The organism is Streptomyces sp. NPDC058092, assembly GCF_042884935.1.
In the GTDB taxonomy this organism is placed as follows: Bacteria; Actinomycetota; Actinomycetes; order Streptomycetales; family Streptomycetaceae; genus Streptomyces.
The window spans coordinates 1-44,885 of record NZ_JBHVSY010000042.1 but is presented as its reverse complement, the minus strand read 5'-3'; the positions used below and the strand labels follow the sequence as shown (position 1 = coordinate 44,885).

Below are 44,885 nucleotides of genomic sequence, written 5' to 3'. Positions count from 1 at the left end.
GGTGGAGCCATGAATCCCACCGCAAGACCGCACGAGCCAACACCGTCGAGGACTACATCGCAGCGTAATCAACCGGCCACCCGACAGGCTCTTAGCGTCGGCATGTGTGCAGGGCTCGCCGGCCCCGCACCTGCATCCACCCGCGAGGCCGTGCCGCCTCCGCTCACGCACTGGAGCAACCATGACCGCGTCACCACATCCCGAACTCCGGACGGACCTCGTGGTCACCGACGCCCCCATCCCGGCGGACATCGCGGTCATCTCCGACGCGCTGGACCGTTTCAACATGGAGAACACGGGAGTCGCCGACCGCAAACCGCTCGCCGTCCTGGTCCGTGATCCCTAGACGCGCCAGGTGGTCGGTGGACTTACCGGACGCACCTCGCTCGGGCTGTTCTTCGTCGACCTCTTCTACCTGCCGCCTCAGCTGCGTGGCAGCGGGCTGGGAAGAGAGATTCTGCGGCAGGCTGAGGGCGAGGCCCACACCCGCGGCTGCCGCACGGCGGTGCTCTACACGATCACCTTCCAGGCCCCCGGCTTCTATCGGAAACAAGGGTGGAAGCGTCTGGGCGACGTCCCCTGTGATCCGCCGGGCACCAGCCGCGTCTTCATGACCAAAGAACTCACCGCATCGACCGGCAAACCCGTTCGGCCCCGGTAGGGCCGCCGTGCCCGTTCTGCTCCCGCCAGCGCCTTTGCCGGCGACCGCATCCGGGACGTCACGGTCCGGGGCAGTGGTGCCGTCTGGACTGCTCGACGCACTGGCCCGGGTACCCGATCCGCGTAGTCCGCGCGGGGTGCGGTTCCGCCTGGCGACGTTGCTCGCCGTCGGCGTGTGCGCGATGACCAGCGCCGGTCACAACTCCCTGACAGCTATTGCCGAGTGGGTACGCCGCTGTGACCAGGATGTCCTGGCCCGGCTGGGCTGTCCCTTCGATCCCTTCACCGGCAGGTTCAGAGCGCCGGGCGAGCGCACCCTGCGTGATGTGTTCGCCCGGGTCGACCCCGCGGTACTCACCGCCGCCGGTTTCGCCCGGCTCACCGCACTCCAACCCCGCTTGGTGAGCCCGACCGGCCCGGACGGGACCGTCGAGCGCGAACAGCGCCGCGCCCACGGCATCGCCCGGAGCGAGACGGACCGGCCGCATCGGCAACAAGGACAGGCGCAACCAGGTCATCTCCCGCACACGGTCCTGGCTAGGCACGGACACCGACGGTAAACCGCACTTCCCGCGCGTCCACGACACCGGCGACAACCGCTACCGCCTTGGACCCCACACCGCCTGCGACTGGACCCGATTCCAGAAACACACCCGCAAGGGCCTGGCCGACCACACAGAAGACGGCGACCTCGCGCTGCGACGCGCGCTCGCACTGGTCCGCGGCCGCCCCTTCACCGGAATCGACCCCGGCCGCTACGCCTGGGCCGAGCCCGCCATCGAGGAGATGGTCTCGGCGATCACGCACGTCGCGTACGAACTGTCTACGCGCCGCCGCGAAGCAGGAGATGTCCCCGCCGCCCTGTGGGCAGCCCGCCGAGGCCTACTCGCCGCCGAGGAGAACGAGACGCTGCACCGCCAGGTCTTCCTCGCCCACCACGCCGCTGGCGACATCGACGCCCTCCGTCAAGCCGCCGCAACCCTGACGAATATCAACGAACAGCTCGGCGGCGGGGTCGACATGGACGCCGAGACGGCGGAACTCCTGCGCAACCTGCTGCCCCGGCCCCTCATCACCCGCTGACCTGTAGGATCCGCGATTTCATGAGCATTTCCGCGTGATCATGAGCACCGCTCGAGCATTTCCGCGTGATCATGAGCAGTCACTACGTTCAGTAGCTGCCGGCCCCTTGGACCGCTCGACGCTCCCGCGAACGCCTCACGGTCGCCCTCTACGCCCACTTCCCCGGACAGATCGTCCACCCCGAGCGAACCGACCTCGATCGCAGCAAAGGTCGACTACGCCTACTTCGGGCAGGACGCATGGACCACATCGTCTACCTCGACACCTTCACCCTGCGCCTGGCCACATCATGGGAACTTCAGCGCCACCACCGCTGGCCCGACAGCTCCAACCCCCACCTCTTCGTCAACCGCAACACCGCCGTCGACGATTCCATCCCGCCCATTAGCGCCGCCGCCGTCCAACTGATCTTCCAGCGAGTCGGCCTTCCCCGCCGACCGCCTGCGCGTGGACCGCATCGTGGGCGAAGCCCGCCACAGCGCCGACCCCATCCGGCTGATGTGTCCCCCACCCCCCTTGCTGCACCCGTTGAGAAGGAGACAGGTGGTGCTGGCGCGGACGAGGTTGTCGATCGCGGTCAGCGGAGAAGCTACCGATGCCGGAACGCGGGAATCGGACATATGAGCCAAGGGTGACAGTCACCCGATTGGCCGGTCATGACTCTTTCGCGCCGTCAGACTCTTGGGAGGGAACGCGCCGGTGGGGCGTGGGTATGGGCGAGACGGGGTGGGCGTGACCGAGCGCGGTAGGGCCGACCGTGCCGTTCCGGGTGAGACGGGGCTGGGCGTGACGGACCACGGCGTCCCGCCCGCCCGCCCGGCCACGAAGGACCGGCCGGGCGGGCAACAGTACGGCGACGAGCTGCGGCAGGACGACAGGCCGGTGCGTGCGGTGCCGCGGCACGTAGCCTGCGTGATGGACGGCAACGGCCGCTGGGCGCAGCGGCGTTCGCTTCCCCGGACGGCGGGCCACCGGGCTGCGGAGACTACCGTCATCGACATCATCGAGGCGGCCCGGGCCGCCGGTGTCGAGTGGCTCAGCCTGTACGCCTTCTCCACCGAGAACTGGAACCGCCCGGGCACCGAGGTCGACTATCTGATGCGCTTGGTCCGCCGGGTCGTTCGGAAGCATGCGCCGTTGCTGCTGGCCCGTGGCATCCGCTGTCGCTTCCTCGGGGTCGCCGACCCGCGTATCCCCCGTGAACTGGCCCGAGACTTCGACGATCTGGCGGCGCTGACCGCCGACAACCGCGGGATGACGCTGACCGTGGCCTTCGACCACGGCGGGCGCCGGGACATCGTGGAGGCCGCAAGGTCGCTGATCCGCAGCAAGACGCCCGCGGATGAGGTGACCGAGCGGCTCTTCGCGGACCACCTGCCGTTCCCCGACACCCCCGACGTGGACCTCGTCATCCGTACCTCCGGCGAGCAGCGCATCTCCAACTTCATGCTCTGGCAAGTTGCCTACGCCGAGTGGGTCTTCCCCGAGGTGCTCTGGCCGGACTTCCGGGCCCCCGAGTTCCTCGCGTGCCTGCGTACCTACCGCCGCCGCGACCGCCGCTTCGGCGGCGTGCCGCCCCGGACGAACGGAGACCCATCATGACCACCGAAACCACGGACACGGCCGTCGAGGCACCCCTGTTCGGCCCGGAATCGCAGTTCAGCGCCTTCTTCGACGACCCGCGCTGGGCGCTGGCCATGATCCGCGCCACTGTGTTGGAGGCCGCTCACCCGCAGATCGGCGCCGCCCTCGTCGACAACTCCACCTTCGTCGCCCACCCCTGGCGCCGGCTTCGCAACACCTTCCTCAGCATGCGGCGCATGTTCGGCACCGACGTGGCGGAGCGCGAACGGGAAGCCGCTCGGCTCAACCGGCTGCACGCCCGCATGAGCGGCTCCGATTCCCGCGGCCGCGCCTACGACGCGATGGACCGCGCGACCCGGGCCTGGGTGGTCGCCACCCTCTTCGAGAGCGCCGTCACCATGTGCCGGCTGAGCGGCCAGCCGCTCGACCAGGACACGATGGAGCGGATGTACGCCGAGTACCGCACGTTCCTCGCCGCGCTCGACGGCGACGCCGCAGAACTCCCCGAGGACCTGAACGACTTCTGGCGGTACTTCGACCGGGTCGTCGAAAACGAGCTGGAGAACACCGAAGCGGCCCGCGTCATTCTCTACCGGCTCTTCGACCATCTGCCTGCCCCGGCGCTGCTCGCGGGCGCGCCGACGCTGTGGGCGGCCGGCCGGGCCGTCGCCGGCCCGCTCCTTGGCGCGATCACCGTCGCCTCGCTCCCCGAGCCGTACCGGCGCAGGGCCGGGCTGCCGGAGATGCCCGGTGCCCCAACCCTCATGCAGGGCGCCTACCTCGCCGCCGGGCTCGCCCGCTTCCTGCCCGAGGGCTGGATCAGCGCCGAAAGCATCATCGAAGTCCTGTCCCTCTCACCTGGAAGCGACGACCCCCGCGCCCGGACCGTGGCCGCCCTGCGGGCCCGCATGAAGCGGGCGGCGGCCCTGCTCCGTCTCCTCACACCGCTGGGCGGCGACGCCAGCCCGGGCCCGGACCCGGCGCCTTCCGCGGGCACGGGAGAGGGCCGACGCTCAGCGGGGGAGTTCTTCCGCCAAGTGCTGGACCAGACCGGCGACGGCTACCTCGACTGGCCTGACCTCGCCGCCATGGCACGCGAACTGTCCACCCGCCTCGACCTGGACGAGCCCGAGGAGACCCGGCTCTACGACGCCTTCGCCGCCTGGTGGCGCGAGCTCCAGGCCGCTCTCGACACGGACGGCGACGGCCGCGTCAGCGCCGACGAGTACGCCGCCGCCATCCCCTCCCTCGCCGGACCCGCGCTCATCCGCGTCGCCGAGGTGCTCTTTGACGCCACCGACAAGGACGGCAGCGGGAGCATTGATGCCGACGAGCACCGGACCCTCTTCCGCACCGCCTTCCACCGCGACCTCAACCCCACCGACGGCGCCTACGGCCGGAGCACCTTCGTGGGTGACTTCCTCTCCTTCATGTCGGGCCGCCGCACGAGCACCCCGTACGACCCTCTTCTCGCCGACGCCTGACGAACTCGTGCACGTGGCGGCCAGGGCTGCACGCTCCTGCGCCCACGTCCGGACTTGCGGCTCAGGTGCCCGCGAAACTTCCATGAGCGGCAGGGCCTCCTCAACACGCGCTTCTCATCCACGCACTCGTCGCTCTGACAGCGCCGCCAGGCAGGCGGCAACATGGGAGAACCGTCCGCAGAAGTAATGATTCCCGTGCTGGCGACTGGGTCGGAGACCACGCCCAGATTACGGGGAGCTTTCCCCGCTGGCCGCGGCTCGGTTCGCGATGAGGTGGCTGATCCACTCTCGGTACTCGACGTGGCCGTTGGGCAGCGAAATCCGCCTCAAGCAGCTCGCAGTTCGCTGCCAGATCGCCCGCCGCAATTTCGCCATCCTTCGCATGGCCATCCACATCGCAGCCGCCGCCGTGGCGGGCTTGGCCCTCGTACTCCTGGTCGCCGTGTTCGAGTAGATGCCATTCGGTTGTCGGCGGACGCCGGGCTCAGAACTCGGGGGCGCCTGAGTCCGCGGGGCTGGGAATCGTGAGGTCCACGCGCACAGGGAGCCTGTCGGACTCCCCGGGCATGACGCCCGGGGCCTCGGTGGGTAAGTGCGAAGCCGCCGGTGCGCGGCAGGGTCAGGACTGCGTCCCGGTCGACGGCTGGTAGCACATGTCCTGGTCCTCGTTGACGAGGCCGGAAACGGCCGCCGCTACTCACAGCGACCAGCACGCCTACCGTCACGGAGCATTCTGCTCATGATCAGCATCCACAAGCAGCGCTCATCACACGCGGAATCAACTGTTTCTGCAGGAAGCGGTGCTCGCGGAACTGCGGTCCCTACATGACCGGCCCGAGCTCACCTGCCCAGAGGAGACGCGATGAAGCCGAACCGCATCGGAGGGCTCCGGTGGCGGGCCCGCCACGTCCTGGAAGCTGAGGCGAGTGCCCTGGCCCGTTGGGGCATCCACACCGGAGTTCAACTTTCCATCGGCCAGTGATCATCGAGAACGGGGGAGCGGATGAAGAAGGCATGGGAGAAGCGTCCGGGCGGCCGACTGGTATCGGCTGATGAGATCGGGCCCGTACCTGAACCATTCAGGCGCCCGCTGATCTGCGAGTTCTGCGACAGCGCCGTCGGACCGGTCCGCGGCTACAAGAACGTGCCGAACCTCTTCCGCCTGCTCAAGGGAACGCTCCACCAACCGGGTTGCGCCCTGAATCCGACCGAGTTCATCCAGGGCATCGCCCGCGGCTCGCACGGTCTGGCCCACGTCACCGACCAGGGTCTCCTGCGCCTCGAGTTGCCTGAGCACATCGACGCGATGCCGCCCTTCACAGCCCCGGACGACGAGACGGGCCCCGACGGCCCAGTCCGCAAGCGCGACACCACCACCGTGCGGCCCTACCTTCCGCCGGCTATCACCAGCGCGGCGAAGATCGCCCGATTCCTGCAGATGCACGGCTTCGACCCGAAAACCGTGGACCGCTTCCGCGTCAAACCGCACACGTGCGGGTGCCCGTGTCCGGGAGGGTGTCTCCGCGCTCGCTGGTTGCGGCGGGATCTTTCAGCGCGACGCGAGGGCGTCCGGGGTCATTCCGTAGATCAGCTGTCGGTGTTGTTGTCGGGTCGGTCCGCGATGCTCTGTCGTTGAGGAGGCGGTTTATGAATAGGCAGGGGCGGGCGGTCCGTACCCGGCATGCCCTGATCCGGGCTGCGGCCGAGGTGTTTGCCGAGGAGGGTTTTCCCCGGGCGTCGCTGAGGGCCATCAGTGACCGGGCCGGGGTCAGCAGCGGGGCGTTGCACTTTCATTTCGCCCATAAGCGGCAGTTGGCCGAGGCGGTCGAGGCGTCCATGGTGCTGCGGCGGATCACCGAGACGGCGTGGGCCCGGCAGGGCGACTGCCTGCAGGCGGTGGTGGATGCCACGCAGGAGCTGATGCGCTGTCTGGCCCGGGATCCCGTGGCGCGTGCCGGTTTCGAACTGGCCCGTGACGTCACGTGCTGTGCGTCCTCGCCTCTGCACGGTCAGTGGCAGCACTGGGTCGAGGAGTGTCTGCGCCGGGCCGAACGTGATGGCGTGCTCGGGGAGGGGGTGTCCTCGGCGGATGCGGCCCGGGCCATCGTGGCCGCGACGGTGGGTTTTCAGGTGCTCGGCCGCGGGGATGAGCTGTGGCTGTCCCCGCGCAGCGTCATGGGTTTCTGGGGGCTGCTGCTGCCCCGGCTCACCGGTGAGCCGGGCCCGGACGGCCTGATGTGCGCCGGTTCCGGTCCGCCGGCCTCCGGTTCCTGACCGGGCCGACCGGGGCCAGGGCCGGGACCGGGACCGGGGCCGGGGGCCGGGGCTGGGGCCGGGCGCGGAGTATCGGACTGTCCGGTCTGGTTTTTTCTGTCCTCCGGTGGATTCCGGTCTGCCCCGGCCGGGCCGGGGTGTCGTGTCCGGCGGCTCCGGGGGCCTCAACTCTCCTGATACACAAGGGATTTGCCGGTCGGGAGGTGTGTCTTAAAACCAGGGTGGCGGTGGGTACAGGCGTGCGGTTTAATGACCGGAAACCGGTTGTCCTGTTTTTTTGTGGCGACAGCTTTCGGGCGCGGGTACTCGTTCAAGTCGCACAGAAATCAGGACACTTGGGCACTAGACGGGGGAAATCGCGTGAATATTGGGCTGCTGGGTACCTTCGAAGTCGAAGTGAACGGGGTGTCCGTGCTTCCCACGGCGCCGAAGCCGAGGCAACTGCTCGCGTTCCTCGCGCTGCATGCTGACCGGGTGGTTCCCGTTGCGACGCTGACCGAGGAGTTGTGGGGCGACCGGCCGCCGCGCAGCGCCCGTACCACGCTGCAGACGTATGTGCTGCAGTTGCGGGAGCTCATCTCGGTGGCTCTGGAGCGGGGGCGGGCGCTGGAGGGGGAACGGCGTACGGCCAAGGATGTCCTGGTCACCCTGCCCGGCGGCTACCGTCTCGACAGCAGTGGCGGCACCGTTGATGTCCGGGAGTTCGAGCGTCTCTCCGGTATCGGCTACCGGGCGGTGGACGCCGGGGACTATCAGGGCGCCGCGCGGCAGTTAGGCAGAGCGCTCGCGCTGTGGAGCGGTCCGGTCTTCGCCGATGTGCAGACGGGGCCGCAGCTGGAGATGGAGGCCAAGCGCCTGGCCGAAATGTGGCTGTGTGCCCTGGGCCAGCGGATCGAGGTGGACCTGCGTCTGGGGCGGCACCGTGATCTGATCGCCGAGCTCACCGTCCTGGTCAACCGTTATCCCTCGCACGAGAACCTGCACGGCCAGTACATGCTGGCCCTGCACCGCTCCGGGCGGCGCGGCGAGGCCCTGGAGGCCTATCAGCGCATCCGGACGACTCTCGTGCGTGAGCTGGGACTTGAGCCGTCCTCCGGGCTGCGGCGGATGCAGCACAAGATTCTCATGGTCGGCCCCGAGCCCAGGCGCGGCCAGCCGGCGGACGGCGCCGGCGACCGTCTGGTCCGCAGCGGCTGAGCGCGCCGCACCCCACCAGGAGTCAGAGACCGCGGAGCCGGGGCACCCGCCCCGGCTCCGCGGTGTGCGGTGCGGGGGCGGGTGTTCCGGCTCCGCGGTGTGCGGTGTGCGGTGTGCCCGGTGCCCGGTGCCCGGTGCCCGGTGGCGGGACGGGGCGGGGCGGGTGATCGAGTGTGCGTGGAGCGGCCTTTTGGGTTTCCTTCCTGCCGCGTTCGCGTGCGAATCCGGTGAATCCCTGCTGGGCCCGCCCCGGTAATCGATCATGAAATTGGAGCGGAACTCCCGAGCGGTCTCGAAGCAGCCCCGCGGGGCTGCGCTTTCGCCGCTTTCGCCGCGCCGGCACAGGCCGTTCTTTGCGTGCTTTCGGCGCGTCGGCGGAGGCCGTGCTTTGAGGCCCGCTCAAATACCGCTGTAGGAACCTGCACTTCCGGATCGGCCTCGCTAGCGTGCCTGTCTGCTGACGGCTTTCCGCCATGGGGGAGTTCCTGGCGGCGATCGGAGGAAACCGTGGAGATACAGGTTCTGGGTCCGCTGTGTGCCGCCGTGAACGGGAGGACGATCGTTCCGACAGCGGGCAAGCCCCGCCAGGTGTTCGCGCTGCTCGCGCTGTATCCGGGCCGTGTTGTTCCTGTGCCGACGCTGATGGAGGAGGTGTGGCGGACCGATCTGCCGCAGAGCGCCATGACGACACTGCAGACGTACATCATGCAGCTGCGCCGCTGCCTGGGTGCCGCGCTGGGGCCGGAGGCGCCGGGCGGGGCGAAGAATGTTCTGGCCACCCGGCACGGTGGCTATCTGCTGCAGGTCCCCCCGGAGTCCGGGGACGTGTTCGCCTACGAGCGGCTGGTGAGCCAGGGGCAGGAGGCCTTCGACCGGGGCGAGGACGAACGGGCCGCCCGCTGCTTCCGGGAGGCTCTCGCCCTGTGGCGGGGGCCCGCGCTGGTCGATGTGCGGCTCGGTCCGATCCTGGAGATCGAGGCCATGCGCCTGGAGGAGTCCCGGCTGGTGACCATCGAGCGGCGGATCGACGCGGACCTGCGGCTGGGCCGGCACGCCGAACTGATCGCGGAGCTGGCCGAACTGATCGCCCGGCACCCGCAGCACGAAGGGCTGCGCGCGCAGGCGATGCTGGCGCTGTACCGCTCCGGGCGGCAGGCCTCCGCCCTGGACGCGTACCGCAGGCTGCGGACGCGGCTCATAGAGGATCTCGGGGTGGAGCCCTCCCCGCAGCTGCGGCGCCTGCACCAGGCGATGCTCGCGGTCGACCCGGCGCTCGACGTGGTGGCCGGACCGCGCCGCGGCTCCACCTTCGACCGGTACGCGGCCTAGATCGTGTCCGGAAAGTCCCGCCGACGGCAGCACCCGGGCACCACTCGGGTGCTGCCTGGGCACCACCCGGGTGCTGCCTGGGCACCGCCTGGGCACTGCCTGGGTGCGGTCTGGGTGCTGCCGCCGTGGGGCGGGGGTCAGCTGGTCCCGCCCCGCCCCGCGGCCGACGCGGCCGACGGGGGCGGGGCGGGCGGGGCGGCTACCACTCGATCAGGGCGAAACTCGCGGCCATGCCTCCGCCGAAACCGGCCAGGAGGATCAGTTCTCCGGGGCGGAAGGCGCCGGCGCGGGCGGCTGTGTCCAGGGTGATGGGGATGGAGGCCGCTCCGGTGTTCCCGTAGGTCTCCACCGTCCGGTGCATGGTGGCCCGGGGCAGGTGCAGTTCCTCGAAGACGGCGTCGAGCATGACGCCGTTGGCCTGGTGCGGCACGAAGTGGCTGATGTCGGCGGCCTCGACACCGGCTTCGTGCAGGAATCCCTTGGTCAGCTGCGGCAGCTGCTCCATGACGAAGCGACGTACCTCCCGCCCGTCCATGGTGAAGTACTGCAGGCCGTCACGGAGACCGGCCTGGTCGACAGGCCGTCTGCTGCCGCCCGCGGGCACCTTGATCAGATCGGTGAGGCCGCCGAAGGTGTGCAGGGCCACCCGCCGCACGAGGGGGCCCCGGGCGGTCGTGCCGACCACCATGGCCCCGGCGCCGTCCCCGAACAGGATGGCCGTCTTGCGGTCGGCCGGGTCGAGGATGCGTGAGTAGACGTCCGCGCCGATGACCAGTGCGTAGCCGCCCCGGTGCGCCAGGGTGCCCGCCACCGAGGAGAGTGCGAACACGGTGCCGGCACAGACCGCGTTGACGTCGAACGCCGCGGTGCCGGCCGCGCCGAGATGGTGCTGGACATAGGCGGCGGTGGGCGGCTGGGGCCGGTCCGGCGTGGAGGTGGCGACCGCTATCACGGTCAGCTGCTCGGGGGCGATGCCGGCCGCCTGCAGCGCGGCCCGCCCCGCGGCCGTGGCCAGATCGGAGGTGGCCTCGTGGCCGGCGGCCCAGCGCCGCTGCCGGATCAGGGTCTTACGGGTGATCCAGGCGTCGTCCACCCCGGCCGGCGCACCGACTTCATCGTTGGAGACAATCCGCTGCGGTACATAGGCACCCGTACCAAGCACGCGGATCTTGACGTCGGTCATGCGGTTGCCCTCCCCTCCCGTGGTTGTGGAAACTGCTGTGCCGGGAACCGGCCCGGGAACGGCCCGGGGATCGGTGCGTTCAGGTGGTGGCGCACCGCGGACCGGCGGGGCGGCCCGGGTGCGGCCGGGCCCGGGGGCCGTCCGCGCCCGGGCCCGGCCGGATGCGTCGCTAACGTGCCTCGTAGACGCGCTTGTGGCCGCTGATCCCGGCCAGCCGGAAGGGGCCGGTGGTCTGCGCGGGGGTGTAGTGGTCGCCGCCGTCGGAGGGGAACGCGCGTTCGTGCAGGGCGCGGTAGCCCGCGTAGTCGACGGGTGTGCGCCGGGTGATCGCCGCACGGTTCGCCTCGGTGCGCAGCTGTTCCCGGTACCCGGCGACGACGGTTCCCGAGAAGAACTCCGCGACGCTGCCGGAGCCGTAGCTCAGCAGGGCGAGGGCACGGCCGGCGAGGTCGTCCGCCTGGTCGAGCAGTGCGGCCAGAGCCAGGTACACCGATGCGGTGTAGCTGTTGCCGATGACGGCGTTGTAGGCCGTGGTCTGGCCCAGGGCCCGGCCGATGGCGTCGGCGTCGGTGTCGTGCCCGCAGAAGTTCAGCAGGTGCCGGTGGGCCTTGTAGGCCATCTTCGTGAACGGCTGGTGGTAGACGAAGGCGGCGAACTCCTCCAGCGGGCGGCCGTTTTGCTCCGTGTAGTCCTTCCAGGCGCCCTCGACGGCCTGCAGATACGCGGTGATGGACTCCTGCCCGTCGACCAGCGCGGCCTCGCGGTAGTTGGGCCGCCAGAAGTCCATGACGTCGGCGGTGAACAGGCCCGAGGGCTCCTCGATCCGCAGCAGGGCGGGATCCGCGCCGACCAGCATGGCCACCGCGGCCGCGCCCTGGGTCGCCTCGCCGGGGCTGTCCAGCTCGTACTTGGAGACGTCGCTCGCCACGACGAGGACCTGCTGGGTGGGGTCGCGCCGTACCAGGCCGAGGGCGAACTGCAGGGCCGCCGTCGCCCCGTAGCAGGCCTGTTTGAGCTCGACGACCCGGCAGGCCGACTGCAGGCCGAGCAGGGAGTGCACATACACCCCGGCCGCCTTGGCCTGGTCGATGGAGGACTCCGTCGCGAACACGACCGTGCGGATCTGGCTCTTGCCGTGCCGGGCGATGATGGGCGCGGCGGCGGCGGCGCCCATGGTCACGATGTCCTCGTCCGCGGCCGGTACGCTCATCGACTGCTGGCCGATGCCCACGTGGTACTTGCCGAGGTCGGTGCCGTTGTGCTCGGCGAGCGCCGCGTGGCTCAGGACGAACTCCCCTGTCGCGAACGACAGGTCGTGTATGCCGATGGAGACAGACATGCTCTATGCACCAACCTTTGCGGTGTTGTTGTCGCGTTCCAGCTGGAGGTGAGCGCGCATCAGCTCACCCGGGTTCGTCTGCGCGGCCAGCAGCGAGAGCTCGCCGCACAGCACCGTCGCCGCCGCGATGACCGCCAGGCGGCGGGCGTTCTCGCCGGGGGCGCGGTCCTCGCGGCAGCCGAGCCGGGTCAGGTTCGTCTCCACGAAGCCGAGGCCCTTGCCGTTGCCGACGGTGCCCACGATCAGGTTCGGCAGTGTGCAGGAGAAATACAGATCGCCGTCCCGGTCCTCGGCCATGGTGACGCCCTGCGACCCCTCGACGATGTTGGCCGCGTCCTGGCCCGTTGCCAGGTAGAACCCGAGGAGCATGTTGGCGAAGTGGGCGTTCGCCGAGCGGATGCCGCCGGCGAGCAGGGTCCCGAGCAGGTTCTTGCGGATGTTCAGCTCGACGATCCTGCCCGCCGTGGTGTGCAGCACGTCGGCCACCACGTCACGCGGCACGAGCAGTTCCGTGACCACGTTCTTGCCGCGCCCGAGGATCCCGTTGATCGCGGTCGCCTTCTTGTCCGTGCAGTAGTTCGCCGAGATCGACCCGTAGGAGATGCCGGGCACGCTCTGCAGCAGGTGCTGCAGCAGCGCGTCGGAGGCGAGCGTTGCCATGTTGTGCCCGGAGGCGTCGCCGGTGGCGAACTCGAACCTGAGGAACAGCAGGTTGGCGTTGATCTCGTGGCGGATGCCGATCAGCCGTGCGAACCGGCTGCAGCCGCGCACCACCTCCCGCAGCTCCTCGATCCGCGTCTCGATGTCCTGCGCGGCCGTGAGCGCGGTCTGCGCGTCGGTCGCCTCGACCAGCACCGAGCGTGTCATCCGCTCGTCGACCAGGGTGGCGGCGATGCCGTGCTCGGCCAGCATGGAGACCTTCGCGCCGCGGCCCACCGAGGGCCACAGCGGCGACTCGTAGGTGGCGAGCGGCACCTGCGTCTCGGTGGTGGCGACGTTCCCCGAAATACGCAGGGGTCCCACCCACCGCATGGGGACCCCGGCTATGGCGTGTGTGTCGCTCATCGTGTGCTTCCCGTCATCTCGTGGAGGGCCTCGAAGGAGTTCGACCGCTGGGCGAGGCGACGCGTGTCGACGCCCCGGTCGGCGCAGAAGGAATGAAGTTCGCCGTGGATCAGCAGATCGCAGTGGGTCAGGTCGGCGGGGGTGCGTGCGCCGAGCATGGTCTGCAGCGCCGCCAGCTGGTCGAGCCAGGCGGTGAGCTGGGCGATCAGCGCCGGGACACCGCCGTCGAGCAGGGTGCGCAGGAAGCCCGCGGACGCCCCGACCGCGCGGGCGCCGAGCGCCAGCGCGCGGGCGACGTCGAGCGGATGGCGCACCCCGCCGGAGGCCAGGAGGGGAAGGCCCGCGTCCTGCGCGTCCAGGAGACAGGCGGCGGTGGACTGTCCCCAGCCGTGCAGGAAGGAGTAGTCGGCCAGGTCCCGCCGGCCGTTCTCGATGCGCGCGAAGTCCGTGCCGCCGCGGCCGCTGACATCGGCCGCCGCCGCGCCCAGGTCCCGCAGCCGCAGGACGCTCTGCCGGCTCAGCCCGTTGCCGACCTCCTTGACGATCACGGGGATGCCGGCCGCCGCCGCGATCCGCTCGATCTGCGGGGCCCAGGACGAGAACGACCGGTCGCCCTCCGGCATCGGCGTCTCCTGCGCCGTGTTGATGTGGATCTGCAGGGCATCGGCCCGGATCAGGTCGATGGCACGCCGTGCGTTGTCCACCGACGTCGTCGCGTTGATGTTCGCCATGACGAACCCGTCCGGGTTCTCCGTGCGCAGCACCTCGAAGGTGCCGGCGCACGAGGGGTCCTTGAGGTAGGCGTTCATGGACCCCGACGCGAGGGGCACCCCGGTCTCGCGGGCCGCGACGGCCAGATCCCGGTTGATGACACCGGTCTTGACGCTGCCGCCGGTCATCGCGTTGATATAGACCGGCACCGGCCAGGCGATGCCGCCGAAGGCCGTGGCCAGCGACACCTCCGGCCGGTCGATGCCGGCCAGGGCGTGGTGGATGAACGACACCTCGTCGAACTGGTTGTGCCCGCTGCGCGCATGGTGCTGTTCGATGGCGAGCCGGACGTGGTCGTCCTTGCGCTGAGCGCTCATTGCTCGGTCCCTTCCAAGGCGGGACGGACGGGCAGGGGCAGCACTCCGGCCGCCTCCCACCGCTGCCGTACATGGGTGATGTCCGCTGCCGCCGAGGCGTCCAGCAGGGCGATACCGCAGTCGCCGCCCCCCGCGCCGGAGGGCTTGGCCGCGCCGCCCACGGCTTCGGCGGCGGCACACAGGGCCCTCAGCCGGGGCGTGAAGATGCCGAGGCCGACCTCGTCGTCCAGGCGCGCCAGCTCCTGGCGGGCGCGGCGGATCTGGTGCAGCAGGCCCGGGCGGTCGCCGCTTTCCAGGGCGCCGGCCGCCGAGCGCACACAGTCGGCGGTGGCTTGGACGAACCGCTGGTGGGAGGCGCTGCCCCGCCAGGACCGGCGGTGCAGGTCGGACACCAGGGCCGCGGTGGAGGCGGGTTCCCCGGTCCAGCCGACCTCCAGGGACAGCCCGTCGGGCGGTGGCAGCCGGCGCACCGTGTGCCCCGGCCAGGGCGCGCGCAGCGTCCGGCCGATGCCCAGGCGGCGGGCCAGGTCGAGGACGAAGGCCCGGTCGGGCGCCTGGTAGGCGATCCAGCCGCCCCAGGTGCTGGCGGCGAGGTCACCGCCGGAGCCCTTGGCGTCGAGCCCCGCCGTGGCGAGCATGGCCAGCCGGAACCGGGCATCGCGCGACAGGTCCAGCCGGCACCAGGCCGCGACGGCCGCGATGGCCGCGACGGTCACCGCGCCGCTGGAGCCCAGGCCGAACTTGCGGCCCTCCTGGTGCAGGGCGCTGCTGACCGAGACGTCCAGCGGGGGAGTGGGACGGCCGAGCTCGGTCAGCAGCCGGCCCACGATCTCGATCGCCGCGGCGACGTGTGTCAGCGCGCCGTGGGTCTGCGGCCCCTGGCCGGTGCTGTGGGCGGCGAGCCGGCCCTCCCGCCAGTGCCACCTGGCCGCACGGGGCACGAGGTCGGAGCGGACCACGACATCGCCCGCACCCGCACCCGCACCCGCACCCGCACCCGCACCCGCACCCGCGCCCGCGCCCGCTGCCGTGTCGGGGTCGGTGTCGGGGCCGGTGACGGTGACGGTGACCTGCCGGTCGACCGCCACCAGGAGCGCCGGATTGCCGGGCTCCACCACCGCGTACTCCCCGGCGACGAACAGCTTGCCCGGCGCATGCCGGACCACGGTGCGCTCGCCCGTCTTCATGCGGGCTCGCTGAGCAGGCGGGCGCCCGGCCCCGGCCCGGCGATGAGCACCGAGCCCTGGGGGGCGGCGTCCCGGACGGCCGCGGCGACCCGCTCGGAGTCCGCGCGGCGGCAGAGCACCTTCACATTGGGCCCGGCGTCCATGGTCGCGTAGGCCAGGACCCCCTCCGCCCTCAGGCGCAGCACGCGGTCGAGCACGGTGACCGTGGCCGGCGAGAGGTAGCGCACCGCGGGGCGCGCCGCCAGCATGGTCGCGTGCATGCCGAGCGCGTTGCGCTCCGCGATCTCGCCCACCGCCTCCAGGTCGCCGCGCCCGAGCGCCGCCCGCATGTCCGCCAGGTCGTCCTTGCTGGCGGCGGCCCACGGCCGAAACAGCGGCGAGGTGCCCACCGTGCGCCGCATGGCCTCCCGGCTGGAGACGGCCTTGGGCCCGGCGTTCACCACGGCGATGACCAGCGCGGGGTCCAGGCCGCCCGAGGACACCGGCTCGGCGTACGAGCACGCGTCCGCGTCCGCGCCGGTGCCCGGGCCGGCGTGCCAGAGGGCGAAGCCGCCGAAGATGGACCGCGAGGCCGACCCCGACCCGCGCCGGGCCAGCCGGGACAGCGCGGTGGCGTCGGGAGCGAGCCCGTAGGCGGCGGCGGCGGCCAGGGCGAGAGCGGCGAAGCCGCTGGCGGAGGACGCCAGGCCCGCCCCGGTGGGCACGGTGTTCCTGGTGTCCACGACGGCCCGCCGGGCGCTGCCGGCCATCTCCCGCACTAGGTCCAGGAACACGGTGATGCGGCGCAGCGCCTCCCCGGCCGCGGGCGCGCCGTTGAGCAGGACGGTGTCCTGCCCGCCCGCGGGATCGAGCCGGACGTGCGTGGTCGTGGGGAACACGTCGAGCGTCATCGACAGACTGTCCGTCCAGGGCAGGACGAGACGCTCGTCACGCTTGCCCCAGTACTTGATGAGCGCGATGTTCGGATGCGCGACGGCGACGGCGCCGGGCGCGGCGCCGTCCTTGGGCAGGAGCACGGTGGTCACCGGATTCTCACTGCGCATGGCTGCCCTCCCCCCTCACCGGTACGACCCAGATCTGTACGGCACCGGCCTCGTGCAGCCGCCGGGTGACCTCCCCGGCCCGCTCCGGCCGGGTCTGCGCGATCACGCACCCGCCCAGACCACCGCCGGTGATCTTGGCTCCGAGGCTTCCGGCCCGCAGCGCGGCCTCGACCAGCGCGTCGATCCGGCCGGTGCTGAGACCGGCCGCACGGAGCAGTTCATGACAGTCCGTCAGCTGCGTGCCGAGCGCCTCGGGCCTGCCCTCGGCCAGCGCCAGGCGGCCCGCCTCGGTCAGCTCCGACACCCGGCCCACAAAGCTCTCCTGCGCCCCGGGACGGCGCCGGAACCCCTCCCGCAGCAGCCCGACCGCCTCCTTGGTGCTGCCCGGGGTCCCGCTGTCCGCGACGAGGAACAGCACGTCGCAGCCGACGCTCAGCTCCGTGGCCCGGCCCTTGTGGAACAGCAGCGGGCCGGGGGCGCCGACGGTGCGGGCGTCCACGCCGCTGGCCCGGCCGTGGGCCCTGTTCTCGGCCGTCTGCACCAGGTCGAACACCGCGTCCTCGGTCAGTTCGACGCCGGTGAGATCGGCGAGGGCCAGGACGAGCGCGCGCGCCCCCGCGGCACTGGAGCCGAGCCCCCGGCCGTGCGGGATCGTACTGTCCAGGAGCACATCGAGGTGCGGCCCGTCGGCCACGCCCATGCGCCTGTTGAACTCCCGGGTCAGCTCGCGCAGGCCGTCGGAGGCCTGCGTCACCATCGCCCCGGAGGGCGAACTGGTCACCGTGTAGGACAGCTCGTCGGGCCGGCCGCCGGTGTGGGACGACCAGCTGGCGCTCGCCGTGACCGCGAGCTGCGGAATCGGCAGGGCGATGGCCGCGGCCCCGTAGACGACCGCGTGTTCCCCCAGCACGATGGCCTTGGCATGGGCGCGGCCGGTGCCGACGGAGCGGGCCCGGCGGGTTTCTGATACCCCCTCAGCCGAGGTCGGCAGAGTCAACGCACTCAGCTCCCTTCGGTCTCTTCTGCGCGGAGATCGCGTGATCATGGGATTGCTTCGTCCAGGGTTCGCGGAGCGGAATGGAGCAGGACGCCGGATGCGCGCACCGCCCTGCGCGGCGGCGCGCAACGCCGGCCGCCGCGCACGGCAGGGGATGCCCGGGCGCCAAGCGGCGGCGTGAGCCGTCCGGGGAAGCCGCCGCACGGATGCGGAAGGAGAGGGCCGCCGCACGCACGGCGTCGCGGCCTGTCGTGCGCGGAACACCGGCCGCGACGCACGACCCCCTGCCGCGCGGTGATTTCGGGCAGGGGAGATGTCCGTGGATAGTGACACGCACAGCGTCCGGCCGCCAACACCCCCTCCAAGTGACCCGGGTCACACCATGGGGGCGGCGGCCCGCGGGACGGCCCGGCCGCCGCCTCACGAGCGACGCCGCAGGGCGATCTCGGTGAGCTCCTCGATGTCGAACTCCGAATGCCGGTGCGGCGCGCCGTAGCGGGTTATCTTTCCGCGGCTCACCCACTTGCGGATGGTCGCCTCGGAGACCCCCACGGCCAGCGCGGCCACCTTGGTGGGGACGAGCCGGTGGCTCGGCGGCCTGCTCATGCGCCCACCCCGTCCCGCTGCCCCTCCATGAGCCTGCCGAGCAGGAGCCACTCGCGTATTTCCCAGGAGTGCCCGGCCGAGCAGGTGATGGGGGCACTGCGCGCGCCCGCGCCGCGCCGGGACACGGCACTGATCGTCCCGGCGCAGCCGTCCGCCACGCACCTCCTGATGAGCGTGCGCACGCCACCGGGCCCGGGATCGATGATCCGGCGCAGCGCGACGACGAGATTCTCGACCTCGTCCGCGAAGTCACCCGCCGGAGGCTGGGCGGCGAGCCAGCCCAGATGCCTCAGAAGAAACCGCGCCAGATGAGGCACGGTACACGCCGGGGGAGCAGCGCCCCGCTTCTCCACGACCACCCCCGACCACGACTCGAGAACGGCACGGAGATGATGGCGGGCATCGAGCACCGAGATGTCCAGATGATCGCGGGTGCGGCTCGCCGAGACCTTCGTCGGGTTCGTCCGCCGCACCGTCGGCGAGGCGTGGTGCAGACACTCCTGATGGAGCCGGGGCAGCGCACGCAGATGGCGCTCCACCCGGGTGATGCAGACACCGCACAGGACGGACCCGGCGTCGCCGCAGGCTCGGCCGTGGCTTCTCGGGCAGGGGGGAAACGTCACTCGAAGCTCCTTCATGAGGCGGATGGGTGGGGAACCTCGCATCCCGTTCCGTGTCCTATCCGGTGAGGCCGCGTGCCCCACGAGAAGTCCCATTAGCCGGCCGGCGACTCGAGTACCGATAAAGCCCCGTTCGGGACCTGCTTGCGCGCGCCGGCCCCGCAGCGGCCAACCGGTGGTCACCGGCCCTTGCCACCGCCGCCCCCTCCGGCTTCTCGAGCCGGCTTCCAGGCGGAACCGATTCCTGATCGAGTGCCTGCACCGACGGTGGCCCTACAAGGAGGAACTGTGGACGGTACGCACCTGGAGATGTGTCTCGTCGGGGCTGGACCCCGGGGCCTTTCCGTGCTGGAGCGGCTCTGCGCGCAGGAACGGAAGTCGCCCCGGTGGGACACCGTCACCGTGCATGTCATCGACCCGGACCCGCCGGGCGCGGGGCGGGTATGGCGCCCTGCGCAGTCCCGGCATCTGCTCATGAACACCGTCGCCTGCCAGGTGACGGTCTACACCGACGCCAGCGTGCGCATCGACGGCCCGATGGAGGAGGGACCCAGCCTGTACCAGTGGGCCAAGGCCCTGGGCTCGGGCTCGCTGGAGGCCGCCCGGGACGCCGCCCAGGACAAGGAGGCACTGGCCGAGGCGCGCCGCCTGGGACCCGACTCCTACCCCACGCGCGCCCTCTACGGCCGCTACCTGGCCTGGGCGTTCCGGCGGGTCGTGGCGAACGCCGCCGCCCACGTGACGGTGCGCACCCACCCCGTACGGGCCGTCGCACTGGAGGACGCCGATGCCACCGCCCGCCACACGGGCCCGCAGACCGTCACCCTCGAGGACGGCACCCGGCTGACCGGCCTGTCCGCGGTCGTCCTGGCCCAGGGCCACGTACCGGCCCAGCCCACCGACACGGAACGGGACCTGGCCGGCTTCGCCGCCCGGCACGGGCTGACCTACGTGCCCCCCGCCAACCCGGCCGACGTGGACCTGACACACATCCGGCCCGGCCGGAGCGTGCTGCTGCGCGGGCTCGGACTCAACTTCTTCGACTACATGGCGCTGTTCACCCAGGGCCGGGGCGGCACCTTCACCCGCGCCGACGGCCGCCTGCTCTACCACCCCTCGGGCCGCGAACCCCGCCTGTACGCGGGATCCCGACGCGGCATCCCCTACCAGGCGCGCGGCGAGAACGAGAAGGGCGCCCACGGCCGCCACACCGCCCGGCTCCTGACCGCCGAGCACATCGCGGCACTGCGCGCCCGGGCGGCCCACGGCGAGGCCATCGACTTCGCCGCCGACCTGTGGCCGCTGATCTCCAAGGAGGTCAGCGGTGTCTACTACGCGGCGCTGCTCACGGCGCGCGGCGAACCGGCCCCGGTCACCGAGGAGTTCACCGACCGGTATCTGCGCGCCGCGCCGGGGCGGGCCGAGGACCAGGTCATCGAGGCGGCCGGGATCGGCCCGGCCCAGCGCTGGGACTGGCAGCACATCGCCCGCCCCTACGGCACCCGCGTCTTCGACGACCTGGCCGCCTTCCGCGGCTGGCTGCGCGAGCACCTCGAACAGGACGTCCGCCTGGCCCGCCAGGGCAACGTCAGCGGACCGGTCAAGGCCGCCCTCGACGTCCTGCGGGACCTGCGCAACGAGATACGGCTCGCCGTCGACCACGCCGGTCTGGCCGCCGCCTCCCACCGCGACGACCTCGACCGCTGGTACACCCCGCTCAACGCCTATCTGTCCATCGGCCCGCCCGCCTCCCGTATCGAGGAGGCCACCGCGCTCATGGACGCGGGCGTCCTGGAGGTGACCGGCCCCGGGCTGCGCGTCACCGCCAACGCGCACGACCCGGCGGGCCCCGCGTTCACCGGCACGTCCAGCGAGATACCCGGCGTGCGGGTGCGCAGCACGGTCCTCATCGAGGCCCGCCTGCCCGAGATCGATCTGCGGCGCACCGCGGACCCGCTGATGAGCCGGCTGCTGCGCACCGGGCAGTGCCGTGCCTACCGCATCCCCAACGGCCGCGCGGGCACCGGCGGCGCGGACCACGAGACCGGCGGTCTCGCCGTGACCGGGCGGCCCTACCACCTGATCGACGCCCGGGGCGTACCGCACCCCAGGCGCTTCGCCCACGGGGTGCCGACCGAGTCGGTGCACTGGGTGACCGCCGCGGGGATCAGACCCGGCGTCGGCTCGGTCACCCTCGAGGACTCCGACGCCATCGCGGCGGCGGTCCTCGCCCTGCCACCGGCCCTGCCGCGGCCCGCGCCCCCGCGGCCCCCGCGCACACCCCCCGGCCCGAAGGCGGACGCATGACCTCCCCACGGGAACACCCGCTGCCCCAGGGCCCGGCACTGCCCGCCCACCTGGACGCCGGGCTGCTCTCACCGGTCCGGGCGGGCACCCCCGTCGAGGCGGCCGTCGGCGACAGCGCGTGGCTGCAGGCGATGCTCGACGCGGAGGCGGCCCTGGCCCGCGCCCAGGCCCGCTGCGCCACGGTGCCCGTGCACGTGGCCGAGGCCATCACGGCCGCCGCCCGCGCGGACCTGATGGACGTCCGCGCGCTGGCACTCGCCGCACGGCAGACCGCCAACCCGGTCGTGGGCCTGGTCACGGCGCTGACCGCTCTGGTCGCCGAACGCTGCCCCGAGGCCGCCGAGTATGTGCACCGCGGCTCGACCAGCCAGGACATCCTCGACACCGGCGCGATGCTGGTCGCGCAGCGCGCACTGACCCTGATCGTCACGGACCTGCGGACCGTGGCCGCCGCACTGGCCGGCCTCGCCGCCGCGCACCGGGACACCGCGATGGCGGGCCGGACCCTCGCCCTGCACGCCGTCCCCACGACCTTCGGACTCAAGGCGGCCGGCTGGCGCCACCTGGTCCTCGACGCGGCCGAACGCCTCGAACGCGTCACGCACGGCGGTCTTCCCGTGGCGCTCGGCGGCGCGGCCGGAACGCTGGCGGGCTATCTGCAGTACGCGGGCGAGGGCACCGGCCCCGCGGCCCTGCTGGACGAACTCGGCGCCGCCTTCGCCGCCGAGACGGGCCTGGCCGCCGCCGTACTGCCCTGGCACGCCCTGCGCACCCCCGTCGCGGACCTGGGCGCCGCCCTCGCCCACACGGCCGGCGCCCTCGGCAAGATCGCCGCGGACGTGCTGGTGCTGACCCGCACCGAGGTCGGTGAAGTGACCGAGCCGGCGGGCGCCGGACGCGGCGCCTCGTCGGCGATGCCGCACAAGCGCAACCCGGTGCTCGCGACCCTGATCCGCTCGGCCGCCCTGCAGGTACCCGCCCTGGCCACCGTGCTGACCCAGTGTCTGGCCACCGAGGACGAACGCTCCGCCGGAGGGTGGCACGCGGAGTGGCAGCCGCTGCGCGAGGCCCTGCGGCTCACCGGCGGCGCCGCGCACACGGCCGTCGAACTCACCCAGAAACTCACCGTCCACCCGCAGCGGATGCGCGCCAACCTGGAGGCGACCGGCGGCCAGCTCGTCTCCGAGCGCATCTCGGCCGTCCTGGCGCCGCACCTGGGCAAGACGGCCGCGAAGCAGCTGCTCACCGAGGCCTCGGTGCGCGCCACCGCGACCGGCCGCCCCCTGGCCGACATCCTGGCCGAGCTCCCGCAGCTCACCGGCGTGCTGAGCCGCGCCGCCGCCGCCGCCCTGCTCGACCCGGACGGCTACACCGGCGCCGCGGGCCCCCTGGTGGACCGCGCGCTCACCACCGCACGGCCCCCGCACGCCCCGACCCCATAGCCCGCGGGCCGCGGCCCGCGGCTGGCGGCCGGCGCGGTCCGCGCCGCAAGGAAGGCCCCCTGGACGACCTCCGTCGCCCAAGGGGCCCTTATACAGCGGCAGTTAGCGCGGGGCGCGCGCGTTACGAGGTCCGCTGTGTCGCGCTGATGGCCATGGCGGTCAGCTGGTCCTTCGCGTAGTCGGTGGCGCCGCTCGCCCGCAGCGCGGCGATGGCCCGGTCGGTGCGGGCGGTGATGTCGCGTTCGACGTGGTCCACGGCGCCGACCTCGGTGATGACGGTGCGCATCGTGCCGAGCTCCTCCTCGCAGACCGGCCTGCCGATCCTGGCTCTGAGGAACTTCGCCGCGTCCGGGTCCTGCCGGTCGGCGTACTGGAGCGCGGCGCCGACCAGCACGGTGCGCTTGCCCTGGATCAGGTCGTCGCCGGAAGGCTTGCCGGTCTCCTCCGGGGCGCCGAACACCCCCAGCAGGTCGTCGCGCAGCTGGAACGCGATGCCGATGTCGACGCCGAACGCACGGTAGGCGGCGGTGAGCCGGGCATCGGCCCCGGCTATCGCGGCGCCGATGTGCAGCGGGCGCTCCACCGTGTAGGAGGCGGTCTTGTACTGGTTGATGAGCAGCGGAGTGTCGATGTCCTCGGTGCCCGCCGCCTCGGCGCTCAGATCGAGCAGCTGACCGCACAGGACCTCGGTGCGCAGGGTCGCCCACACCGGCGCCACCCGCTGCTGCGCCCGGGCCGGCAGCCCGGACGTGCGGATCATGTCATCGGCCCAGCACTGGGCCAGGTCTCCGATCAGGATCGCGGCGCCCATGCCGAACTGCTCCGCGTTCCCGCTCCAGCAGCGCTCCCGGTGCTGCTCGGCGAACAGCACGTGCGCGGCGGGAGCGCCCCGGCGGGTCAGGGACGCGTCGATGACATCGTCGTGGATCAGCCCGTAGACGTGGAACATCTCCAGCGCGGCACAGGTGCGCAGGACCGCCTCGGCCTCGGGGCCGTCCGCGTCGCCCCCGGCGCCGAGCCAGCCGAGCCAGGCGAACGTCGGCCGTACGCGCTTGCCCCCGCGCAGCACATAGCTCTCCAGCTCGGCGACCGCGGACGCGTAGGCCGCACTGATCGTTTCGGCCTCGGCCCGGCGGGCGGCCAGGAACTGCCGGAGCGCGGCATCGACGTCGTCCGTGTGCAGCGCGGCCCCAAGACGGGGCTGGGTGATACTCATGCTGTCCCTTCGGTGCGGGTGGACGGGAGACCAGCTGCCCCGGCCCTTGGCGGACCGCGGCATCGGGTTCGCTCAGGTGCGCGACCTTGATGCCCGCACACACCGGCTCGAGCCGCCGGTCCGTGCGGTCAGGGCAGTCGCGGGCCCGAGAACACCGGCAGGCGCTCGTCGTCCAGGCCGGGCAGCGCGGGAAGGGGCCGCCGGGCAGCGCTCCGCCGACGCGGCGGGATCAGACGTTCTTCCCCCACGGGCCCGTTGTGTCGCCCCGAGCATGGATCAGGCCGCTAAAAGTCCGGTCGAGCCCCGCCCCCGCCTGCCGCCGCGGGGCCGCCCGTCACAAGTGCCGCCTCTGTCTCGTCGTAAGGGTGGACGGCGCACGGCGCACGCACCGGCCCGTGACCCCGCCAAGCCGGCACACCCGCAAGGAGAGAGAAGGAATCGGTATGAACGTCCGGTCCCCGCACCTCACCCGAGAAACCCCCGAGTCCGCATGAGCGCCACCGGACCGGCCCCGCGAGACGAGCGCGCCAAGGCGCCGCGAGGCGAGCGCGTCGCCGACTGGGCGGACGGGCGCCTGGGGATCTACAGCTTCAGATTCCTGATCCGCAAGGTGTTCCCCGACCACTGGTCGTTCATGTTCGGCGAGATAGCGCTGTACAGCTTCATCGTGCTGCTGCTCACCGGCGTCTGGCTCACCCTGTTCTTCGACCCGAGCATGGCCGAGACCGCCTACAACGGCCCTCCAGGGCGTCACGATGTCACGGGCCTACGCCTCCACCCTCCACATCACCTTCGAGGTGCGCGGCGGCCTCTTCCTGCGCCAGCTGCACCACTGGTCGGCCCTGATCATGATCGGCGCGCTCTGCGCCCACATGCTGCGGCACTTCCTCACCGGCTCGTTCCGCAAACCGCGCGAGGCCAACTGGCTGATCGGCTTCGCGCTCCTGGTCACCCTGGAGGGCTTCGTCGGATACTCGCTCCCCGACGACCTGCTCTCGGGCACCGGCCTGCGCATCGCCGAGGGCGTCACGCTCGCCATCCCGGTGGTCGGCACCTACCTGACCATGTTCCTCTTCGGCGGCGAGTACCCCGGTCGGCCACGATGTGATCCCCCGGCTCTACGGCCTCCACATCCTGCTGCTCCCGGGCATCGTCCTGGCCCTGACCACGCTCCACCTGATCCTGGTCTTCTACCACAAGCACACCCAGTTCCGGGGCCCGGGCCGTACCGAGAACAACGTCGTCGGCCAGCCCCTGATGCCGCACTACGTGGCCAAGGCCGGCGGCTTCTTCTTCCTCGTCACCGGCGTGCTCGCGCTCATGGCCGGCCTCGCCCAGATCAACCCCGTATGGAGATACGGCCCCTACCGCGCCGACCAGATCTCCCAGGGGTCCCAGCCGGACTGGTACATGGGCTTCCTCGAAGGCGCCCTGCGCGCGATGCCGGCCTGGGAGTTCACCCTCGGGGGCGGCCACACCGTCAGCCTCGGCGTCCTGATCCCCGCCGTCATCGTGCCCACGCTGATGATCGCCGTGATCGCCCTGTGGCCGTTCCTGGAGGCGTGGGTCACCAAGGACACCAGGGAGCACCATCTCCTCGACCGGCCGCGCGAGCACCCCACACGGACCGCGTTCGCCTGGGCGTTCGTCGGTTTCTACCTGGTGCTGTTCTTCGGCGGTTCCAACGACATCCTGGCCGAGCGCTTCCATCTGTCCCTGAATTCGATCACCTGGGCGGTACGGATCGGCGTCTTCGCCGTTCCGGCACTGACGTACGTCATCGCCCGGCGGATCTGCCTGGGCCTGCTGCGGCGGGACCGTGACATGCTCCTGCACGGCCGGGAGACCGGACGGATCCGCAGGCTGGCGCACGGCGAGTTCGCCGAGGTGCACGAGCGGCTGCCCCGCGCGCGGGAGTACACGCTGCTGTCCCGGCAGGACTACCGGCCGCTTTGGGCGCCCGAGCGGAACACCACGGCGTGCCCAACCCGAGGCTGCGCAGGGACAGACTGCGCCACCGGGCCAGCCGCTGGCTGTACGGCGGGCAGATCGCCGGACCGACCGAGCAGGAGATGCGACAGGCCCTGTCCCGCCTCGAACCCCCCGCCAACGGGCACGCCCCGGCCGACGGGCACGCCCCCTTCGGCGGGCCCCGGCGCCCCGTCGAGGAGAGGCGCCCGGACCAGGAACCGCACTGACCCGGCGGACGTCTGGCGCCCGCACCGGCCAGGCAGCGGGCAAAAGGAGGCCGAGGGGCCCGGGTCGGGCCGCCTGGACGGGGGAGAACAGGCTTTCCTCGGCCTCCAACCAGTACGACGGCACAGGCCCACCCGATGTGACGTGAAACGAGCCCACCCGGCGAGATTTCTTTGTGCGCGGCGCTTTCGGCCGCCCAGGGAACCGCACCCGCACCGCCGCGCGATCGCTGAAAGACCCCGATGCGCCCGAAAGACGCGGCGCGAAAGCCCGCGCGGCCGCACCCGGCCACGCGCATCGCCGCGCGGGATTCGAAGGCGGCTACACCCTCACTAGGGGAGCGGTGGACCGGTCCGGAGGGCCCTTGGCGCTCGAGCACCGCCTGTGTCACACTTTCCGCAAGCCCCGCCTGCCCAAAAACATTCACGAGGCAGCGAGTTGGCGTCTCTCCGCCTGGAGATCCCCCCTCTCTCTTTCGACCGCAGCAGCCCCGTCGGCGGGGCCGCTTTGTGCTGTTCCCGCAGAGACGCGACGGCCACGAACGATCCGGTTCGGCGACCGCCCCCAGGGCTGCTACGCGAACCGCTTCCCGCACTTGTCCGGGTTCGAGAACGGGACGACCAGGCGCAAGGGGATTCCCACCTGACCGGCACGGCATCTCATCGGTGTGTCATCACCGCTGGATCGGAGTTCGACATGAAGGACGTCGTGAAGGACGTCGTACGGGAGATTCGTGTCCGGGAGGCGGCACAGCAGCCCAAGTGGAGCGATCTTTCCCAGCTGGGCCGGGTGGGGCGGGCGTTGGCGGCGCGGCCCGCTCTGGTGCAGCCCGATGATGTGGCCACGATGCGGACGCTGCTGGGGAAGGTCGCGTTCGGCGAGGCGGTCGTGGTGCAGGCGGGGGACTGCGCCGAGGATCCGCGCGAGTGCACGGCGCGTCATGTCGCGCGCAAGACCGCGGTGCTTGACCTGCTCGCGGGGGCGCTGGGGCTGGTGACGGGCAAGCCGGTGCTGCGGGCGGGGCGTATCGCCGGGCAGTTCGCCAAGCCCCGGTCCCGGTCGACGGAGGTGGTCGGCAAGGTCACGCTCCCTTCGTTCCGCGGTCATATGGTCAACGGGCCGGAGCCGGACGGGGAGAGCCGCCGTGCGGATCCCTTGCGGATCCTCACGGGATATATGGCGGCCAATGACGTGATGGAACATCTGGGCTGGCGTGAGCGTGCGGTGGGGCGTGACGTGTTGGAGCCTGTGGTGTGGACCAGCCATGAGGCGCTGCTTCTCGATTACGAGATCCCCATGCTGCGCACCGACGAGTCGGGGCGGCTGTTCCTGGGCTCGGCTCACTGGCCGTGGATCGGGGAGCGCACCCGTCAGGTCGACGGTGCTCATGTCGCGTTGCTCGCGCAGGTGAGCAATCCGGTGGCGTGCAAGGTCGGTCCGGGCATGGAGCCTGCCGAACTGCTGGCGCTGTGCGAGCGGCTCGATCCCTGGCGCGATCCGGGCAGGCTGACGCTGATCGCCCGGATGGGCGCGGACACGGTGGCGGAGCGGCTGCCGCGCCTGGTGGAGGCGGTGCGGGGAGCGGGGCATGCCGTGGTCTGGCTCTGCGATCCGATGCACGGCAACACCGTCACGACGCCGGACGGCCATAAGACGCGGCTCGTGGAGACGGTGTCGCTGGAGGTGGCGCGGTTCGTGGCGGCGGTGCGGGCGGCGGGCGGTGTCCCGGGCGGGCTGCACCTGGAGACGACGCCGGACGATGTGACCGAGTGCGCGGCCGCCGACGCCGATCTCGCTGCGGTGGGCGAGCGCTACACCTCGTTCTGCGACCCCCGCCTCACCCCGTGGCAGGCGGTGTCCGTGATCTCGTCCTGGACCGCCTGAACCACCCGCCGAGCCAGGCAGGGCGGCGCACCGGGCCGTCCCCGTGCGAACCGCTCCGTGGCCCCGCCGGCCCCGAGTCTTCGGGCGCGGTACCGCTCGCCCCGTACCGCTCGCCCCGTGCCCTGTGCCCTGTTGTTCCGCGACGCACACCGGCCAGTCCCCGCCGCTCGGCAGAATTTGAAAGATACGAGGTTCCCATGCGCATGCTGTTGGTGGACAACTACGACTCATTCACCTACAACCTGTTCCACTATCTGGCCGAGGTGAACGGCCGCGAGCCGGTAGTGATTCGCAACGACGACGCGGGCTGGCATCCGCGGATGCTGAAGGACTTCGACAGCGTCCTTATCTCCCCGGGCCCCGGCAGCCCGGACCGTCCCGAGGACTTCGGGATCTGCCGGGAGATCATCGAGGACAGTGAACTGCCCATCCTGGGCGTGTGCCTGGGGCACCAGGGCATCGCCCACTCCTTCGGCGCCCGCGTGGGCCGGGCCCGCGAGCCGCGGCACGGCCGGGTCTCCCAGGTCTCCCACGACGGCACCGGACTCTTCACCGGCTTCCCCGCCCGCTTCGAGGCCGTGCGCTATCACTCCCTGGCGGTGACCGAGCTGCCCGAGGACGTGGAGGCCACCGCCTGGTCCGACGACGGCGTGCTGATGGGCCTCAAGCACCGCAGCCGCCCGCTGTGGGGCGTGCAGTTCCACCCCGAGTCGATCTCGACCGAACACGGCCACCGGCTCCTGCGCAACTTTCGCGACCTGGCCCTGCCGCCGCGCGGCGCGAGCGCGGCCGCCGCACCGTACGCCCCCACCGGCACACGGACCGCCCCTGACGCCGCCCTTGAGACAGCTCCTGAGGCCGCGCCCGAGACAGCTCCTGAGGCCGCGCCCGAGACAGCTCCTGAGGCCGCGCCCGAGACAGCTCCTGAGGCCGCGCCCGAGACCGTCCCGCAGCCCGCCCCGCGCCCCGCCGCCCGGCGGCTGCGGGTCCTGACCACGTCGCTGCCCACCCGCTGGTCGGACGAGGCGGCCTACGACCTGCTCCACCGCTCGCACGAGCACGCGTTCTGGCTGGACAGCAGCGCGGCGGCCAGCGCCAACGGCCGCTTCTCGATCATGGGAGACGCCGCGGGGCCGCTCGCCCGGGTGGCCAGGGCCGACATCTGGGACGGCACCGTCACCATCGACTCGGCCACCGAAACCGCCACGGTCCACGGCGAGTTCCTCACCTGGCTGGAAGAGGACCTGCGCGGCCTGGACGTCACCTGCCCGGACCTGCCCTTCGGCTTCGCACTGGGCTGGGTCGGCTACCTCGGCTACGAGCTGAAGGCGGAGACCGGCGGAGAACGCCGCCACCGCTCCGACGAACCCGACGCGGCCATGATCTTCGCCGACCGCGCCGCCGTCTTCGACCACGCCACCTCCACCACCCACCTCCTGGCGCTCGCCGAGGACGACGACGAAGAACCCGGCCATACCTGGCTGGAGTCCACCGCACACCGCCTCGAGCAGATCGCCGGCCAGGAGCCGCGCTACACCGCCCCGTCCCCCGCGGGCGCCCCCCTGCGCCCGCGCCACGACCGCGAGCGGTACCTGAAACTGATCGCCCACTGCCAGGACCAGATCACCGCGGGCGAGACCTACGAGGTCTGCCTGACCAACCTGCTGGAGGCCGACGCCACGCTCGACCCGTGGCAGAGCTACCAGTTCCTGCGCCGGCTGACGCCCGCGCCGTTCGGCTCACTGCTGCGCTTCGGCGGGCTGTCGGTGCTCAGCACGTCCCCCGAACGCTTCCTGCAGATCTCCTGCGACGGCACGGCCGAATCGAAACCCATCAAGGGCACCCGGCCGCGCGGCGTCACGGACCGCGAGGACGAACTGCTCCGCAACGACCTGGCGGCCAGCGAGAAGGACCGCTCCGAGAACCTGATGATCGTCGACCTGGTGCGCAACGACCTCGGCCGCACCGCCCGGATCGGCTCGGTCCGTGTGCCCTCGCTCTATGAGGTGGAGACCCACCCCACCACGCACCAGCTGGTCAGCACGGTCCGCTCCCGCCTGAAGGAATCGAGCTCGGCGGTGGAGTGCGTCCGGGCGGCCTTCCCCGGCGGATCGATGACCGGCGCCCCCAAGATCCGCACGATGCAGATCATCGACGACCTGGAGACCGGCCCCCGCGGCGTGTACTCCGGGGCCATCGGCTACTTCTCCCTGTCGGGCGCGTGCGACCTGAGCATCGTCATCCGCACGCTCGTCGTCACCCCCTCCCGGGTGAAGTACGGGGTGGGCGGCGCGATCGTGGCGCTGTCCGACCCCGACGAGGAGTTCGAGGAGACCGCCGTCAAGGCGACACCGCTGCTGCGGCTCCTGGACACCGCCTTCCCCGGGCGCATCGCGCCGGGGGAGCCCCGCGGCGCGGCCCCCGCCCCCACGGCCGCACCGCCGAGCACCCCATCAGGGGCGCGCCGCCCTAGGACAAGGAGCAGAGCGTGAACCGGCTCAGAACACCGATCGCCATCATCGGAGCCGGCCCCGCGGGCCTGCTCCTGTCCCACCTGCTGCACCAGCAGGGCGTGGACTCCCTCGTGCTGGAGCGCCGCAGCCGCCCCTACGTCGAACGGCGGGTGCGCGCCGGGCTGCTGGAACACACCACGGTCGAACTGCTCAGGCGGGCCGGCCTGGCCGGCCGGCTCGACCGGGAGGCACTGCGCCACGAAGGCCTCGAACTGCGGATCAACGGTGCCCGGCACCACCTGCCGGTCACCGAACTGACCGGCCTGAGCACGTACGTGTACGGCCAGCAGGAACTGGTCAAGGACCTGATCCAAGCCCGCCAGGAAGCCGGCGGCCGCCTGTGGTTCGACACCGACGACGTCACCCTGGAGATACCCGACGGCGGCGGCCCCTGCACCGTGCGGTGCACGGCGCAGGGCCAACCCACCGAGATCACCTGCGACTTCATCGCCGGCTGCGACGGATTCCACGGCATCTCACGCCGGTCCATGCCGGCCACGGCACAGCCCGCCTTCGAGCGCAGCTACCCCAGCGCCTGGCTGGGCATCCTGGCCGCCGCCCCGCCCGTCGCCCATGAGCTGGTCTACGCCGCCCACGAGCGGGGCTTCGCCCTGGCCAGCATGCGCTCCCCACACGTCTCCCGGCTCTATCTCCAGATCGACCCGGACGATGAGCTGGAGCAGTGGCCCGACGACCGGATCTGGAAAGAGCTGCGCGCCCGCCTGGACGTCGACGGCGAGGCGGGGCTGACCGAGGGACCCGTCCTGGAGAAGTCGCTGGTGCCGCTGCGCTCCTACGTATCGGAGCCGATGCAGCACAAACGGCTCTTCCTCGCCGGTGACGCCGCGCACATCGTGCCCCCCACCGCCGCCAAGGGGCTCAACCTGGCGGTGGAGGACGTCCAGGTGCTCAGCGAGGCGTTCGCCGCCTTCTACGGCAGCGGCCAGGACACCCTCCTTGAGGGCTACTCGCAACGGCGCCTGCCCAGCATCTGGGAGGCCGAGGACTTCTCCGACTGGATGGCCCATCTGCTGCACCGGCTGCCCGACGCACAGGCCTACGGCGCCCGGCTCCAGCGGGCCCGGCTGGACGCCCTCGTCAACTCGCCCACCGCCGCCCGGCAGTTCGCCGAACGGTACGTGGGCCTGTCCCGCAGCTTCGCGGGCGCAGGAAAGGAGCGAGCGTGGCAGTCGTGAGCGACCGGCACGAAGCCGTACCACCGCAGGCCACCGCGGACCTGCTGCGCGGACTGTTCCGCCTGTCGAAGATCTTCGTGTACCAGCACTACTACGGCTGGGGCATGGCCTGGCTGCTGCTCCCGCCGCAGCTGCGCGAACGCCCCGGCACCATCGCCGCGATGCTGCTGTTCCTGGTCGGCTCGATGGGCATCGTGACCTGCACCTGCGCCGCCGACGACCTGGTCGGCTTCCGCAACGGCAGCGACGCGCGCAACTACACCAGCGGCGAGACGCGGCGCAGCATCCGCGGCAAACCGCTGCTGAGCGGGGCGGTCACCGAACGCCAGGCGGCAGTCTTCGTGGCCGCGGCCGCCGTCCTCGCCCTCCTCGCGGGCGCCGGCGCGTTCTGGGCCCTGGACTGGCAGGCGCCCGTGTGGTCCTACCTCCTGTACGGCGGCGGCATGCTGGCCAGCGTGCAGTACTCCGCGGGGCTGCGGCTGAGCTACTACCCCGGCGGCGGGGAGATGCTGCTGTGCATGGGGACGGCGGCCGGACTGCTCGCCCCCTACACCGCCGTCCGCCAGGACTGGTCGCCCGAGGCGGTCCTGGTGGCGCTGCTGCTGGGGCTCTGGCTGGTGATGGTGAGCAGCTACTCCAACGTCAACGACGCGGCCGGGGACCGCACGGTCGGACGCCGCACGCTGGCGGCCACCACCGCGCCCGTCGTCTTCAAGTCGGCGATGGCCGCCTTCTTCCTGCTGTCCACGACGCTCCTGTGCGCGCTGGCCTTCACCACACGCCTGCCCTGGTGGACCGTCCTAACGATGCTGCCCGCCCTGGGCCTGCACCTGGCCCAGCTGCGTGAGGGACCACTGCGCGAACGATGGCTCACCGCACGCAAGCTGGGGCTCTTCGCCTATGACGCGGGTTTCTTGGGTCTGCTGATCCCCGTTCTGACCATTCTCTAGAAGGGTGTGCCCCACCATGGCGTCCCAACGCCGCAAGCCCATCAACCTCGGCCTGCTCTTCGACTGGCACGCCCACAAGAGCAAGCAGACCGAGTTCCACCTCGACCGGCCCTTCGACGTCGCCCCCGACCAGGGCACCGTCTACAGCGGGCGGGCGATCGCGGCCGAGGTCCACGCCATCTCGGGCTGGCTCCAGGCGGCGGGGCTGCGCTACGGCGAGAGCGTGGCCGTCGTCAAGGACAACCACTTCGACATGGTCCTGATGGCCTCCGCCGCGGCCCGCATCGGTGTCCTGCCCGTCATGATCTCGCCGTTCGTGCCCCCCGGCCAGCTGCGGGTCATGCTGGAGCGGGCCGCCCCCAAGGTGCTGGTGACCTCCTGCGCCGTGCTGGCCCGGGCGGCCAAGGAGAACATCGAGATCGTCCCGGCCGGTGTCCGCACCGTCGTCACCGGCGAACTCGACACCGAACTGCCGCCGGGCGCCGTCCCCCTGGCCGACCTCAGGGGAGCGGACGCCCCGCCCGTGCGGCTGCGCCCGGACGACGAGCCGATGATCGTCACCCATACGTCGGGAACCACGGGCACGCCCAAGCTGGTGGTGCACGCGGCAGCCACCAGCCTGGGCCGGTTCTCCTTCCAGCTGGAGTCCAAGCGGATCCCCGGCATCACCTCAGGCCCCAACGACGTCGTCGCGGGCTGCCTGTCCTACGTCCACAACCGGCTGCTGTCGTGGACCAACGGCCAGCTCAGCCTCGCCCCCCGCAAGACCGTGATCATGTCCGACCCGGGGCTGGACAACGTCGCCGAGGTCCTTGCCGCCCACCGGCCCACCTCGCTGGAGGCGTTGCCGAACATGTTCCAGCGCTGGGAGGAACTCGCCGAGACCCGGCCGGAGCTGTTCGCCCAGGTCCTGAGGTTCAACAGCACGTTCGACGCGGTCCACCGGCGCACCATCCGCACGTTCCTGGAGGTCTCCCGCGCCCGCTTCCCGCTCTGGGCGACCGGCCACGGCCAGTCCGAGATCGCCGGAGTCTCGATGAACGTCTTCACCCGCCGCCAGGCCCGCAGCTGGCAGGGCTTCACGGACGGCTCGAACGTCGGCTGGCCGCCCGCGGCCCCGGTCAAGGTGGTCGACCCGGTCACCGGGGAGCGCAAGAAGCGCGGCGAGAGCGGCCTGCTGATGGTCGCGGGCAAGGCACGCTGCCTGACCTACCTGGGCGAGCCCGAGCGCTACGACGAGAAGGTCGACGGCAAGTGGTGGAACACCGGCGACCTCGGCAAACGGGACCGGCTGGGCCGGATCCGCACGCTGGACCGCGAAGTGGACCTGGTCCCCGGCCTGAGCAGCATCGAACTGGAGAGCCTGCTCCTGGACCGGCTGCGCCGGGCCCACGAGGTGATCGTGCTCGGCGCGCAGGAGGGCCCCCCGGTCCCGGTGCTGTCCATGCGCGACAACCAGATCACCCCCCAGGAGTGGCAGCGGGCGACGGCCGGCCTGCCGGAACTGGCCGAGCCGTACCTGGTGCCGTGGGAGGACCTGCCCCGCACCGCCACCTGGAAGGTCCGCCGCCACGAGCTGCGCGAGACGGTGTTCGGCTCCGACCGGACGCTGGGCACCGGCCGATGGACCTGACCGTGACGGTGCCCCGGGCACCGCGCGGCCCATTTCCCCTGGACGAAGGAAGACAACGATGATCGACGAATACCTGCGGTGGCTGCCGGACGCCATAGTGCCGTGGCCGGACGTCGTCCCGGTCACCATCCCCGAGCACTTCCGGGCCCGCTGGATCTTCTGGACGCTGATGAGCCCGGCGGCAGTGGGCTGGCTCGTCGCCTACAGCCTCGCCTTCCTGCGGGGCCGCAAGGACAAATGCGTCGGCGTCCCCGCCCTGCTGGTGGCGGTGAACTTCGCCTGGGAGTTCAACCTGTCGGTCATCCTCGACCAGGACACCACCCAGCGTCATATCAACTTCTCCTGGGCCCTGTTCAACATCTTCATCATCTCCCAGGTCGTGCGCTGGGGACACAAGGACCACCCGAACCTGACCCGGCGGAACTTCCTGTGGGCCTTCGTGGCGATGTTCGTATGGGCGTCCTTCATGGTCGTCTACGGCACGATCGAAATCGGGGACTTCCCGGGCACCTACACCGGCACCATCATCAACATTCCACTGAGCTGGGCATTCATCACCATGCTCAAATCCCGCGGCTCGTCCGCAGGACAGTCGATGTATATCGCCATCGCCAAGATGATCGGATCCATGGGCGCGGCGGCCACCGTGTACGCGGAATTCCCCGGACACAACCTGTTCTTCGTCCTGTTCATCAGCGTGCACATCCTGGACGCCGTCTACATCCGGATGCTCTACGTACAGATCCGCAAGGAGGGCCACAGCCCCTGGGCCTGGAACCGCCCCACCGTCCCGCACTACGCCGACGCCCCCCGCACCAAGGACGCCGCACAGGACGCCCCGTCCGCACCCCCGGCCCGCACCGAGACCATGGAGCACGCCAAGTGAGCGCCCCGTCCACCTCGGCGGTGGTCCTGGGCGGCGGACTGACCGCAATGGTCGCCGCCGCCGTGCTCGCCCAGCACGTCGACGCGGTCACCGTCATCGAACGCGACCGGCTGCCCGACACCCCCCAGCAGCGCCCCGGCGTCCCGCAGGCCCGGCACACCCACACCCTGATGGACGGCGGGGCCCGCGCCCTGGACTCCCTCCTGCCCGGCTTCCTGGACCGCCTCATGGCCGCCGGCGCCCACCGCAACAACCTGCCGGGCAACGTGGTGATGCTCAGCGCCCAGGGCTGGATGGAACGCTTCACCTCCCACCGCAACTCCTACACCTGCAGCCGCAACCTCCTGGACTTCGTCGTACGCGACCTGGCGCTGAGCAACGAGCGCATCACCGTGATCGACCACCACCAGGCCGACGACCTGATCGGCGACTCGCACGCGGTGACCGGGGTACGCATCCGCAGCCGCGAGACGAAGGAGACCCGGGAACTGGGCGCCGACCTCGTCATCGACGCCACCGGGCGCGGCTCCCGGATCGACCACTGGCTGCGCGCCCTGGGCCTGCCCGAGATCCAGGAGTCGACCATCGACTGCGGCGAGGCCTACGCCTCCCGCGTCTACCGCGCGCCGCAGGGGGCCGAGAAGGGCTTCCCGATGATCAACATCCTCGCGGACCCGGGCTCCGGCAGGCCCGGCCGCGGGGTCGCGCTGCTGCCCATCGAGGACGGCTGCTGGATGGTCACACTCGGCGGCACCCGCGGCGGGGAACCGCCCACCGACGAGGAGGGCTTCCAGCACTACGTGCGCCACGAGGTACGCCACCCGCTCGTCGCCGACCTGATCGCAGGCGCCCAGCCGGTCGGCCCCATCCACGGCAACCGCAGCTCACGCAACCGGCGCCGGCACTTCGAGCGGCTGCCGGCCTGGCCGAGCGGACTGATCGTGCTCGGCGACGCGGTCACCACCTTCAACCCGGTCTACGGGCACGGCATGAGCGTCTCCGCACGCGGCGGGCTCGCGCTCCGCGCCGGGCTGCAGCGCCACGGGCCCGACCCCACGGCCGCCTTCTCCATCCAGCAGGCGGTCGCCAAGGCCGCCGAGGACGCCTGGACGATCGCCACCACGCAGGACATGCGGTACCCGGACGTGATCGGCCCCCGCCCCACCGCCCTGGAAAAGCTCCAGCGGCGCCTGGTGGACCGCATGCTGCTCACCGCGACGCGCCAGCCCGCCGTCGCCAAGGCGCTGGTCGGGTCCTTCAGCCTGGCCACGTCCTTCACCGAGCTGGCCAGGCCCGGCATCGCGCTGAGGACCCTGCGAGGACCCGGCCGGCCCCCGCTGACCGGCCCGCCGCTCCTGCCCTGGGAACGCTCCTACCTGCCCGGCGAGCGCACCCGGCGCTAACGCCCGCCCGGCGCCGGGGCGTGCCCGGCGGATCCTCTCCGGGACGCGGGGGTCTGCTGCTTCCCCGGGCCCTCAGCTCCGCCCGAGCCCTGATCCGCCGGACACGCCCCGACCAGCCCACCCGGTCACCGAGGAGGTGTGTCGCGGATCACACCGGCCGGCGCACCCCGCGATGTCACATTCGGCGCGGCCCGATCCGTCTAGGAACTGCGGTGCCTCTGATGCCGCGTACGTGAGGAAGGACTGGAAAATGCTCGACGGATTGGCCAGGCTCATCATCAGGCGCCGCGTCGCGGTTGTCGTGATCAGTTTGTTACTCGCTGTGGCCGGGGGGTCGGCCAGCACATCGCTCTTCGGGAAACTGGTCGCGGGCGGTTTCGAAGACCCGAACTCCGAGTCCGGGCACGCGGTCAAGTCGCTCTCCAGCACGTTCGACCAGGTCCAGCCCAACTTGAACGTCCTCGTCACCGTCAAGGGCAACGTGGACGACCCGAAGACCGCCGCCGAGGCCGGCAAACTCACCGATGAGCTGAGCAAGGAATCCGGTCTCGTCAACGTCACGTCGTACTGGTCGGCGGGCAAACCCGCCCAGATGAAGAGCAAGACCGGCGACAAGGCCCTGATCACCGGCACCCTGACCGGCGACGAGGCGACATCACAAAAACGCGCTACGAAGCTGGCCGACGCCTACGAAGGCGAACGCGCCGGTCTCGACGTGAAATTCGGCGGATACGCCAAGTTCCAGGCCGAACTGCTCGAACAGGGCCAGAAGGACGCCAGCACGGGGGAGGCCATCGCGATCCCGCTCACCCTGGTCGTCCTGGTCTTCGTCTTCGGCAGCCTGGTCGCGGCCTCCCTCCCGCTGATCGTCGCCGTCGTCGCGATGATGCTCACCATGGGCCTGATGTGGATCCTGGCCGAGGTGACCGACATCGGCTCGCTGGCCGCCAGCGTGGTCACGCTGCTGGGCCTGGGACTCGCGATCGACTACAGCCTGCTCTTCGTCAACCGCTACCGCGAGGAACTGGCCACCGGGAAACCGACCGAACAAGCCCTGCGCACCACGATGACCTCGGCGGGCCGGACGGTCATCTTCTCCTCCCTCACGGTCGCGGTGGCCTCCTGCGCCATGCTCTGGTTCCCGCTGCTGGCCGTGCGCTCCATGGGATACGCCGGCGCGCTGACGGCCCTGCTGGCCGGCGCCGCCTCCCTGATCGTGCTCCCCGCGGTCCTGGCCATGCTGGGCGGCCGGATCGACAAGGGCCGCGTCTTCGGCCGCAAGAAGCACGCGGCCGGCGCCGGCGCCCCCGGCGGCGACACCGAGAACGGGTTCTGGCACCGCCTGGCCACACTCGTGATGCGCCGCCCCCTGCCGCTCGCCACGATCACCACACTGTTCCTGCTGCTGCTCGGCGCACCGTTCCTCGGCATCAACATCGGCATGCCCGACGACCGCGTCATGCCGGAATCCTCCTCCGCCCGCCAGGTCTCCACCGCCATCAAGGAAGACTTCCACGGCAGCGGACAGAACACCCTGGTGGTCGTCGCCCCCCACGGCGCATCCGACCAGCAGGACGTCACCGACTACGCCAAGCAACTGTCCGCACTGCCCGGCATCGAGACGGTGCGCACCTCCACCGGCAGCTACGCCAAGGGCAGCCAGGTCGCCCCGCCGGACGCACAGTCCAAGAGCTTCGCCGCCCGGGACGCCGTCTACTTCCAGGTGGCGCCCACCGGCGACGACCCGGACCTCGCGGACAAGGCCGTCACCGAGATCAGGGACAGCAAGGCCCCCTTCGACATCCAGGTCGGCGGCACCGCAGCGACCAACAAAGACGCGGCATCGGCCCTGGTCAAGTGGCTGCCGTACGCGCTGGGCTCACTGCTCATCGTGATGCTCGTGCTGCTCTTCCTGGTCACCGGAAGCGTCCTGCTGCCGGTCATGGCCATCGTGCTCAGCCTGCTCAGCCTGACCGCGACCTTCGGCGCACTGGTGTGGGTGTTCCAGGACGGCCACCTGGCCGGCCTGTTCGGCGGCTTCACCCCCACGGGCAACATCGCGGCGACAGTCCCGGTGATGCTCTTCGGCCTCGCCTTCGGCCTGGCCATGGACTACCAGGTGTTCCTGCTCTCCCGCATGCGCGAGGAGTACGAAATCACCGGTTCCCCCACCAAGGCCGTCACCCACGCCCTGGAACGAACGGGCCGGATCGTCACCGCCGCGGCCGTCGCCATCGCCATCGTCTTCCTCGCCTTCACCGTGTCGGACATCTCCCTCGTCAAGGCGTACGGCGTCGGGCTGCCCCTGGCGGTCCTGATGGACGCGACACTGATCCGCGGCGTGCTGCTGCCCGCCGTGATGCGGCTCGGCGGCAACGCCACCTGGTGGGCCCCCGAACCGCTCCAGCGGCTGCACGCCCGCTTCGGCCTGCGCGAGGAGGCCAGGCAACAGGCGCCGCACCGCGACCTGGAGCGGACACCGGCGGGCTGACCCCGCCCGGCCGGGCCCCGGGCCGACAGCCCCGAACCCTCCCGCGCAGCACACCGATGACGCCGAAGGCCGTCACCGTCCCCGGACGGTGACGGCCTTCGTCCATGCCCGGCGCCAGAAAGCCTCACCCCCCGCACCACGTCCCGCACACGTTCCCACCACCCGAGGAGTCACCCGTGTCCACCGAAATGACCACTCTCCCCAGGGGCGCCTCGGGCAGCTTCGTGCACCCCGCCACCCGCGACCTGCTCGAGCGCGTGGAGCGCCGCCTGCGGTCCTTCCTCAAGGCCGAGCGGGACTCCTGGGCCCACGTGGACGGCCGGGCCGTCGTCCCCATCGACGCCCTGAGCGACATGGTCGAATCGGGCGGCAAACGCATCCGGCCCATGCTCTGCCTCACCGGCCACCTCGCCGCCGGCGGCGACCCTGAGGCGCCCGGCGTCGTGGAAGCCGCCGCGGCCCTGGAGATGCTGCACGTCTGCGCCCTCATCCACGACGACGTGATGGACGCCTCCCCCCAGCGCCGCGGCATACCCACCGTCCACGAGAAGCACTCCATACACCACCGCAGCCGCGCCTGGCAGGGAGAGTCGCGCCGCTTCGGCGAGAGCGTGGCCATCCTCGCGGGCGACCTGGCACTGGTCTACTCCGAGCAGCTGATGGCAGCCGCCCCGCCCGCGGTCATCGGCGTCTGGAACACCCTGCGCTCGGAACTGATCGTCGGCCAGTACATGGACGTCGCCGCCGCCGCGGAATTCTCCGTCAACCCCCAGCTCTCCCGCTGGATCGCCCTGGCCAAGTCCGGCCACTACACCATCTACCGGCCACTGCTGCTCGGCGCGAGCCTGGCCGGCCGAAACGACCTGGCCCCCGCCTTCCAGGAATACGGCGAGACGATCGGTGAGGCCTTCCAGCTCCGCGACGACCTGCTCGACGCCTTCGGGAAGTCCGCCGACACCGGCAAGCCCACCGGCCTCGACTTCACCCAGCACAAGATGACCCTACTGCTCGGCTGGGCGATGCAGCGCGACGACCGCATCCGCGGCCTGATCACGGAACCCGGCCACACCACCGACGAGGTCCGCCGTCACCTGCTGGACACCGGCGTACCCGGCGACGTCGAACAGCACATCGCCGACCTCGTGGAGCGGGGCTGCAAGGCCATCTCCGAGGCGCCCATCGACGCCGTGTGGCGAGACGAACTGACGGCCATGGCCAAGTACGTCGCCTACCGCAACACGTGAGCAACGCGCACCGGGGAGCGTGAGAGAAACGTCGCCCGCGTCGGCCGATCCCTCCGCACCGTGGAGTTCCTCCCCGCAGCCAACTCCACGGCGGAGTCGGCCCGACGCCCCCCACACACACACCGCCCCCGCCCCCGCCCCGCTCGACGAAGGAGACCCCCGCGCATGGCCGAACTCAACGGCGCCCCCGTTTCCTTCGAAGCCCTGCAGAACCTCGCCCTGACCAACTACGGGCACTTCACCAGCATGCGCGTCGAGGACCAGAAGGTACGGGGACTCTCCCTGCACCTGGACCGCCTGGTGCGCGACGCCCGCACCGTCTTCGACGCCGACCTGGACCCCGACCGCATCCAGGCATACATACGCCACGCGGTGGGCGAACGCACCGGCTCGTTCGTCACCCGCGTGACCGTGTTCGACCCGGACCTCGACCTGGGCCACCCCGCAGCCGCCGGCCGGCCCCAGATCCTGGTCACCGCCCGCGCCGCCGCCGCCCTGCCCGCCCCCGCGCTCACGGTCAAGACATTCCCGTTCAGCCGCGACACCCCACAGGTCAAACACCTGGCACTCTTCTCCCAGCTGAAGCTCCGCCGCGCGGCACAGCTCGCCGGATTCGACGACGCCGCCTTCACCGAGCACGACGGCCGCATCTCGGAAGGCGGCACATGGAACATGGCCTTCATCACCGAGGAGGACACCGTCGTCTGGCCCGAGGCGGACGTGCTGCCGGGCGTCACCATGCACCTGCTGCGCCAGGCCTACGACCGCACCGCCCACGCCCCCGTCACCCTCGACGACCTTCCGGCCATGCGGGCCGCCTTCTCCACCAACACCTCCGTCGGGGTGCGCGCCATCACCACCGTCGACGACACCCCGTTCGATACGCGCCACCCCGTGCTGGACACCCTGCGCAAGCTGTACGCCGCGGTTCCCGGCGAACAGCTGTAACCATGGACAACACGCGACGGGCCGAACCACCGAGAGCGCAGCAGCGTTTGTCCGGCACTTTGGGCAGCATCTGGTGGTCGATGGGCACGCGAATGTTCACGAGAAATGACGTCAGTGCATGGGATGGCATGCCACCTGGTGCCTGTTCTTGAATCATGCATGACACCTTCGGAGCAATTCGTTCGGCGATGAACGATGACTCGCGTAGGGTGCCCCAGATATCAAGGCGGAAGGCGGGGTGTGGGCGTGGCACCGAAGAAAGTAACGCGGGATCAGTTGGCGGGTGCGGCGCGGGCCGCGCTGGGCGGCGGGCGACGACTGGAGGCGGTCGAGCGACTGGCGGGCGGCACCACGAAGGGCGTCTATCGGCTGACGATGGACGACGCCATGACGGCGATCGCCTATCTGTGGGAGGACTCCGAGAACTACTGGCCGGCCACCGAGCACGATGGCGACCTCGCCGACCCGTTCTCGCCCGGCATCGGGCTCGACCTGTTCGAGGCCGCGCACGCGCGGCTGGGGGCGCTGGGCCTTCGGGTCCTTGAGATCCACCTGGCCGATCGTGACCGCACCTACTACCCGGCCGACCTCGCGATCGTCGAGGACGTGCCCGGCGAGAAGCTGATGGACCTGCGCAACCGCGACCCGCGCGCCGCGGAGCCGACGATGATGCGCCTCACTGAGAGCCTGGCGATGATGCGCGGCCACCGGGCGCCGTCCTTCGGCAAGGTTGCCCTGATCGACGCGGGAGGCACGTCACGTTCGGCCTCGTGCGAGCAGGCAGCGCTCGCCTTCGCGCTGCGCTGCCTCGCCGAGGCGACCGCGCGCGACCCCAGGATCGCCGACGCCCGCGATCAGCTGGAGGAGCGGCTGCGTCAGCTGACCGCGGCGGTGCGGCCGCGCGCCGAGTACTCCGTCGTCCACGGCGAGCTGGGCCTGGACCACGTCATGGTCGACCGAGACGGCCATCCCGTCGTGATCGACATCGAGAACCTGCTGTACTTCGACGTCGAGTGGGAGCACGTGTTCCTACGCCTCCGCCATACCAACAGCCAGTATCAGCAGCTGGCGGTGGACGGCCTCGACGAGGACCGCCTCGCGCTCTACAAACTCACCCAGCATCTGTCGCTGACAGCCGGCCCGCTGCGCCTGCTCGACGGGGACTTCCCCGACCGGGAGTTCATGCGAGGGGTCGCCGAGCATCACCTGAACGAGGCGCTGGCGCTGGTTTTGGCGAGTTGAAGACGCGACCTGCGTGTTTGTGCCAGGGCTGGGTGATCTCCGAGATCGTCGGCCACAAGAAGCCAGACGGGACCCTCCGGAATGACGTCAGCACATGGGACGGCCCGCCGCCCGTGAGGGCGGCGGGCCGTCGAGACTGAAGCTGCAGGAGTCAGCTGGCCGCGGCGGGCTCTTCTGCCCGGGCTCGGGTGCTGGCGAGGCGGTAGGAGTCGGTGCCGGTCTCGATGATCGTGCCGTTGAAGGTGAGGCGGTCGACGATGGCCGCGCAGAGGCGAGGATCGGTGAAGGTCTTGGTCCAACGTGCGCCGTGAGGCGCTTCGTTGTATCCCCGACGCAGTCGGGACGAACTTGGAGGGAGGTTCTTGGGTCGCCGAGCTTACTTGAGCGCGAAAGCGTGAGGGGACAACAGCATGCTCGGAAAGCGGTGCCCATTTGGAGGCGTCCATGGTGGGGTGCCGCAAGACCCGTGCGATATGGCTAAGGCTTGATTGCTTGAAGCCCAATTCCCAGCGGTGCGAGAGACACCCGTCGAAACGACGCCTGAATTCGACGTCCCGCTATGCCTCAGTCGCGGTTGGAGGCTGGGGCAACCTCCATGGTGTGGAGCGCCTTCCAACGAGGGGGGCCAAGGGAATGAGTGGGCGGCCTACGTCGCGCTCGATATGTACAACGAAGACGTACCACGGGATCGCCTAAGGGGCGCGAGCCCTACGGCGACGGAGTGCTCGTAGTAGTCGCAGGAGTGACGACCTGCCAGGGGGGCCGGGAAAGCCGGTCACAGGGCGAAGGGGCACAGGTGATTGAGGCGTCCGGCGATGGGAGGTATGCGTAATGCAGAGCGCCGCAACGGTGCTGGACGTCCTCCGGGAACGCGGCAGGCAAGGGCTGCCGCTGGAAAGACTGTATCGGCAGTTGTTCAACCCGCAGTTGTTCCTGATGGCCTACGGGCGAATCTACGCCAACAAGGGTGCGATGACACCCGGGGTCACCGGGGAAACCGTGGACGGCATGTCTCTGGAGAAGATCGACGCGATCATCGGCAAGTTACGCGCCGAGACGTATCGCTGGACCCCAGCGCGGCGGACCTATATCCCGAAGAAGAATGGGAGAAAACGTCCGCTCGGACTGCCCACGTGGTCGGACAAGCTGGTCGCCGAGGTTGTTCGCCTTCTACTGGAGGCGTACTACGACGTCCAGTTCTCACGCCACTCCCACGGATTCCGCCCCGGCCGAGGCTGCCACACCGCACTCAACGAGGTGGTGGAAGTCTGGAAGGGAACACACTGTTCATCGAAGGAGACATCTCCGACTGCTTTGGCAGCCTGGATCACGAGATAATGCTCGCGACCCTGGAAGAGAGAATCCATGATGGACGATTTCTGCGGCTGATCCGCCAAATGCTTAAGGCCGGGTACTTGGAGGACTGGCGATGGAACGCCACGCTCAGCGGTGCGCCGCAGGGCGGCGTTGCTTCGCCGATCCTGTCCAATATCTACCTGGATCGGTTGGATCAGTTCGTTGAACAGCACCTGTTACCGGATTACAACCGGGGCAGACTACGTCAGCGGAGCCGGGAGTACTGGCGCGTTGAAGCGAGGATCAAACGGGCAGGTCAACGCGGGGACAAGGCGGCCGTACATGCGCTTCGGCAGCAGCTGCGACGCCTCCCCAGTTCCGATCCCGATGATCCAGACTACCGACGGCTGCGGTACATCCGGTATGCCGACGACTGGCTACTCGGTTTCGCAGGACCAAAGCGAGAAGCTCAGGAGATCAAGGAACGGATGAGGGAGTTCCTGCGTGATGAACTCAGGCTGGAACTCTCAGAATCCAAGACTCTGATCACGCACGCCGCCAGCCAGGCGGCGCGCTTCCTCGGCTACGAGCTGCGGACCCAGCTTGCCGACACGAAGATCACTCGCGGGCGTCGGGCGGTCAACGGCTGCATCGGCCTATACGTGCCACGGGACGTGATCCGAAAACGATGCGCGTTGTACATGAAAAGGGAAAACCGGCGTTCCGCGGGGCTCTGATACACGATCAGGACTACTCGATCGTGGCGAAGTATCAAGCGGAATACCGGGGAGTTGTCCAATGCTACCTTCTGGCCCAAGATGTTGGACGTCTGGGCCTTCTGCACTGGGTCATGGAAAGCTCCATGCTCAAGACTCTGGCCAGGAAACACCAGTCCACCGTCACTCGGATGGCTCGCCGACACAAGGCGACCATCCAAACGCCCGACGGGCCACGGACGTGCATGCAGGTCATAGTCAAGCGTAGTGACGGAAGGAAGCCGCTGGTCGCTCGCTTCGGCGGGATCCCGCTGAAGCGGCAACGCTTTGCTGACCTGGACGACAAGGCTCCGTCAACGAGATACACCGGCAGCAATGAGCTGATCCACCGGCTGTTGGCGGGACAGTGCGAGATGTGCGAATCGCGGAATGGTCTGCAAGTTCACCACATCCGCAAAATGGCAGATCTCAATCGACCCGGTCGGCCCGTGCGCTTGGCGATGCGCCAGCGCCCGTCGCGCCCGTCGGAGTCCTCGGCGGGTTCCACGTCCTGCCCGGCGACCAGGGCCAGCAGGCCGACCGC

Annotated in this window: 34 protein-coding genes and 3 pseudogenes; 26 read left to right on the top strand and 11 right to left on the bottom strand. The window is 70.8% G+C overall.

Annotation, left to right across the window (positions count from 1 at the left end):
- Positions 1-181: 181 nt before the first annotated feature.
- The 11 genes from ACFVV1_RS38870 (at position 182) to ACFVV1_RS38820 (ending at position 9,611) form a co-directional block, all read left to right on the top strand.
- Complete coding sequence (locus tag ACFVV1_RS38870; RefSeq protein ID WP_389999807.1) at positions 182-346, top strand: hypothetical protein; 165 nt, start codon at positions 182-184, stop codon at positions 344-346.
- A 9-nt stretch (positions 347-355) separates the two neighbouring features.
- On the top strand, positions 356-661 hold the full coding sequence (locus ACFVV1_RS38865; protein WP_389999804.1) for a GNAT family N-acetyltransferase: 306 nt from the start codon (positions 356-358) through the stop codon (positions 659-661).
- A 73-nt stretch (positions 662-734) separates the two neighbouring features.
- Positions 735-1,220 carry a transposase family protein gene (locus tag ACFVV1_RS38860; RefSeq protein WP_389999801.1) on the top strand — a complete coding sequence of 162 codons (486 nt, stop codon included), beginning with the start codon at positions 735-737 and terminating at the stop codon, positions 1,218-1,220.
- Complete coding sequence (locus ACFVV1_RS38855; protein WP_389999816.1) at positions 1,147-1,743, top strand: BTAD domain-containing putative transcriptional regulator; 597 nt, start codon at positions 1,147-1,149, stop codon at positions 1,741-1,743. Before ACFVV1_RS38860 ends, ACFVV1_RS38855 begins: the two co-directional genes overlap by 74 nt.
- Positions 1,744-2,625: 882 nt before the next feature.
- Complete coding sequence (uppS, locus tag ACFVV1_RS38850) at positions 2,626-3,345, top strand: polyprenyl diphosphate synthase (protein ID WP_389999813.1); 720 nt, start codon at positions 2,626-2,628, stop codon at positions 3,343-3,345.
- Entirely contained in the window at positions 3,342-4,811 is a 1,470-nt protein-coding gene (locus tag ACFVV1_RS38845) for an oxygenase MpaB family protein (protein WP_389999798.1), read from the top strand. Before uppS ends, ACFVV1_RS38845 begins: the two co-directional genes overlap by 4 nt.
- Before the next feature lie 307 nt (positions 4,812-5,118).
- Positions 5,119-5,265: a hypothetical protein gene (locus ACFVV1_RS38840; protein ID WP_389999795.1), complete on the top strand. Its 147-nt coding sequence runs from the start codon at positions 5,119-5,121 to the stop codon at positions 5,263-5,265.
- 549 nt (positions 5,266-5,814) lie between these two features.
- Positions 5,815-6,447 carry a hypothetical protein gene (locus ACFVV1_RS38835; protein WP_389999792.1) on the top strand — a complete coding sequence of 211 codons (633 nt, stop codon included), beginning with the start codon at positions 5,815-5,817 and terminating at the stop codon, positions 6,445-6,447.
- 11 nt (positions 6,448-6,458) lie between these two features.
- Positions 6,459-7,085, top strand: coding sequence for a ScbR family autoregulator-binding transcription factor (locus ACFVV1_RS38830; RefSeq protein ID WP_389999789.1), 627 nt, complete (start codon positions 6,459-6,461; stop codon positions 7,083-7,085).
- A 360-nt stretch (positions 7,086-7,445) separates the two neighbouring features.
- A complete protein-coding gene (locus ACFVV1_RS38825) occupies positions 7,446-8,282 on the top strand; it encodes a BTAD domain-containing putative transcriptional regulator (protein ID WP_389999786.1) in 837 nt (278 codons plus the stop codon).
- A 507-nt stretch (positions 8,283-8,789) separates the two neighbouring features.
- Complete coding sequence (locus ACFVV1_RS38820; RefSeq protein ID WP_389999783.1) at positions 8,790-9,611, top strand: BTAD domain-containing putative transcriptional regulator; 822 nt, start codon at positions 8,790-8,792, stop codon at positions 9,609-9,611.
- Between the two features lie 199 nt (positions 9,612-9,810).
- Here ACFVV1_RS38820 and ACFVV1_RS38815 read toward each other — a convergent pair whose 3' ends face one another.
- The 9 genes from ACFVV1_RS38815 to ACFVV1_RS38775 all read right to left on the bottom strand — a co-directional run bounded on the left by ACFVV1_RS38815 (position 9,811) and on the right by ACFVV1_RS38775 (position 18,742).
- Positions 9,811-10,794, bottom strand: a complete 984-nt coding sequence (locus tag ACFVV1_RS38815) for a 3-oxoacyl-ACP synthase III family protein (protein WP_389999780.1) — start codon at positions 10,792-10,794, stop codon at positions 9,811-9,813.
- Between the two features lie 169 nt (positions 10,795-10,963).
- On the bottom strand, positions 10,964-12,133 hold the full coding sequence (locus ACFVV1_RS38810) for a hydroxymethylglutaryl-CoA synthase (protein ID WP_389999777.1): 1,170 nt from the start codon (positions 12,131-12,133) through the stop codon (positions 10,964-10,966).
- Positions 12,134-12,136: 3 nt separating this feature from the next.
- The gene (locus ACFVV1_RS38805; RefSeq protein WP_389999774.1) at positions 12,137-13,198 is read right to left on the bottom strand and encodes a hydroxymethylglutaryl-CoA reductase; all 1,062 of its coding nucleotides are present in this window, start codon (positions 13,196-13,198) and stop codon (positions 12,137-12,139) included.
- Positions 13,195-14,286, bottom strand: coding sequence for a type 2 isopentenyl-diphosphate Delta-isomerase (gene fni / locus ACFVV1_RS38800; protein WP_389999771.1), 1,092 nt, complete (start codon positions 14,284-14,286; stop codon positions 13,195-13,197). Before fni ends, ACFVV1_RS38805 begins: the two co-directional genes overlap by 4 nt.
- Positions 14,283-15,473, bottom strand: coding sequence for a phosphomevalonate kinase (locus ACFVV1_RS38795; RefSeq protein ID WP_389999768.1), 1,191 nt, complete (start codon positions 15,471-15,473; stop codon positions 14,283-14,285). Before ACFVV1_RS38795 ends, fni begins: the two co-directional genes overlap by 4 nt.
- Entirely contained in the window at positions 15,470-16,516 is a 1,047-nt protein-coding gene (gene mvaD, locus ACFVV1_RS38790) for a diphosphomevalonate decarboxylase (RefSeq protein WP_389999765.1), read from the bottom strand. The genes ACFVV1_RS38795 and mvaD overlap by 4 nt, the downstream gene beginning before the upstream one ends.
- The gene (gene mvk / locus ACFVV1_RS38785) at positions 16,506-17,513 is read right to left on the bottom strand and encodes a mevalonate kinase (protein WP_389999762.1); all 1,008 of its coding nucleotides are present in this window, start codon (positions 17,511-17,513) and stop codon (positions 16,506-16,508) included. The genes mvaD and mvk overlap by 11 nt, the downstream gene beginning before the upstream one ends.
- Positions 17,514-17,933: 420 nt before the next feature.
- A complete protein-coding gene (locus ACFVV1_RS38780) occupies positions 17,934-18,119 on the bottom strand; it encodes a hypothetical protein (protein ID WP_389999759.1) in 186 nt (61 codons plus the stop codon).
- Entirely contained in the window at positions 18,116-18,742 is a 627-nt protein-coding gene (locus ACFVV1_RS38775) for a hypothetical protein (RefSeq protein WP_389999756.1), read from the bottom strand. The genes ACFVV1_RS38780 and ACFVV1_RS38775 overlap by 4 nt, the downstream gene beginning before the upstream one ends.
- Before the next feature lie 285 nt (positions 18,743-19,027).
- On the opposite strand from ACFVV1_RS38775, the gene ACFVV1_RS38770 reads away from it, so the two are divergent.
- Together ACFVV1_RS38770 and ACFVV1_RS38765 are read left to right on the top strand one after the other, a co-directional pair.
- The gene (locus tag ACFVV1_RS38770; protein WP_389999754.1) at positions 19,028-21,046 is read left to right on the top strand and encodes an FAD/NAD(P)-binding protein; all 2,019 of its coding nucleotides are present in this window, start codon (positions 19,028-19,030) and stop codon (positions 21,044-21,046) included.
- The gene (locus ACFVV1_RS38765; RefSeq protein ID WP_389999751.1) at positions 21,043-22,488 is read left to right on the top strand and encodes a lyase family protein; all 1,446 of its coding nucleotides are present in this window, start codon (positions 21,043-21,045) and stop codon (positions 22,486-22,488) included. The genes ACFVV1_RS38770 and ACFVV1_RS38765 overlap by 4 nt, the downstream gene beginning before the upstream one ends.
- 121 nt (positions 22,489-22,609) lie before the next feature.
- Here the strand turns inward: ACFVV1_RS38765 and ACFVV1_RS38760 are convergent, their stop codons facing one another.
- Positions 22,610-23,704 carry a polyprenyl synthetase family protein gene (locus ACFVV1_RS38760; protein WP_389999748.1) on the bottom strand — a complete coding sequence of 365 codons (1,095 nt, stop codon included), beginning with the start codon at positions 23,702-23,704 and terminating at the stop codon, positions 22,610-22,612.
- Positions 23,705-24,194: 490 nt separating this feature from the next.
- On the opposite strand from ACFVV1_RS38760, the pseudogene ACFVV1_RS38755 reads away from it, so the two are divergent.
- The 12 genes and pseudogenes from ACFVV1_RS38755 to ACFVV1_RS38700 all read left to right on the top strand — a co-directional run bounded on the left by ACFVV1_RS38755 (position 24,195) and on the right by ACFVV1_RS38700 (position 42,290).
- Positions 24,195-25,902: pseudogene (locus ACFVV1_RS38755) on the top strand (cytochrome bc complex cytochrome b subunit).
- A 706-nt stretch (positions 25,903-26,608) separates the two neighbouring features.
- On the top strand, positions 26,609-27,784 hold the full coding sequence (locus tag ACFVV1_RS38750; protein WP_389999810.1) for a 3-deoxy-7-phosphoheptulonate synthase: 1,176 nt from the start codon (positions 26,609-26,611) through the stop codon (positions 27,782-27,784).
- 197 nt (positions 27,785-27,981) lie between these two features.
- Complete coding sequence (gene pabB, locus ACFVV1_RS38745) at positions 27,982-30,276, top strand: aminodeoxychorismate synthase component I (protein WP_389999745.1); 2,295 nt, start codon at positions 27,982-27,984, stop codon at positions 30,274-30,276.
- Positions 30,273-31,493, top strand: a complete 1,221-nt coding sequence (locus tag ACFVV1_RS38740) for a 4-hydroxybenzoate 3-monooxygenase (protein WP_389999742.1) — start codon at positions 30,273-30,275, stop codon at positions 31,491-31,493. Before pabB ends, ACFVV1_RS38740 begins: the two co-directional genes overlap by 4 nt.
- A complete protein-coding gene (locus tag ACFVV1_RS38735; RefSeq protein WP_389999739.1) occupies positions 31,481-32,443 on the top strand; it encodes a UbiA family prenyltransferase in 963 nt (320 codons plus the stop codon). The genes ACFVV1_RS38740 and ACFVV1_RS38735 overlap by 13 nt, the downstream gene beginning before the upstream one ends.
- Positions 32,444-32,459: 16 nt before the next feature.
- Positions 32,460-34,076, top strand: coding sequence for an AMP-binding protein (locus ACFVV1_RS38730; RefSeq protein ID WP_389999736.1), 1,617 nt, complete (start codon positions 32,460-32,462; stop codon positions 34,074-34,076).
- A gap of 58 nt (positions 34,077-34,134) precedes the next feature.
- The gene (locus ACFVV1_RS38725) at positions 34,135-34,962 is read left to right on the top strand and encodes a hypothetical protein (protein ID WP_389999733.1); all 828 of its coding nucleotides are present in this window, start codon (positions 34,135-34,137) and stop codon (positions 34,960-34,962) included.
- A complete protein-coding gene (locus ACFVV1_RS38720) occupies positions 34,959-36,365 on the top strand; it encodes an FAD-dependent oxidoreductase (protein ID WP_389999731.1) in 1,407 nt (468 codons plus the stop codon). Before ACFVV1_RS38725 ends, ACFVV1_RS38720 begins: the two co-directional genes overlap by 4 nt.
- 250 nt (positions 36,366-36,615) lie before the next feature.
- Positions 36,616-38,856, top strand: a complete 2,241-nt coding sequence (locus tag ACFVV1_RS38715) for an MMPL family transporter (RefSeq protein ID WP_389999728.1) — start codon at positions 36,616-36,618, stop codon at positions 38,854-38,856.
- A 176-nt stretch (positions 38,857-39,032) separates the two neighbouring features.
- Entirely contained in the window at positions 39,033-40,100 is a 1,068-nt protein-coding gene (locus tag ACFVV1_RS38710; RefSeq protein WP_389999726.1) for a polyprenyl synthetase family protein, read from the top strand.
- 165 nt (positions 40,101-40,265) lie between these two features.
- Positions 40,266-41,048: an aminotransferase class IV family protein gene (locus tag ACFVV1_RS38705; RefSeq protein ID WP_389999723.1), complete on the top strand. Its 783-nt coding sequence runs from the start codon at positions 40,266-40,268 to the stop codon at positions 41,046-41,048.
- Positions 41,049-41,288: 240 nt separating this feature from the next.
- A complete protein-coding gene (locus ACFVV1_RS38700) occupies positions 41,289-42,290 on the top strand; it encodes a phosphotransferase (RefSeq protein WP_389999720.1) in 1,002 nt (333 codons plus the stop codon).
- Positions 42,291-42,441: 151 nt separating this feature from the next.
- On the opposite strand, the pseudogene ACFVV1_RS38695 reads toward ACFVV1_RS38700, so the two are convergent.
- Positions 42,442-42,588, bottom strand: a pseudogene (locus ACFVV1_RS38695) (ATP-binding protein); the annotation flags it as partial.
- A gap of 533 nt (positions 42,589-43,121) precedes the next feature.
- On the opposite strand from ACFVV1_RS38695, the pseudogene ACFVV1_RS38690 reads away from it, so the two are divergent.
- Positions 43,122-44,790, top strand: a pseudogene (locus ACFVV1_RS38690) (reverse transcriptase domain-containing protein); the annotation flags it as partial.
- Between the last annotated feature and the right edge of the window lie 95 nt (positions 44,791-44,885).

Coding starts and splice junctions, on each gene's coding strand:
- ACFVV1_RS38870 (WP_389999807.1), top strand. CDS start 182: ATGACCGCGTCACCACATCCCGAACTCCGGACGGACCTCGTGGTCACC.
- ACFVV1_RS38845 (WP_389999798.1), top strand. CDS start 3,342: ATGACCACCGAAACCACGGACACGGCCGTCGAGGCACCCCTGTTCGGC.
- ACFVV1_RS38835 (WP_389999792.1), top strand. CDS start 5,815: ATGAAGAAGGCATGGGAGAAGCGTCCGGGCGGCCGACTGGTATCGGCT.
- ACFVV1_RS38830 (WP_389999789.1), top strand. CDS start 6,459: ATGAATAGGCAGGGGCGGGCGGTCCGTACCCGGCATGCCCTGATCCGG.
- ACFVV1_RS38815 (WP_389999780.1), bottom strand. CDS start 10,794: ATGACCGACGTCAAGATCCGCGTGCTTGGTACGGGTGCCTATGTACCG.
- ACFVV1_RS38810 (WP_389999777.1), bottom strand. CDS start 12,133: ATGTCTGTCTCCATCGGCATACACGACCTGTCGTTCGCGACAGGGGAG.
- ACFVV1_RS38805 (WP_389999774.1), bottom strand. CDS start 13,198: ATGAGCGACACACACGCCATAGCCGGGGTCCCCATGCGGTGGGTGGGA.
- fni (WP_389999771.1), bottom strand. CDS start 14,286: ATGAGCGCTCAGCGCAAGGACGACCACGTCCGGCTCGCCATCGAACAG.
- ACFVV1_RS38795 (WP_389999768.1), bottom strand. CDS start 15,473: ATGAAGACGGGCGAGCGCACCGTGGTCCGGCATGCGCCGGGCAAGCTG.
- mvaD (WP_389999765.1), bottom strand. CDS start 16,516: ATGCGCAGTGAGAATCCGGTGACCACCGTGCTCCTGCCCAAGGACGGC.
- ACFVV1_RS38780 (WP_389999759.1), bottom strand. CDS start 18,119: ATGAGCAGGCCGCCGAGCCACCGGCTCGTCCCCACCAAGGTGGCCGCG.
- ACFVV1_RS38765 (WP_389999751.1), top strand. CDS start 21,043: ATGACCTCCCCACGGGAACACCCGCTGCCCCAGGGCCCGGCACTGCCC.
- ACFVV1_RS38760 (WP_389999748.1), bottom strand. CDS start 23,704: ATGAGTATCACCCAGCCCCGTCTTGGGGCCGCGCTGCACACGGACGAC.
- pabB (WP_389999745.1), top strand. CDS start 27,982: ATGCGCATGCTGTTGGTGGACAACTACGACTCATTCACCTACAACCTG.
- ACFVV1_RS38730 (WP_389999736.1), top strand. CDS start 32,460: ATGGCGTCCCAACGCCGCAAGCCCATCAACCTCGGCCTGCTCTTCGAC.
- ACFVV1_RS38725 (WP_389999733.1), top strand. CDS start 34,135: ATGATCGACGAATACCTGCGGTGGCTGCCGGACGCCATAGTGCCGTGG.
- ACFVV1_RS38715 (WP_389999728.1), top strand. CDS start 36,616: ATGCTCGACGGATTGGCCAGGCTCATCATCAGGCGCCGCGTCGCGGTT.
- ACFVV1_RS38705 (WP_389999723.1), top strand. CDS start 40,266: ATGGCCGAACTCAACGGCGCCCCCGTTTCCTTCGAAGCCCTGCAGAAC.